This is a genomic window from Shinella sp. WSC3-e (assembly GCF_945994535.1).
GTDB lineage: Bacteria > Pseudomonadota > Alphaproteobacteria > Rhizobiales > Rhizobiaceae > Shinella > Shinella yambaruensis.
Genome location: NZ_OZ000530.1, coordinates 1,621,165 through 1,676,524, shown reverse-complemented (window position 1 = coordinate 1,676,524; position 55,360 = coordinate 1,621,165). Strand labels below are relative to the sequence as shown.

Genomic DNA, 55,360 nt, shown 5'->3' with positions numbered 1-55,360 from the left:
ATCTCGGCTTTGCCCTCATCGTGCTGCTCGCTGCGATCTGGACGGCGATTGCCGTCGCCGACCGTATCGTGCGGCCGATCCGCCAGCTGATCGGCGCCGCCGACAGCGTCGCCTCGGGCAACCTCGACGTCAGCGTGCCGGTGCGCACGGTCGATGGCGACGTCGGCAACCTCTCGCGCACCTTCAACAAGATGATCGCGGAAATTCGCGCGCAGCAGGAGCAGATCCTCGACGCGAAGGACGAGGTCGACCATCGCCGTCGTTTCATCGAGGCGGTGCTCTCGGGCGTCACGGCCGCCGTTATCGGCGTCGAGGAGGACGGCCGCGTGACCATCGCCAATCTTTCGGCCGAGATCCTGCTCGGGCGCAACGCCAGTGAGCTGATCGGCAAGCCGCTGACCGAGGTGGCGCCGGAGATCGCGGCGGTGCTGGCCGAGGGCTCCACCCGCCACCGCAACAATTACCGCAAGCAGGTCAACATCATGCACGGCGGCAAGGAGCGGACGCTGAACGTGCAGGTGACGCGCGAGGAGGCGAAGGATGCGAAGGAATCCTATGTCGTCACCATCGACGACATCACCGACCTCGTCATCGCCCAGCGCTCCACCGCCTGGGCGGACGTGGCGCGGCGCATCGCGCACGAGATCAAGAACCCGCTGACGCCGATCCAGCTTTCCGCGGAGCGCATCCGGCGCCGCTACGGCAAGCAGATCGACCCGGAGGACCGCGCCGTCTTCGACCAGTGTACGGACACGATCGTGCGCCAGGTCGAGGATATCGGCCGCATGGTCGACGAGTTCTCCGCCTTCGCGCGCATGCCGAAGCCGACGAAGGAGCGCTCGGACCTGCGCAGCATCCTGAAGGACGCGGTCTTCCTGCGCGAGATGGGCAATACCCATGTCGTCTTCCGCAAGGATCTCGGCGAAGTGCCGCTCGAAGGGCTGTTCGACGCACGCATGCTCGGCCAGGCCTTCGGCAACATCATCAAGAATGCAGTGGAGGCCATCGAGGCGCTGCCGCCGGAGGTGACGCGCGAGGAGCGCAGGATCCTCGTCCGGGCGACACCCGACGACGCAGGACGGCGGTTCGTCGTTGATGTCATTGACAACGGCAAGGGTTTGCCGACGGAGAACCGGCACCGGATCCTCGAACCCTACATGACGATGCGCGAGAAGGGCACGGGGCTCGGCCTCGCCATCGTGAAGAAGATCATCGAAGACCACGGCGGACAGCTGGAACTGCATGATGCCCCCGCGGATTTCGACAACGGCCACGGGGCGATGATCCGCGTGATCCTGCCCTACGAGGAAACGGTGGTGGCCGTCGATGCGGACAAGAAGAACAGGGAAGTGAGCCATGGCGTCTGATATTCTTGTGGTGGACGACGAGGAGGACATCCGCGAGATCGTCTCCGGCATCCTCTCGGACGAGGGGCACGAGACGCGCACCGCCTATGACAGCGACAGCGCGCTCGCCGCGATCAACGATCGCATGCCGCGCCTCGTCTTCCTCGACATCTGGATGCAGGGCAGCAAGCTCGACGGGCTGGCGCTGCTCGACGAGATCAAGAGCCGCCATCCGGACCTGCCGGTCGTGATGATCTCCGGCCACGGCAATATCGAGACGGCCGTCTCGGCCATCCGCCGCGGCGCCTATGACTTCATCGAGAAGCCGTTCAAGGCGGATCGGCTGATCCTCATCGCCGAGCGGGCGCTGGAGAATTCCAAGCTGCGCCGCGAGGTGACGGAACTGAAGAAGCGCTCCGGCGATCCGGTGGAGCTGATCGGCACCTCGGTCGCCGTCTCGCAGCTGCGCCAGAACATCGAGAAGGTTTCGCCGACCAACAGCCGCATCATGATCCTCGGCCCCTCCGGCTCCGGCAAGGAGCTGGTCGCGCGCATGATCCACCGCAAGTCGAGCCGCGCCAACGGGCCGTTCGTCGTCTTGAACGCGGCGGCGATCACGCCGGAGCGCATGGAGATCGCGCTGTTCGGCACGGAGGGAACGCCCGGCCAGCCGCGCAAGACCGGGGCGCTCGAAGAGGCGCATGGCGGCATCCTCTATCTCGACGAGATCGGCGAGATGCCGCGCGAGACGCAGAACAAGATCCTGCGCGTGCTGGTCGACCAGCAGTTCGAGCGCGTCGGCGGCTCCAAGCGGGTGAAGGTGGACGTGCGCATCATCTCCTCCACCGCCTACAATCTCGAGAGCCTGATCGCCGAGGGCGGTTTTCGCGAGGACCTCTATCACCGCCTCGCCGTCGTGCCCGTGCGCGTGCCGCCGCTCGCCGAGCGGCGCGAAGACATCCCCTTCCTCGTCGACATGTTCATGCGCCAGATCAGCGAGCAGGCGGGCATCCGCTCGCGCAAGATCGGCGATGACGCGCTCGCGGTGCTGCAGGCGCATGACTGGCCGGGCAATATCCGGCAGCTGCGCAACAATATCGAGCGGCTGATGATTCTCGCCCGCAGCGACGGCCCGGACACGCCGATCACCGCCGACATGCTGCCGACGGAAGTGGGCGACATGCTGCCGAAGATCTCCACGCAGGGCGACCAGCACATCATGACGCTGCCGCTGCGCGAGGCGCGCGAAATGTTCGAGCGGGACTATCTCATCGCCCAGATCAACCGCTTCGGCGGCAACATTTCCCGCACGGCCGAATTCGTCGGCATGGAGCGCTCGGCGCTCCATCGCAAACTGAAGTCGCTTGGCGTATAAGGCCCTCGGGAACTTGAGGGATTCTTGGGCATGAAGGTCATTATCTGCGGCGCCGGACGCGTCGGCTACGGTATCGCGGAGCGGCTCTCGCAGGAGGGCAACGACGTTTCGGTGATCGACACGCAGCCCTCCTTGATCGCCGCCATAACCGACACGCTCGATGTCAGCGGCATCGTCGGCCACGGCGCGCATCCGGAGGTGCTGGCCAAGGCCGGCGCGGACCAGGCGGACATGCTGATCGCCGTCACGCTGTTCGACGAGGTCAACATGGTCGCCTGCCAGGTGGCCCATTCGCTGTTCAACGTGCCGACCAAGATCGCCCGCATCCGCTCGCAGAACTATCTCGCGCCGGAATATTCCGACCTCTTCTCCCGCGAGAACATGCCGATCGACGTCACCATCTCGCCGGAGGTGGAGGTGGGCAAGATGGTGCTGAGGCGCATCTCCTTCCCGGGTGCGACGGACGTCGTGCGCTTTGCCGACGACCGCATCGTCATGGTGGCGATCGAATGCATGGAGGACTGCCCGGTCGTCGAGACGCCGCTGAAGCAGCTCAGCGAGCTCTTCCCCGACCTCAACGCCACCGTCACCGGCATCTTCTCCAACGGCAAGCTCTTCGTGCCGAATTCCACCGACCAGCTGCATTCCGGCGACCTTGCCTATGTGGTCTGCGACAAGGGGCACGTCCGGCGCACGCTGGCGCTGTTCGGCCACGAGGAGCAGGAGGCGGCGCGCATCGTCATCGCCGGCGGCGGCAATATCGGCTATTTCGTCGCCAGGGCGATCGAGGATTACCAGGCGAAGACGCGGCTGAAGATCATCGAGAGCGATCGCGAGCGGGCCGTCGCGATCGCCGACAAGCTGCGCAATGCGGTCGTGCTGCACGGTTCGGCGCTCGACCAGAAGATGCTGCTCCAGGCGGATATCCAGGATGCGGACCTGATCGTCGCGCTGACCAACAATGACCAGATCAACATTCTCGGCAGCGTGATGGCCAAGCGCCTCGGCTGCAAGCAGAACCTGGTGCTGATCAACGATCCGATGTACCAGGATTTCACCAAGACGCTCGGCATCGACGCGCATATCAATCCGCGGGCGGTGACGATCTCCGGCATCCTGCAGCACGTCCGCAAGGGCCGCATCCGCTCGGTCTATGCGGTGCAGAAAGGATCTGCCGAGGTGATCGAGGCCGAAGCGCTGGAGACCTCGCCGCTCGTCGGCAGGCCGCTGCGCGAGATCGAGTTGCCGCCCGGCATCCGCATCGGCGCGATCTATCGCGACAATGCGGTGATCCGGCCGGACGGCAGCACGAAGATCAAGGCGAGGGACCGCGTCGTGTTGTTCGCCGCCGCGGTGGCCGTGCGCCATGTCGAACAGCTCTTCCGCGTCAGCATCCAGTATTTCTGAGCGGGTCTGCATCCGCAAACCTGAAAATAGGAACCCCCATGCCGCGCATCGCCTATGTCAACGGCCGTTATGTCCGCCATGCCGATGCGGCGGTGCATATCCTGGATCGCGGTTTCGTCTTTGCCGATGCGGTCTATGAGGTCTGCCAGGTCCAGCAGGGCTATATCGTCGATCTGTCGCGTCATCTCGACCGGCTCGACCGGTCGCTTGCGGAAATCCGCATCCGCCCGCCGATGCCGCGCGCGGCGCTGATCGGTATCCTGCGGCAGGTGCTGCGCCGCAACCTCGTGACCAACGGCCTGGTCTATCTTCAGGTGACGCGCGGCGTTGCGAAGCGGGACCATGTCTTTCCCTCGCCGGAAGTGCGCCCGACGCTGGTCGTCACGGCGAAAAGCCTCACCCCGGCTGTGAACGCCGCCCGATATGCCTCGGGCGTCCGCGCCGCCACGGTCGCCGACAACCGCTGGGGGCGGGTGGACATCAAGACCGTGGGCCTGCTGCCGAACGTGCTGGCCCGCCAGCAGGCGAAGGAGGCCGGCGCGCAGGAGGCGATTTTTGTGGATGCGGAGGGCAATGTCACGGAGGGCGGCGCGACGAATCTCTGGATCGTCGACCGGGCGGGAACGCTCGTCACGCGGCCGGCCGATCATGGCATCCTCAACGGCATTACCCGCACGACGCTGATGGATGTCGCCGCAGCGCTCGGGCTTGCCGTCGAGGAACGCCGGTTTTCCGTGGCGGAGATGCTGGAGGCGCGGGAAGTGTTCGTGACCGGGGCGACGACGATCTGCCTGCCGGTCGTTTCGATCGACGGCCACACGATCGCCAACGGGCATCCCGGCATGACGGCACAGAAAATCCGCGAGGGCTTTTTCGCCGTTGCGGAGAAGACCGCGATTTGATACCAAAATTGACGGTCCGCCACGTCGTGTCGGGCGTGGGGACATTTTATTTTAGTCAACCGGTCTCAAGGGCCGGCAATCAGAAAGAAGCGGCGCGATGGCGGAACGTTCTCAGAACCTGCAGGATCTTTTTCTTAATACCGTTCGCAAGCAAAAGATTTCCCTGACGATCTTTCTCATCAACGGGGTCAAGCTGACCGGGGTTGTCACTTCTTTCGACAACTTCTGTGTGCTGCTCCGCCGCGACGGTCACTCGCAGCTCGTGTACAAGCATGCGATCTCGACCATCATGCCCGGCCAGCCGCTGCAGATGTTCGAGACCGAGGAAAGCGGCTCCTGACAGGACCCAAGATCATTAAGAAATCCGATAAAGCCAAGGATTCCATCGTTCCGGAGGCTGAAAAGCACCGGGACGATATGCGCGCCGTCGTCATCGTGCCGGTGCTGAAGGCCGCGCGCGGAAAACCCGATCCCACGGTGACCACGCGGTCCGACGAGGCGCGGCTGGAAGAGGCCGTGGGCCTTGCGCGCGCCATCGACCTCACCGTCGCCCATTCGGCCATCGTGCCCGTCAGCCAGCCGAAGCCCGGCACGCTGCTCGGCACCGGCAAGATCGGGGAGATCAAGGCGGCGCTCGACGAACACGATGCCGGCCTCGTCATCGTCGATCATCCGCTGACGCCGGTGCAGCAGCGCAACCTCGAAAAGGAGTGGGGCGCCAAGGTCATCGACCGCACGGGCCTCATCCTCGAAATCTTCGGCCGGCGCGCCTCCACCAAGGAAGGCACGCTGCAGGTCGAGCTCGCCCATCTCAACTACCAGAAGGGCCGGCTGGTCCGCAGCTGGACCCACCTCGAGCGCCAGCGCGGCGGCGCCGGCTTCATGGGCGGCCCGGGCGAAACGCAGATCGAAGCCGACCGCCGGCTCCTGCAGGACAAGATCGTCAAGCTGGAGCGCGAGCTGGAGCAGGTGCGCCGCACCCGCCAGCTGCACCGCTCCAAGCGCAAGAAGGTGCCGCATCCGATCGTCGCGCTCGTCGGCTATACGAATGCCGGCAAGTCGACGCTGTTCAACCGCATCACCGGGGCGGGGGTTCTGGCCGAGGACATGCTCTTCGCCACGCTCGACCCGACGCTGCGCCGCATGAAGCTGCCGCAGGGCCGCACCGTCATCCTGTCCGATACGGTGGGCTTCATCTCGGACCTGCCGACCCACCTCGTCGCCGCCTTCCGCGCGACGCTGGAAGAGGTGCTGGAGGCGGACCTGATCCTCCATGTGCGCGACATGTCGGACCCTGACAACGGCGCGCAGTCCTCGGACGTTCTGCGCATTCTCGCCGATCTCGGCATCGACGAGAAGGACGGCGCCGAGCGCATCCTCGAGGTCTGGAACAAGATCGACCGGCTGGAGCCCGAAGCGCGCGCGGCGCTGGTGCAGAAGGCCGAGGGCCAGCCGAACGTCATCGCCGTCTCCGCCATTTCCGGCGAGGGCGTCGACAGGCTGCTTTCCGAGATCAACCAGCGGCTTTCCGGCGTGCTGGTCGACCGCGACGTCATTCTGCCGGTCACGCAGCTGCAGCTTCTGCCCTGGGTCTACGACCATTCGATCGTCGACGGACGCGAGGACCTGGAAGACGGCACCGTGCGGCTGGACCTGCGGCTGACCGAAACGGAAGCCGCCGAACTCGACCGCCGGCTCGGCATCGGCGGCAAGAGAGTGGTCGAGGACTGGGAGCGCTGAAGGCGCCGGGAGTCTCGCCCCTCATCCGCCTGCCGGCACCTTCTCCCCGCAGGCGGGGCGAAGGGGGTGCCGTGCCGGTTTCCCGAAAACTGAAGCGTCTCGGATGAAGGGAAGGCCTTTCGTCTTGCCCCTTCTCCCTGCTTGCGGGGAGAAGGTCGCGGCAGCGGGATGAGGGGCTTTGGAACCCTTTACGTCTCCAACTGCCGCTCGATCCGCTTCGCCGCCTGCCAAAGCGCTTCCATCCGCTCCAGCGTCGCCGCTTCGAGGCTTTCGCCATTCGCCGCAAGGCTGTCCTCGATATGCGAGAAGCGGTTGCGGAACTTCGTGTTCGTGCCGCGCAGGGCCATTTCCGGATCGGTGCCGACATGGCGGCCGATATTGACCAGCGCGAAGATGAGGTCGCCGAGTTCGTCGGCGACGGCCTTCTGGTCGTCGTTGCGCAGCGCCTCGCGCAGCTCGCCGACCTCCTCCTCGATCTTGTCGAGGATCGGCGCCGGCTCGGACCAGTCGAAGCCCACCTTGGCGGCGCGTTCCTGGAGCTTCAGCGCCTCGACGAGGGCCGGGAAGGAGCGCTGCACGGAGCCGAGATGGCCGCGGAGCGGATCCTCCGGCAAGCCGCGCCGGGCGCGGCGCTCCCTGCGCTCGCGCTTTTCCGCCTGCTTGATCGCATCCCATTGCAGCTTCACCGCCTCGGGCGTTTCCGCATCCGAGCCGGCGAAGACATGCGGATGGCGGCGGATCATCTTGCGCGTGACGGCTTCGACCACGTTGCCGAAGTCGAATTCGCCGCGCTCCTGCGCCATGCGGGCATGGAAGACCACCTGGAGGAGGAGGTCGCCCAGCTCCTCGCACAGGTCGTCCATGTCGTTGCGCTCGATGGCGTCGGCGACCTCGTAGGCCTCCTCGATCGTGTAGGGCTTGATCGTCTCGAAGGTCTGGACGACGTCCCAGGGGCAGCCGGTCTCGGGCTGGCGCAGGGCCGCCATGATCTCGATCAGGCGTTCGATGTCGCGGCTCGGTTCCATCGCGGTTCTCAGTTGAGCGGGATGTTGTTGCCGGTCTTGCCGGACTGGTAGGCGTCCGACAGGTCGTCATAGGCGGCGCGGATCCTCGCGTCCTGCGCCTTCAATGCCGCCTTCGCGGGCTCGTCGGACGTGGCGATCAGATCGGCGATGGCGGCGGAGTGCCAGAAGGCGTTCGTCCTGGCATAGCCGCCGGGATCGAGCCGGAAGACCTCCTTGAGGATGCGCAGATCGTGCGGGATCGCAAAACTGTCGCGCGAATCCTCATGGCTGAACAAATAGTAAAAATTGTCGAAGCCGGCCCAGGTGATGGCCGAAAGGCACATGGAGCAGGGCTCGTGCGTGGAGAGGAAGACGTAGTCCCTGGTATCCGGCTTCTCGATGCGCTCGTAGAGGCGTTTCAGCGTGTGCACCTCGCCATGCCAGAGCGGGTTTTCCATCTCGTTGTTCGTTTCGGCGATGACCAGCGACAGATCGGATTTTTGCAGGATCGCGGCGCCGAAAACCTTGTTGCCAGTGGCAACGCCTTCAGCGGTCAGCGGCAGGATATCGGTTTCGATGACGTCGAGGAGGCGCTTTGCAAGGGCGGACTGGTCCATGATGGGAATCCCCGTTGGCGTGAGAATGCCTCCTTAGCGGTCGCCGCGGTGGACAGGCAAGGGCGGCCGGTGACTTATGCTCAAAATGCGGGAGGTGCGAGCAAAACAATACGCGCCCCCGGAGCCATTGGAATTTCTGTTTCTTTTGTTCCTGGCTATTATTCGCGATAGTGCGCACACTTCAACCGGACCACACCATGACCGCAGCAAACCAGAAGCTTTCGACATTCCCGGCGTTCTTCCGCGTCAGCGGCCGGACGGTCGTTGTCGTGGGCGCGGGCGACGAGGCTTTCGCCAAGGCCCGGCTGCTGTTCAACACGGATGCCCGGATCGTCGTGCTCGCCGAGGCGCCGGAGGCCGATTTCGCCCGCTTCATCACGGACAAGGGGCTGGAGCTGGTGCGCGCGCCCTTCTCCAGCGATGCGATCGCCGATGCGGCGCTCGTCTTCGCCGCGACGGGGGATGCCGCCGCCGACCGTGCGATCTCCGCCGCGGCCCGGGCGCTGCGCATTCCGGTCAATGCCGTCGACCAGCCGGACCATTGCGATTTCTTCACGCCGGCGCTCGTCAACCGCGCGCCCGTCGCCGTCGCCATCGGCACGGAGGGCGCAGGCCCCGTCCTGGCGCAGATGATCCGCGCGCAGGTCGACCAGATCCTTTCGCCCTCGCTCGGCCGGCTCGCCAGCCTTGCAAACGGCTACCGCGAGGCCGTCGATCGCCTCCTGCCGCGCGGCGTGACGCGCCGCGTCTTCTGGCGCTGCTTCTTCCAGGGCGCGGTGGCCGACGCCGTCAACAATGGCGATATCGATCTCGCGCACCGCACCGCCGATTCGCTTCTCACTTCGCAGGGCCGCGCCGCCGGCCATGTCTGGCTGGTCGGCGCCGGCCCGGGCGCGGAAGATCTCCTGACGCTACGCGCCCAGCGCGTGATGATGGAAGCCGACGTCATCGTCTTTGATGCGCTCGTGCCGCAGGCCATCGTCGACATGGGGCGCCGCGATGCAGAGCGCCTTTCCGTCGGCAAGCGCAAGGGCTGTCACTCCAAGTCGCAGGAAGAGATCAACGACCTCATCGTCGAACTCGGCAAGGCGGGAAAGCGCGTCGTGCGCCTGAAATCCGGCGATCCGCTGGTCTACGGTCGCGCTGGCGAGGAAATGGCGGCGCTCCGCCAGGCGGGCGTCACCTACGAGGTCGTGCCCGGCATCACCTCCGCCTTCGCCGCGGCCGCCGATTTCGAACTGCCGCTGACGCTGCGCGGCGTCGCCTCCTCGCTCGTCTTCACGACGGGGCACGACCTGACGGGCTCGGTCCTGCCGGATTGGGCGCGGCTTGCGATCTCCGGCGCCACCGTCGCCGTCTATATGGGCCGCACGGTCGCGGCTTCCGTCGCCGCCCGGCTGATGGAGGCGGGCCTGCCGGCCGAGACGACCGTCGCCGTCGTGGAGAATGCCAGCCGGCGGGAAAAGCGGCTGCTGCATGGCACCCTGAAGGACCTGCCGGGCCTCGAGCATCGCGACGAACTGACCGGTCCCGTCATGGTGATCATCGGCGATGCCGTCGCCGGCGCCAATTTCGAACATTCCGAACCGCTCGCCGTCCGCGAGCCGGTCCGAACCACAGCAGCATTGGGAGCATGACATGGCCGACAAGGTTCTGACAGCCAACCGCCTTTCCGACGGCATTTCCGTCTGGCTGGATGCGGGCGGCAACTGGAACGAACAGCTCCAGGCCGCCTTCGTCGCGCGCCACAAGGAGGCCGTCGATGCGCTGGAGGCGACCGGCAAGCAGGCTTTCGCCGACAACAAGGTGGTTGACGTGAACGTCGTCGACGTCGAAGAGGTGGATGGCGTGCTGCGGCCGCTGCGCATGCGCGAGCGCATCCGCGCCGCCGGCCCGACCATTGCCTATGCCGCCGGTTATGCCGGCCTGACTGCGACGGCCGCACCGGCCGCCTGAGGAACGCTTATGTATCGCTACGACGAATTCGATCACGCCTTTGTTTCCAGCCGGGTGGAGCAGTTCCGCGATCAGGTCGGCCGCCGCCTCTCCGGCGAGCTGGCCGAGGATGCCTTCAAGCCGCTGCGCCTGATGAACGGCGTCTATCTGCAGCTTCACGCCTACATGCTGCGCGTTGCGATCCCGTACGGCACGCTGAATGCGCGCCAGATGCGCATGCTCGCCTATATCGCCCGCAAGTACGACCGCGGCTACGGCCATTTCACCACGCGCCAGAACATCCAGTACAACTGGCCGAAGCTGTCGGAACTGCCGGATGCGCTCGCCGATCTCGCGACGGTCGAGATGCATGCGCTGCAGACTTCGGGCAACTGCATTCGCAACGTCACGGCCGACCACTTCGCCGGCGCTGCGGCCGATGAGGTCGCCGATCCGCGTCCCTATGCGGAAATCCTGCGCCAGTGGTCCTCCGTGCATCCGGAGTTCTCCTTCCTGCCGCGCAAGTTCAAGATCGCCGTCACCGGCGCCGAGCGTGACCGCGCGGCGATCCAGGTGCACGACATCGGCCTGCACCTGAAGAAGAACGACAACGGCGAGATCGGCTTTGCCGTCTATGTCGGCGGCGGGCAGGGCCGTACGCCGATGGTCGCCAAGAAGATCCGCGACTTCCTGCCGGAAGAGGATCTGCTCTCCTATACGACCGCGATCATGCGCGTGTACAACCTGCACGGCCGGCGCGACAACAAGTACAAGGCGCGCATCAAGATCCTCGTTCACGAGACGGGCGCGGAGGAACTGGCGCGGCAGGTGGAAGTGGAGTTCGCCGAACTGAAGAACACCGAGCTGAAGCTGCCGGAGAAGGATATCGCCGCCATCACCGCCTATTTCGCGCCGCCGGCGCTTGCCTCCCGCGCCGAGGGCTGGGCGAGCCTTGCGCAGTGGAAGAAGGCCGATGCCGACTTTGCCCGCTGGGTGCAGCACAATGTGCATCCGCACAAGCATCCCGATTATGCCAGCGTGACGATCTCGCTGAAGCCGATCGGCGGCATTCCGGGCGATGCGACGGACGCGCAGATGGAGGCGGTCGCCGATATCGCGGAGGAATACGCCTTCGACGAGATCCGCGTCAGCCACGAGCAGAACCTCATCCTGCCGCATGTGGCGCTGGCCGATCTGGAGCCGATCTATCGCGGCCTTGTCGCCGCCGGGCTCGAAACCGCCAATGCCGGCCTCATCACGGATATCATCGCCTGTCCGGGGCTGGACTACTGCGCGCTGGCCAATGCCCGCTCGATCCCGGTCGCGCAGGAGATCTCCGCCCGCTTCGGCTCGGCCGAGCGCCAGGCCGAGATCGGCGAGCTGAAGATCAAGATCTCTGGCTGCATCAACGCCTGCGGCCACCACCATGTCGGCCATATCGGCCTGCTCGGGGTGGAGAAGAAGGGCGAGGAGCTTTACCAGATCACCCTCGGCGGCTCAGGCGACGAGAACACGTCGATCGGCGAGATCATCGGGCGCGGCTTCGAGCCGGAGAAGGTGACGGATGCGATCGAGGTGATCGTCGATACCTATCTCGGCCTCCGCCTCGATCCCTCCGAGACCTTCCTGACGGCCTATCGCCGCGTCGGGCCGCAGCCGTTCAAGGATGCGCTCTACGGCGACAAGACCGCCGCGGCAGCCTGAGGAGACCGGTGATGACGAAAATCTGGAACGAAACCGGCTTCGTGACCGACGATCCCTGGGTGATCGAAAGCGAGGAGACCAAGGCGGGCTCGAACGAGAAGGCGATCCTCGGCCTCGGCGATTTCCTTGCCAAGGTCTCCGAGACCGACGAGACCGGCCTCGGCGTGCTGATCAACCCGGCGGACGACGTGCGCAGGCTCGAAGGCCATCTCGACCGCATCGCGCTGGTGGCGGTCGCCTTCCCGGCCTTCAGCGACGGGCGGGCCTTCAGCCATGCCTCGCTGCTGCGCGCGCGCCTCGGCTTCAAGGGCGAGGTGAGGGCGGTCGGCGACGTGCTGATCGACCAGATCCCGCTGATGCTGCGCTGTGGCATCGACAGCTTCGCCGTCACCAATGCGACGGCGCTGAAGCGGCTTGCGGAAAACCGCCTGCCGGGCATCGACAACCACTACCAGCCGACCGCGCGTCCTTCGGAGGATGTCGGTTCCTACAGCTGGCGCCGGCGGGCTTGAGGGCGGGAGCCGGCCGGCGAATAGCCGCAATTTCATGGCAGGTTTGCGCAAGATCAACGCCGGGCGGCCGGCCTTGCGCAAAATCGGCGCGAACGGCAAACTATTGCGCGGCCAATCAGCGCATTGGAACGGAATACCTTCCTTTGCCGCTCAACATGTAATATCTGCCTATCGTCAAATTTTCTCGACGCGAAGCCAGGACCGATCCCGAAATGAACGCACCTGCCAAGACCGAAGATTTTGTCGCTTCCGCAATCCCCGCCGGCGTTTTCGCCGAGACGGTGACGAGCGTGCAGCACTATACGGATCGCCTGTTCCGCTTCCGCATGACGCGTCCGGAAAGCTTCCGCTTCCGCTCGGGCGAGTTCGCGATGATCGGCCTGATGGTCGGCGACAAGCCCGTCTACCGCGCCTATTCGATCGCCAGCCCCTCCTGGGACGAGGAACTGGAGTTCTTCTCGATCAAGGTGCCGGACGGTCCGCTGACCTCCCATCTCCAGCAGATCAAGCCGGGCGACACGGTGCTGATGCGCAAGAAGCCGACCGGCACGCTGGTGCTCGACGCGCTGACGCCGGGCAAGCGGCTCTACATGTTCTCGACCGGCACGGGCATCGCGCCCTTCGCCAGCCTGATGCGCGATCCGGAAACCTACGAGAAGTTCGACGAGGTCATCCTGACGCATACCTGCCGCGAGGTCGCCGAGCTGAAATACGGCTTCGACCTCGTCGAGGAGATCCGCAACCACGAGTTCCTTTCGGAAGTCGTCGGCAACAAGCTGCGCCACTATGCGACCGTGACGCGCGAGGACTATCCGTTTCAGGGCCGCATCACCGACCTCATCCGCAACGGCAAGATGTTCTCCGATCTCGGCGTGCCGCATTTCGACCCGGCGGTCGACCGCGGCATGATCTGCGGCTCGTCGGCGATGCTGAAGGAAACCAAGGCTTTGCTGGAAGAGGCGGGCCTCATCGAGGGCGCCAACAACAAGCCCGGCGAATTCGTCATCGAGCGCGCCTTCGTCGACTGAGCGAACGGTTCCTTGAGGATTGACGGGGCGGCTTTCGGGCCGCCCTTTTCGTTTCAGCCGGTGAGATCGTCGATGAGGGTCGCCATGGCCGTGGCGGCGGCCGGGCCGTCGGCATTGCGGATGGCGCGGATCACCTTCACATGCAGGTCCACCGAGCGGTCCATCTGCCGGTTGTCGGCGCGCGCGAACCAGAGGCGGCGGGCATGGGTCTGCAGCGGGGCGACGGCGGCCGTCAGGAAGCGGTTGGGGCAGGCCGCCTCCATGATCTCGTCGAACGCCTTGTCGGCGGCAAGGAAGCCTTCCATGTCGGAATGGATCGAGCAGGCGGTCATCGCCTGCGCGCAGGCGACGAGCTCGCTGCGATGCGCCTCGCCGGCATGGCGGGCGACGAGATCGGCGGCAAGCGGTTCGAGCTGGCGTCGCGTCGCCATCACCTCGGCATGGTCCTCGGGCCTGATCGCCGTGATCTGCAGGCCGGCCCGCGGGCGCACGGCGATCAGGCCCTGCCATTCCAGCTTCTGGATCGCCTCGCGCACCGGCGTGCGGCCGTGGCCGGCAAGCGCGATGAGCTGGCGTTCCGTGACGAGCGAACCGGGCTTCAGCTTGAGCGTGACGATCAGCCCTTCGAGGGCGAGATAGGCGAGGTGGGCTTGCGAGGCCGCGCTGTCCGTCATGTCGGGTTCCCTGTTGATATATCACATCGTGGCATGCGCCCAAACAGATGTCCATTGTTCTGATATATCAGATGCAGCCTTACGACGTGGCACGAAAAAAGGCCGGAACCCGGGTTCCGGCCTGTGCTGCGCTCGGATTCTTGCTGGAAATCAGAGCAGGAAGTCGCGGGCGTCGAGATCCTTCAGCTTGAAGTCGTCGAGGATCAGGATGTCGGTGGCCGAGAGCTTGATATGCACGTCGTCGCCGACCTGCGAAGCCTTGCCGAGCACGGTGTCGATCTTGGAGAAGTTGTAGGAGCGCAGGTCGATATCGTCGACATTGTCCTTGAAGTCGGTGATCGTGTCGCGGCCGTAGCCCTTCTTGAAGACGAAGTCGTCCTGGCCCGCGCCGCCGGTGAGCACGTCGTTGCCCTTGCCGCCGTCGAGCTTGTCGTTGCCGAGCATGCCGTAGAGCTTGTCGTTGCCGGCATTGCCCTGCAGCGTGTTGTTCGCCTGGTTGCCGCGCAGCACGTCATTGCCGCTGCCGCCCTTGGCGTTCTCGATCAGCGAGCGCTGATCCCCCTTGAACAGGAGGGCGTTGAAGATGTTGCCGCGGGCATAGGCATCGCTTTCGAAATTCAGCAGGGCGAGCTGGGTATCGCTGAATTTCGAATGCTGGCCGGGGCGGAGGTCGACGCTGACGCCGGTCTTGTAGGCGGAGAGGTCGTAGGTGTCCTTGCCGCCGCCGTCCCAGATGGTGGCGAAGATGCGGTTGCCGCCGGCATCGATGGCGACCTTGCCATTGACGAGCGTGTCGCCGCTGCCGGGCTTCCACTTGTAGACCGTGTTGCCGGAATTGGTCGAGAAGTCGGCGCCGTACATGCGTTGCAGGGCGGCGATGTCGGCCATCATGTAGGTCTGGGCATAGTCGAACTCGCCGTTCCTGTAGCCATCGGCCGGGCCGCCGACATTGGAACGGTAGGTCATGATGGAATATTCCATCGAATCCTTGCTGGCGGGCAGGGCGGGGAAACCGTCGTCCGCCTCATGGCCGTGCTTGAGGCCGAGCGCATGGCCGATCTCGTGCAGCATGGTCGCCCAGGAATAGTTGCCGGCGACGGGCGAGCGGTAGTCGAACGAGCGGCCGAACCAGAGGTCGCCGTCGCCGTCGGTCGTGCCGGGATAGTAGGCCCAGGCCGTGCTCGGGTCGTTCGATTCGGCAAAGCGCAGGTTGGAGCTCGTCGCGCTTCCCTGCGAAATGGAGAGGCGGGTGAACCCTTCGACCGAAAAGCCGTTGTTCGCCGCGTTGCCGAAGCTCGCATCCAGTGCGAAGCGGGCAGCCGATTGCTGCATCGAGGATATCGTGCCGAAGCCGTTGTCACGTTCGCCTGCATAGGTGTAGGCGGAGGAAGAGGTCGGAAACGCATAGGTCACCGAGCCCGACCAGGCATTTCCCGACAGAACGCCGTCAATCATCGTTATGCCGGTCTTGCCGATCGTCTTGGTGGTCTTGCCGATACCTGTCATGTCGCATTCTCCTGCTATGCTGGATGTCGTGGGGCGTGCCTTGGATAGACCGCAATTCGGGTCGATTCTGTGAACCCTTGAAACATGCACGCTTCCCGTGGTGAGATGGAAGCCCCGTAGCACAGGACGGATAATTACCGAATGGTATTCGACCGGAGGTTAAAATTGCTATCGAAGATATCTATTGTGGCGAGCACCTGTCTTGTCCTGGCGGCGGCTGGCGAAGCGCCCGCGGGCACGGGCGGCATCATGGCGAAACCCTCCGATCCGGAAAAGGCCGTACAGGCGGAATATGAAAATCTGAAGTCGAAGGGCACGCGCGAGGCGCTGGAACTGTTCATCGCGCGCCATCCGGACCACCCGCTCGCCGACCGGGCGCGTGACGAGCTCAAGCGGTTCGCCAAGTAGCCGGGCCGGCGATAGGGAACGCATTGCAGGGCGCCGGACGGCGCCCTTTTCGTATCCGTGCCCGGCCTGCGGCGCCGCGCTCCCCGCCGTCCCGAGACATTTCCCGTTCCTAAAAAACCATCCCGAATAAAGCCGTGCGCCCGCCCGTCGATAGGAGGAATGCGGTTGACGAACGTCATGGGCCTTGCCAGCATGCCTTGGATTTCGGACCGGACCAGTTGAATTTGTGGGGGCATACGTTGACTGCGGGTTCCATCGTCGCAACACTTTTGATCATTTTTGCCGGCTTGCTGGCCGTGCCGGCCGTCAGCCATACCAATGCCGGAACCACATTCTCCCTGATGGCCTCCTCCATGGCCTTCGTCGCCATGGGCATTGCGCAGTTCATGGCGACGCGTCCGCCCTTCATCGAGAAGCTGTTCGGCGGGCTCGACCGCATCTACCAGTTCCACCGCAAGATCGGCATCGCGGTGCTCTGTCTTATCCTCGTGCACTATTTCGTGGCGCCGGATTTCCAGGGCCTGTCGGTGACGAGCGGCCTCAACGTGCTCGCCAGGACGGCGGGCGAATGGGCCTTCTACGGCTTCGTCTTCCTGCTCGTCCTCAGCCTGGTGAAGGTGATCCCGAAGACGCGCTTCCAGATTCCCTACCAGTACTGGCGCATCACGCACCGCTTCATCGGCCTGCTCTTCGTGCTCGTCGCCTTCCACCAGATGTTCATCAAGCGTCCCTATGACGGCACGGTGCTGCTGGCGGTCTATCTCAACCTCTTCGCCGCGCTCGGGATCCTCAGCTACGCCTATACCCAGCTCCTGCCCTGGCTGCGCACGCGAAGATACGAGGTGGTGAATGTCGAGCGCCATGACGGGGCGACGATCATCTCGGCGAAACCGACGGGCCGCAAGCTCAGGGCCATGCCCGGCCAGTTCGGTTTCTTCCGCGTCAACAAGCCGGGCCTGCGCGAGCCGCATCCCTTCACCATCGCCGGTATCGAGGACGACGGCTCGGTGCGCTTCGCCATCAAGCCGCTCGGCGACTACACCAAGGCGCTGCGCGAGGCGGTGGCGGTCGGCGATGCGCTGACGCTGGAGGGCGGCTACGGGCATTTCAACCACAGGCGCGGCGGCAAGAAGCAGATCTGGCTTGCCGGCGGCATCGGCGTCACGCCGTTCCTCGCCATGGCGAGCCGGCTGAAGGGCGACGAGGGGCAGGACATCCACATGGTCTACTGTGTGCGCGACGGGGCCGAGGCGATCGGCCTCGACACGTTCCGGGCGCAGGCGGAAAAGCTCGAGAACTTCAACTTCGTGCTGCACAATTCTGCGACGGACGGGCGTTTCGACGCGACCAAGCTCGTCTCCGGCACCAGCATGAACCCGGCCGAGGCCGACCTGTGGTTCTGCGGTCCGCCGCCGCTCAGGCTGGCGATCGAAAAAGGATTGAGAGAACTCGGCAAGGCGCCGCGCCGTGTCGAGTTCGAGCGTTTCGAGTTTCGGTAGGACAGTTTCCAGGGAAACTGCAAGGCGGTTTCTCATCCGGAATTGTGTCTCAAGGATTGCATTTCCAGCCGGTGCGCCGGCTCCATGGAGCGAAAGGAACAAGCCATGCGCATGTTCAGCACATCATTCTTCAGCCCCGGCGCCCGGCTTGCCGCTGCCTTCGGCCTCGCCGTGGCGGCATTCTGTCCGACCGGGGCGCTCGCCGTCGACCAGTTCGCGTCGGATGCCTTCGGCACCTACAAGGCGGATGCGGAAAACGGCAAGCTCCTGTTCAATGCCGCCGGCTGCGGCGCCTGCCACGGCTCCGGCGACAATACCGAGCTTCTGTCCGGCGGCATGGAGATGCAGACGGCGATCGGCAAGTTCTTCGCGCCGAACATTTCCGCCCATCCGAACGGTATCGGCGGCTGGTCCAATGCGGACTTCCTGAACGCCGTGATGGTCGGGCTCAAGAAGGACGGCGACAATCTCTACCCGGTGATGCCGTACACGTCCTATGGCGGCATGAAGCCGGAGGACGTGCTGGACATCAAGGCCTATATCGAGACGCTGCCGCAATCCGATGCCGCCTCGAAGGAACACGAGATCGCCTTCCCGTTCAGCCGCCAGACGACGATCACGCTCTGGAAGCGCAGCCATTTCACCGTGCAGGCCTACCAGCCGCGCGAGGAGACGCAGATGGAGCGCGGCCGCTACCTGGTCGAGAATGTCGGCGGCTGCGGCGATTGCCACACGCCGCGCACCACGACCTATGGCCTCGATCTCGCCCGCGCCTATGAGGGGGAGAAGGGCCTGACCGGCGCGGTCGCGCCCGATATCACCAAGGCGCGCATGAGCGGCCTTGCCTCGCACGAGGTCTTCACCAGGGGCCTGATCGACGAGGGCAAGAAACTCTCCGGTTCGCCGCTGTCCGACCCGGTCATGCGCCGCATCGCGCAGGGCCTTTCGACGCTCCCCGACGAGGACAAGCAGGCGATGTACGCCTTCCTCGCCGACCGCGAGGTGAAGGTGACGCCGGTCGAGACCAGCACCGCGCCGGTCTGCAGCGAAGCGACCGCCGAAAGCGCCCTGACCGCCGGCGGCGGCAGCGCCGAGTTCGCCTCGGCGGCAGACGCCTTCATCGGCAAATATTGCCGCAACTGCCATGGCCCGGGCGAAAGCTCGCAAGGCTCGTTCCCGGCGGGCGACCTTGCCTCGATCGCCGCCAATCCGGCCTTCGTGACGCCCGGCGATGCCGCCAAGTCGCTGCTCTACACCAGCGTCACCAGTGGCCGCATGCCGCTCGGCAAGCGCCCGGACGATGCGGAGGTGCAGAGCCTTGCCAACTGGATCAACTCGCTGAACAAGGACGCCATCCCGACCGCCGTCTCCGCCACGAAGACCGAGCGCTCGCGGCCGATGCTGAAATATCTCGACTTCGTCGAGCTGGCGCTGCGCGACATCTCCAGGGTCGACGAGCACGACCAGCCGTTCATGCGCTACTTCAGCTATCGCGACCAGTACAACGGCATGATGAGCTGCGAATCGCACGAGACCTTCCTGAAGCGCATGAGGGTGCTGGCCGGCGGCTTCAAGAAGCTGCTCAACTCGCTCTCATACGGGCCGGAACTGGTGCTGCCGGAAGAGGTGGAGGGCTCCGACGGCCTGCTCGTGCGCGTCGACCTGCGCGATCTCGAATGGAGCCAGGAGGACTACGACTTCCTGATCAACGAATATTTCTATGGCGTGGACCCCGTCAGCGACGCCCAGCTGCACTCGCTTGCCAAGGCGACGCAGACGCAGCTGCCGATCATGCGCGTCGACTGGTTCATGAGCAACGGCGCCCGGCCGAAGGTCTATAACCGCCTCATGAAACTGCCGACGAACATCGCCGAGCTGGAAAAGCGCTTCGGCGTGCCCGTCGAGCAGAACATCGAGCGCCGCCGCATCGTCCGCGCCGGCTTTGCCGACGGTTCGTCCGGTGTTTCCGACCACAACCGCATGCTGGAACGGCACGACATGCCCTTCGGCGGCTACTACTGGAAATCCTACGACTTCGCCGGCGACGTCGGCCGGCAGGTGCTGAAGCGCTTCCCGGCGGGTCCGGAGGGCATTCGCCTGAAGGCTGGCCTCCAGCCCTTCGAGCATGACGGCGGCGAAATGATCTTCTCGCTCCCGAACGGCATGCAGGGCTACTACCTGTCGACCAACAAGGGCGACCAGCTCGACATCGGCCCGACGGCGATCGTCTCCTTCCGCAAACGGCCGATCGGCAAGGGCGTCGAGATCATCAATGCGCGCTCGTGCTTCGACTGCCATTTCGACGGCATCCTGTCGAAGCGCGACCAGCTCCGCGAGCATATCGAGACGTCGACGCTGTTCTCCAAGGACCAGCAGGACGAGCTGCTCGCCATCTACGTGCCGCAGGAGGAGCTGAACGAGGTCTACAAGCGCGACACGGATCGCTTCGTCGCCGCGCTCGACCGCCTCGGCATCACGGAGCCGACGGCCGGCGGCGGCAAGACCAGCCTGAAGGCGCCCGGCGGCGCGGAGATCTTCACCTACTTCGCCGACAAGTACGAGGACGAGCTGAACTTCGAGCAGCTTGCGGCCGAGTTCGACATGACGCCGGAGGAGTTCTCGTCCGACATCCGCCGCCTCACCGACGTCAATGCGCTGCGCATTGGCCTCGACTGGGTCGCCACGCTCGAGGCGGGGGCCACGATCCCGCGCGTCGAGGTCGAGGAGCAATATGCCTTCATGCTGCAGCCGCTGCTCCAGCTCGAGCCGCTGAAGCGCGGCGTCAACCCGGACGGGGCGGTGAACACCGCAGGCAATACCGGCTACCAGCAGCCGGAACAGAAGCAGGAGCAGGCGGTCGCAAACAACGACGCCTACCAGCAGCAGCCCGAGCAGAAGCAGGAGCAGGCCGCCGCCAGCAACGACGCCTACCAGCAGGCGGGCACGCAGGGCCAGGCGACCGGCGGCGACCAGTCCGCGAGCGCGAGCTATGTCGTGCCGGCCTACAAGCAGGACGACAAGGCCAAGGAGAGCAAGGTGAAACTTGCCGTCCATGTGGCATCGACAAGTGCGAAGGTGGGGGACTACCTTGCCTTTGAACTGAGCACCAACCATGCCTGCGAGCTGCAGGTGATGTATGTGGAGGATACCGGCAACGTGGAGATCATTCCGGACGTGATGATCGGCAATACGACGCTGAATGCCAGGGAACGCCGCCTGATCCCGCAGCCGGGCACGGGCAACCTCACCTTCGATTCGCCGTCGCCCGGCGAAACGATGATCGCCTATTGCCGCATCGGCGGCCTTGGCGACCAGAAGCTGACGGCCGAAAAAGCCAAGGAACTGGCCGCAAGCACGAAGCAGCCGGTAACGCGGGGCCTTGCCATCAATCTCGCCAAGCAGGCCGAGAAGGACAACGGGGCAAGCGGCGTCCAGATGGTGACGTTCGAGATCAAATGATGCATGGGGCAGGGGCCTTCAGGCCCCTGTCCGTTTCTTCCATGAGGATATGAGGGCTGGACCGACAATGCTGAAGCGATCCCTTGCAGCGACACTTTTCGTACTGGCCGGAGCGGCTCCGGCTGCCGCGGCCTGCGATGCCTTTACCGGCGTTGTCGAGGCGCTCAACGCAGGGGACGAACAGAAGGCGCACGCGCTCGCCGAAACGGCCGGCACGGCCAATTGCAGCGCCAACGAGCGCGCGCTCACCGGCCGCGTCGCATCGCTCGTCACCTTCAACCGCATCGTCGCCGCTGTCGGCGCCGGCGGAAAGCTTTCCGACCACCGGCAGGCGCTGGAAGACCTGCAGCGCCAATATGGCGGCCCCTGGCAGGTGCTGGATGCGTTGGGCGACCTCGCGCGCGAACGCAAGGACTACGAACAGGCGGCCCGCTTCTACCAGCTCGCCCTGGAGGACGGCTCGAACGAGACGCTGACGCCGGACTGGATGGCGCCGGACGAGCAATACATCCTGCGCCTCGACAAGCTCGCCAGCGAAATGCGCCTTGCCGCGCCGCGGCCGGTGCAGCTTGCCATGCGCGGCGGCTGCAAGGTCTCCTTCCGCGGCGTGAAGATCAAGAAGAAGTCGACGCCCGTGCGCTACGTCTTCGGCACGGCGGACTTCACGCCGGAGGGCATCGAGGCGGCGAAGGACCTCGCCGAATGCCTGAAGGCGGTCAAGCCCGCATCGATCACGCTGATCGGCCATACCGATCCCGTCGGCTCGGCGGACGCCAACTACAGGCTGTCCGTCGCGCGTGCCGAGACGCTGAAGGGCTATCTCTCCAGCAACGGTTATGCCGGCACGATCACCGTGGTAGGCAAGGGCGAGGACCAGCCCTTCAAGCCGGACGATGCCAGCGCCTATGACACGGAGACGCTGAACCAGCTGCACCGCCGGGTGGAAGTGGACGTGGAATGACCAGGATGCTGCCCCGCCTGCTGGAGCCTTTCCGCTTTTCCCCGAAAGGCGAGAGCGCCCTGCCATCTTGTGTTGGCGCACCTGCCGGCGCAAGGCTGCTTCGCGCTTTTGCCGGAACCGCTCTTGCGCTCTGCCTTGCCGCCGCAATGCCGCTTCCGGCCCGGGCCGCGCAGACCCATGCGCTCGTCGTCGGGGTCGACCAGTATCCCAACGATGTCAGCCTCGACGGCGCGGTGCGCGATGCGGAGGACGTCTATCGCGCGATGAGCGCGGCGGGCTTCACGGTGCGGAAATTCACCAATGCCGAGGCGCGCAAGGACGATATCCGCAAGGCCTGGACCGACATGGTCGCTGAGGCGGTGGCGGGCGATACGATCATCTTCACCTATGCCGGCCACGGCGCGCAGATGCCCGAACTGGTCGCCGGCGACGAGGCCGACGGGCTCGACGAATTCCTCCAGTTGCCGGGCTTCGATCGCAACCGCTATGCGGAAACCTCGAACGAGATCATCGTGGACAACGAGATGAACGCCTGGTTCGGCGAGGCGGAAAGCAAGGGCGTGCATGTGCTCTTCGTGTCCGACAGCTGCTTTTCCGGCGGCATGAGCCGTTCCGTCACCGGCAAGAGCCGGCTGGCGCCGGCCGTCACGGTCAAGCTCGCGCCGCCCTCGCAGGAGGCGCTGGCCGGCGCCAACCTCAAGGAGATCGATTTCAAGCAGGTCACGGTGCTCGCCGCCTCGCTCGAAAGCCAGCCGACGCCGGAGGTCATCATCGACGGCGAGCCGCGCGGCGCGCTCAGCTGGAGTTTCGCCCGCGCCGTGGAAGGCAGCGCCGACCGCGACGGCGACGGCGTCATCACCCGCATCGAGCTGGAAGACTATATCTTCTCCAACGTGAAGAACCGCTCGGAAGCCTTACAGGTGCCGAACTTCATGCCGCAGGTGGCGCGCTCGGAGGGCGAGGTCGTCGTGCGGCTGACGCGCGGCATTCCGGTCGAGACCGCCACGGTGGCGGCGACGGACACCTCCGATACCGGCGGCGCCGCGACCACGCCGAAGGCCATCAAGCCGGCCAGGGAGCTCGGCTGGACGGGCAGCATCGCGCTCCAGATCGACGGCACCGCCGACAGGCCGAAGAACGCCGACGGCACCGGCACGCCCTATCGCTGGGATGTGGCGGGCGGCGTCTTCTACACCCCGAACGGCGATGTGGCGGCGGAGAATGTCGGGGCGGACCGCATCCAGGCTGTGGTCGACAAATATGTGCTGCTTGACTTCCTGAAGGCGCTCGCCAGCCAGAACCCCGGTTCCGTCTCGCTCACGCCGGCAAAGGACATCTACGCCGCCGGAAACCGCCTGCGCTTCGACGCCCCGCCCGGCCGCTATCCGAACATGCTGGTCTTCAACCTCGCCAATACGGGCGAGGTGCAGTTCCTCGACATGCAGGTGGCCGGCACGGCCAGCTCGCAGTTCAAGCTGACGGATGTCGAGGTGGTCAAGCCCTTCGGCGCCGATCACCTGATCACGATCTGGACCGCGGAACCGGTCGACGCGATCGGCGCGGTGCTCGCCGACAAGGCCGTGACGTCCGAAACCCTGCTGAAGGCGCTGCTGACCCGGCTCGACGGCAAGGAGGCGAGCGTCGCCATCCAACCCCTCTACACGCGGGAAACGCTCTGATGATCCGTTACGCCGCCGCTCTTCTTCTCTCGCTCTGCCTCGTTTCCGGCGCCAAGGCGGCCGACCGGGCGCTTCTCATCGGCATCGGCACCTATGCCACGCTGCCCGAGAAGATGTTCCTCGAAGGCCCGAAGAACGACGTGCCGCTGATCGAGAAGCTGCTCAAGGAGAAGCAGGGTTTCGCCCCCGAATCGATCCGCGTCCTGCGCGACAAGGATGCGACCCGGGCCGCCATTCTCGCCAGCATCGACGAATGGCTCATCGCCGGGACCCAGCCCGGCGACCGCGTCTATTTCTACTTCTCCGGCCACGGCCTTCAGGTGAAGGACCAGAACGGCGACGAGGAGGACGGGCTGGACGAGGCGCTGTCCACCTTCGACATCGCCGCCGGCGACGGCGACTGGACCAATGTCATTCTCGACGACGAGATCGACGCGATGCTCGCCAAGCTCAAGGACCGCGCCGTCTCCATCGTCATCGACGCCTGCCATTCGGGCACGATCTCGCGCTCGCTCTCGCCCAAGGTCGGCGAGGTGCTGGAAAGCGCGCGCTTCCTGCCGCGCCCCTTCGCCAAGCCGGTGGAGGCGGTCAAGACGCGCGGCCTGCGCATCGACGTCGCGGTGGTCGACAAGCCCGAAATCGCCAAGCAGAACGGCGTGGAGGCCTGGAGCGCCGCCTCCTCCTACCAGGTCGCCTGGGACGACACGCGCCTGCCGCCGGACGAGCGCCACGGCGTCTTCACGCTTTCCTATGTGAACGGCCACGAGATCGCCGCGGGCGACAGCAACGGCAACGGCATCGTCTCCAATGCCGAACTGCTCGAATATGTGAAGAAGCAATCGCAGACCTATTGCGCCGCGCAGACCCAGTGCCAGAGCCTCGACCCGCAACTGGAGGTCAACTACGCCCTGCTCGGCGCCAGCGCCGTAACGCCGACCGCCGACGCCACCGCCCAGCAATACCAGCAGCCGCAGACGGGCGGCGACACCCAGCAGCAGACGCCCGACTACGGCAAGGTCGAGGAGGTGAAGGTCGAGAACACCCAGCAGACCGCCTATGTTGCCGCCGACCCGGTGGATGCCGTCGGCGATATCCTCGGCAAGGCCGAGACCGGCGACGTCAAGGTGGCGCTCTCCTCCGACAGCCTGAAGAACGGCGACGTCTTCCGCATCACCGTGACCAGCAACACGGGCGGGCACCTCATCCTCTACGACGTCGACAAGGAGGGCAAGGCGACCCAGATCTTCCCGAACGAGGCGGCCCAGAAGATCACGCCGCTCTCCGCCAACACCCCGCTCACCATTCCGGACGATTATTACGGCTTCGATTTCGAAGCGGAAGGCCCGAGCGAAAACGTGCTGGTCGCCATCGTCATCGCCGACGACGTCGACCTCACCAAGGTCGCCCCCAACGACTACGGCCTGACCAAGGAACTCGACGCCCGCACCACTATCGCCGACATTGCCGGCACGCTGCAGCAGACCTGGACCCGCGACACGGAAAACCGCAGCGTCAACTGGTCGCTCGGGCTTCTGAAATACGCGGTCTACTGACAGAACCTCCGACGGCGGCCTGCCAGCCGCTCATAATATGCGCGACCGGAAGAGCGGGAGTGCGGCCGGTCACCTCAGGCTTTGCGCGACTTGGCGGAGGTCGCGGCCCGTGGCCTGCCCGACAGGGTCCGAGTCGGGGAAGGGGGAAAGCATCCGTGTCGAGGCTTTTGCAGATCGAAGAGCCCAGATCGACGCATTCGCGTCGGCATGGCTGGCTTCAAAACGAGTCGGGTAGCTGTGCGCTTGGTTGCCGCGCCTCTTTTTCGGATGCGGTGAAGGCATTGAGGCCGTAGTAGCCAGCCAGCATGAGGGCGGCTCCGGCCGACGTCAAAATCAATCCCTTCCTCAACCCCTGCATCTGCGTTTCTTTGCCTGCAGGTTTGCCAAGGGCCCGGGCCAGCCTGTGGGCATGTCCTTCGTCGGCGAAACCGACCAGGTGCGAAACGATCCATCGTGCGCCGCCGATCACGAGGCCTGCGCCGCCTGCGAAAACGACAACCAGAACCAGAAAAATGAACAGCTCCATGTCCATGGCGGCCTCCCTGCGCTCTTCGACCATGGTCGATGCAATCCCGCAGCAACGCGTATTCGCGGCGCTGCGAGACTGTACGCGGCATGTGTGAGGGTCATTTTAGCCCGTTTGAGCTGATTTCAAAGGCTAAGCCTTTGATTTTTTGGTGAGCGCGCAGGGATTCGAACCCTGGACCTACTGATTAAAAGGCTTTATGCGAACCTTGGGAAATCAGTCTATGTAGCGTTTCATGCGCCATTTATGCGCCACTGGCTAACGGTAAGTCCGGTTAAACGGCGTAAAGTTGCGACGCGATTTTATCCATTGCCGCCCCGTGATCCTCGGCGGGAAACATGTGCCCATATCTCGACATCGTGATCTGGAAGGTCGCGTGGCCGGCCAACGTTTGCACCGCCTTGGGCTGGAGGCCGGCCTCAATCCAGGTGCTGACCGCGAAGTGCCGCAGGGCGTGCCAGCCCGTTGCCGGAACCTCCGCCTTTTCTATGATAGGCTTGAACCGACGGCTCATGAACTGAGTGTGCCGGGTGAAGCCGCCGTTGGAATCCGGAAAGACAAAATCGTCATCGCCGCTGAATTTCGATACCTTACGACGGGCCGCAAGTTCGTCTGCCAATGCTTGGCTGAGGGGGACGGTTCGACGCCCGGCACCAGACTTGGTCGTGTCGAATTCTCCGAATGCGTCAAGCCGGGTTTCGACCGTGACCGATCGACCTAACAGATCGAGATGCTTCCACCTGAGCGCCCATTGCTCGCTCGCCCTCAGGCCGGTCGCCGCAGCAAACTTTATTCGAAGAGCATAGTCGTTTGCCTCGGCCGCGCGCTTCCTGAACCGCGCTTCGGCCTCCGGCCCAAACCCCTTGGGGGCATCTGGCATGTACTCGGCTGCCGCTTTAATTACCCGCGCAAGCACGGCTTTGGATGGCGGGACGACCTTCTCTGACCCCTCGCCACGCTTGCCGAGTACGCGCACACCTTTTGCAACATTGGAGGCGACGAGATCCTGTCCCACGGCGAATTGGAGGGTACGGGATAGTGCACCTATGGCCCGGCGCACCGTCGGAAGGCCGACGCCATTGTCTTTCAACCTATCGACAAGATCGGTAACGGTGCGCGCCGTCAGTTCGGCGAGCCTCGTGTCGCCGATCTCCGCCTCGACATGTGTCCGAAGCTGGCCTCGCGTATTGCGAAGATACATAGTCGTCACCTGCTCGCCGCGCCCGTGCCGCTTTTCGAGGTGGGCGATGTAGGCGCCAATGGCGTCCTTGACGGTCTTGGTCGCGGCCTCTGCGCGGAACGCTCCAGTACTGATCTGTCCCTCAACCTCGATGCGGCGGGCTTCGGCTTCGCGCTTCTTTGGGAACTGCTCTTTGTGCCGCTTCCCGGATCGATCATTATACGCCAGCGTCCAAGCTTCTCGCTCTTCACCCTTGCTGGTTGTCCATCGCCTTTTAGTGATCGTCGCCATCTGAGAACCTAATAATGATATTATGGCGCATAATATGTATTGGAACATGGTGCAAAACAAGGGAAGCGGAGTGAATTTATTTCGATAATAGAAACAGTGGTATAACTGTATATTAGATATACATGAAATATAAAAGGTAGATTATTGGTAGCACATATTAAATGTGGGGGGCCGTTCCCCACGTCAATTGAAGGGAGACGACATGAAGCACGACAACGACAACGACACAACAATCCTTATGGGGGCGAAAGCCATCGCTGGCCATCTCGGCGTGACCCAGCGCCAGGCATACCGATTGATCTATGAATGCGGCTTGCCGCACTTTAAACTGGGGGGCACTGTCGCAGCGCGCCGCTCCACCATCTCATGGTGGATAGCCGAGCAGGAAGCTTCCGCGCGGAAGGCCACGGCATGAGCCTGCCTGCACCTGATCTCTTTGAAATTCCGGTCGCGGCGAACCAGAATTCAGCAAGCTTAACCACCATTCCAAAAACATCCGAGTTTCAATTCGAGCGCCCGGATTGGGTTCTCTTCCGATCCATTGGCACCTTGTCCCAGAAGGCGGGCGTCCCGGCGCGGCTGCTTCGTCGTCTCGTATTAAAGGAGTTGGTCGACAACGCCCTTGACGCCGGTGGCTCAGCGTCTATCCGTGTTGACGAGACCGACACCTATATAGTTGAGGATGATGGTCCCGGCATTGAGGGGCGCCCTGCCGATATCGCGCGCATGTTCTCCATCAACCGGCCGATGGTATCCTCCAAGCTCTGGCGGTTGCCTAAGCGCGGAGCGCTGGGCAACGGCCTCCGTGTCGTCGCTGGTGCCGTGCTGGCGTCAGGCGGGAAGCTGACCGTCACCACGCGGAACGCGGAGCATCGACTTACTCCGCGAGATGACGGCGGCACATCGGTGTCATCCTCGCTGGCGGACTATCCGATAGGCACTCGCATTTGCATTTCCTTCGGTCCGGATATGCCGCATGACCCACTGGCTATGCGGTGGGGTGAGGAAGCCATACGCATGGCCCCAGGGGAGGCTTATGGCGGGAAGGCTTCACCGTTCTGGTATGACGCCGATCATTTCTTCGAGCTGCTTCAGGCGGGCCGTGAACGCCCGGTTCGTGAACTTGTCGCGCAGTTGGATGGGTGCTCGGGTGCGAAGGCTGGTCTGATCGCCGAGGCATTTAAGGGCATGCCTTGCGCGTCGCTCGACCGCGACCAGGCAGTTGCCCTATTGGGTGCGGCTCGGTCCCACGCCAAGCCAGTGTCGCCGAAGCGTCTGGGGTCCGTTGGCAGGATCGACTCGCTGCCAAAGTGGCATGCGGTAGAAGCGGGGTCAGTGCAAATCGGCGCACGCAATCCGAAGGCGGAAATACCCTTCGTCGTAGAAGCGTGGTGCGAGTACCACGGGTCCGCCGAGGACAAGGTCTCTATCAGCGCCTTTGTGAACCGGACTCCCATCGCGGGTGAAATCCGAGGTTACAGGAACAAAAAGAGCGTCAGTATCCACGGCTGCGGTCTCGGTCACAGGTTCGATGCTGAGCGGGGCGAATACCATATCGTCTTCAACATCATCGCCCCCCATGTGCCGATCACCACCGATGGAAAAGAGCCGGATCTCACGCCGTTCGTCAAGGAGATCGCGGCCGCCATCCAGTCGGCCGTCAAGCGTGCCAAGCGGGCGGCGCCGAAAGTTCCCGCGAAACGCTCCCAGAAGGAGATCGTTCTGTCCGTCTTGGATGAGGCGATTGCCAAGGTCAGCGATCACGGGAAGTACCGGTTCAACTGCCGCCAACTCTACTACGCGGTTCGACCGTACATCATTTCTGAACTCGGCGCCGAGCCCACATACGGTAATTTCAACGCGATCATCACCGCCTATGAGGAAGACACGGGGATGATACCTGGCATGTATCGCGACGCCCGCGGCACGCTCTATCATCCGCACACCGGGCTAGAGTTTCCGATCGGCACATTGACCGTGGAAGGATATCGCCGGCCGAAGTGGGCATTCAACAAGGTGCTGTTCATCGAAAAGGAAGGCTTCTTCGAAGCGCTCAAGTCGGCAGAATGGCCCGAGCGCTATGACTGTGCGTTGTTGACATCGAAGGGTTTCAGCACTCGAGCCGTGCGGGATTTCCTGGACATGCTCGCGGACGACGCCGAGGAGGATATCACCGTGTTCTGTGCGCACGATGCCGACGCATTCGGAACTATGATCTTCCAGACGCTGCAGGAGGAAACGCGGGCGCGCGGGCGCAGGAAGGTCGAGATCATCAATATAGGGCTCGAGCCCTGGGAAGCATACGAGATGGGCCTCGATCCTGAAGACCGCGAGAAAGACGGGAAGACCGCTCCGGTCGCCGACTACATCAAGAACCGGGTCGACGGCACGGACTGGTCGGCATGGCTGCAGGGAAAGCGCTTCGAGTTGAATGCGATGACCATGCCCCAGTTCATTGCGTGGCTGGACCGCAAGATGGAAGAGCACGGTGTCGAGAAGGTAATCCCGCCCACCGACTATGTCCTGGACACGATCATAGACGACACCAGCGACTTTCTCCGCGAGGCCATCCGCGAGCGCGTTCTGGCTGAAGCCGATATCGAAGGGCAGGTAGAGGCTGCGGTGGCGGAGGTTTCGTTCCCATCTGCGCAGGACATCGAGGAGACATTGCCCGCGTACCTCGGAGGCAACCCCGCGGAGCACTGGTCCGACTGGGCGTCGGAAACCGCGCGGACAATCGCCGCTTAAAGATCCGCCGTTTCTGAGATCGAAATAAGCAAGCTGAATCCGACGTGCGTTTTCGTCGGTTCTTTAAAATCGCCGACCCACAGTCGGCGGGCAGCGCCTTCGTGCGCGAAAATCTAGGAGGAAACCTTGGAAGTATTGTCCATCAACCGGCTCGACAGGCCGGGTAACACATTAGCGGTTGCTTGTGTTCAGGTGACACCGGAGATCCGCGTCAACGGTCTGCGCCTCGTGCGCGCCGGCAATGGCGATCTTCGAGTCTATTCGCCGAACGCTGGTGGTCTGTCGGTCCTGAGCTTCGCGCCAGCGGCCGTTGCCGAACTCAAGTCCATCATTATCGATGCCTACAGGAGCGAGACCGCCCATGAACGCAGCCGCGCAGCCTGAGCCCGTTTATCTCGACCCGCACGCCGTCGCGAAAGCGATCGGCGGCAAGGTCATCGCCGGCACCAGCAAGGTCGTCGCCCATGCTCCTGGTCACAAGAAGGGCTCGCCCGAGATTTCCATCACGGTCGATCCTTCCGCGCCTCGTGGTTTGCTGGTCAACTGCTTCAGCGGTGAGGACCCCGTCGCAATCAAGGACTGGGTGCTCGAGCGCTGCGGCGAGCCGGCCTTCACGCCCAGTCAGAAAGTCGAGGCGCCTGCTGCCCATAGTGGTCTCCTGAAAACCAGGGAGGCCCCGAGGGCATTCTATGACGGCCATTTGACAGGCCGAGGCTTCCGGCTGGCGGCTGAATACGACTACGTGGATCTGGACGGCGAAGTTCTATTTCAGGTGCTGCGCTATCAGCACGCCACCGAATCCAAGACGTTCCTTCAGCGGCAGCCTGACGGCAAGGGCGGCTGGCTCTCCGGCCGTCCCGGTCCGATCATCTACCGCTGGCCGGAAATAGCTTCACGGCCTGGCGAGCCCGTATACATCGCTGAGGGCGAGAAAGACGTCGACACGCTGATCAATGCTGGCGTGCTCGCCACGACCGCGCCGAACGGCTCGTGGCCGTTGGACCTTTCGCCGCTCAAAGGGCGAACGCTGTTCGTTCTCCCTGACAACGATGCGCCCGGTGCGGAGAAGGCAGACAAGGTGATCGCGCTCCTGCAGGGCATCGCCACGGTCAAGCGTGTCGAGCTTCCAGGGTTGCCGGACAAAGGCGATGTGACCGACTGGCTGGCGGCCGGCAACACGGTTGAGCAGTTGCAGGCTCTCGCCAAGGCCGCGATGCCTGCGGCGGCGAATGACAACCGTCCCGCCGGTCCTGAGCTCGTTCATAGCGGCGACTTTGTCAGGGGGTTCGTGCCGCCGGACTACGCGGTCGACGGCATCATGCAGTCGGGCTTTCTGTATTCGCTCACCGGCCAGACCGGCTCCGGGAAGACGGCGGTGGCGCTGCTGCTTGCCCTCTGCACCGCGCTCGGATCGCCGTTTGCGGGGCGCGAGACCAAAGGCGGACGGGTGTTCTACTTCGCCGGCGAGAACCCCGACGACGTCACAATGAGGTGGATCGGCCTCCTTCACGAACACGTCCTCGATGCGGACGATCTCGACGTGCATTTCATCAGAGGTGTCTTCTCTGTGTCGGAATTCCTCGGCCATATTGCCGAGCGAGCCCGAGACCTTGGCGGCGTTGACCTGATCATCGTGGATACCACTGCAGCCTACTTCACCGGCTCGGACGAGAACAGCAACGTCGAGATGGGGAACTATGCCCGCCAACTCCGGGAGCTTGCCAAGATGGAATGGCGCCCGGCCGTGCTCGCGGCCAGCCATCCGGTCAAGAATGCCGGTGCTGATAACCTGCTTCCTCGAGGTGGCGGTGCCTTCCTGAACGAAGTCGACGGGAACCTCACCCTGGCGAAACGGGGGGAGATGTCGGTGCTGCACTGGCAAGGGAAGCATCGTGGACCAGACTTCCAGCCGCTGACGTTCGACCTGAAGACGATCAACGCCCCAGCGCTGGTGGACAGCAAGGGGCGGCCGATCCCGACCGTCATGGCGGCACCAGTTGGGGACGACGAGGTGGCGCAGCGTGCCGATTCCGACAACGGCGACGACAAGGTGATGTTGCTCGCCATTCGGCAGAACGGCAATCGGTCTCTGCGGGACCTTGCTGAATTCCATGGCTGGACCAATGCGAAAGGCGAGCCCGACAAGAAGCGCGCGCAGAACTCCACGGATCGGCTAAAGCGCGCGCAGTATGTGCTCTATGAGCTCCAGCAATGGAAGCTGACGAAGAAGGGAGAGGAAGCTGCGTCATCTGCGGCTGCCGATATCCATGAGCAGCGGAAGTGGGCGAGCGTCGTCCAGGGCATGGCCGAAAAGGCTGGACGAAAGCGGAGCCGTACTGGCTCAGATCGTACCGTAAGGGAGTAAGGGCGGTACGGCGTTGAGAAAAACGTCGTAATATCAATTGCTTGTAGGCGTACCAAGCTGATTTCGTAACAAAAACAAACCAAATTCTATGGCAGGAGGGGGGACTTCGTCCCCTCCCTGCCAATGGTCGAGATCATACCGTACCGTACCTCTCTCTTCTCTAGGGGGGCGGTTTTCATGGTACGGCAGTGATTGTAAAATAATATCAAATAGATACGCCGTACCGCATCTGAATTTTGACGGTACGGGGTACGGATATGAAGGAGGAAGAGAATGTCGATTTCGTACCTGCCCGCTCAGCCAGGCTTTATGGCCATCTGGAAATCGGAGGGGGAGAAGTTCTGGGCGCCGGTCATCGGATGGCAGATCGTCGAAGGACAGGAAGTGTTTCCCCTCGTGGCCGGAGAGCAGCCGGACGATATCATCGGATATGAAACCGAGCGCGGCGCGATTTTCGGCCTGAACGTTGGTCGGCCATATCCTGACTTCGTACCCGGAGAAGCAGCATGATCACGATCAACGGCACAAAATACGCATCCAGCGCCACCCACACCGGTGAGCCGTGGCGAGGCTGGCCAGTCGCCAGAACGCTTCAGCCTTACCGCCCCAAACCGGCCAACGACAACAAGCCTGAGCGCTTCCGTGGCGGCTATCCGGCACTGTCCTGGCTCGCCGAACAGGACCCCGACGCAGTCGTGGCCATTGCCAGCATCATGGGCGATTTCCGTCCCGTCTACCGGAACAAGGACGATCGTGACGACGACCTGGGCAGCAACGACGAGCGGATCCGCATCCATCCCGATATCGACGACCTTGTGGAAGCAGCCAATGACGCACGGGCCGTTGTCCCAAAGGGCAGGCTGGCTGCCCGTACCGGTGCGTTACGGTCGGGCTTCCCGGCAGCGGAGAAGCAGTACCGTGTCGGTGGCACCCGCTACCGTCTGGGCTGCGCCGTGTTCAACGTGGACTCCTCTGAAACGCAGCAGGGCCTGCTGTCCTACTGGCTCGACAAGAACGGCGTCGTCCAGATCCCACGCGAACAGAGTTCCCAGCGGAAGGGCAGCCGGGTGCCGATCTGCTGGCAGGTCGAGCGATATATGCGCTCCTGGAACGAACGTCCGCGCAACGATCGCGATGCGGCAATGGAAGCACTGTACGACTCCGAGTGCCTGGCGTTCCATCTTCGTCGTCGCGGCACGCCGATGCCTGCACAGGTATATCCTCCAGTCGGCCATTCCCGCGTTGATATCCCGGAAGAGAAGGCGACGCTGCGCGCCTGGCTGGCGGAGCAGATGGCCGGCCACGCTGTCACCCGTTGCCCTGACGATGTCGCTCAATCCACAACGTGGTTCGGGCGCGTCGGCGGAAACAAGAAGGGACTGTCGGTTCCCGAAATCTGGCGTGAAGCGGAGGCCGCCCCAGACCTACCGGATGATGTCCTGCTGACCATCGAAACCATGCTCGCTCGTGGAGACCTGACCGACGTCGCCGAGGCACACAAAGTGGACACGACACGGCCGGATCGTGCGGGCAAGCGTCTAGTGCGAGCAGCCGGAAAGGCCGCCTTGGCCCTGATGCCGGTAAACGACAACAAAAAATCGAAGAAAGCTGCGGCCTGAGTCCATTTCGTGGCGTGCCGTTCGCTTTCTATATGAAGAGATAATTCTCCCTTCGCGGTTTCTCAGACATGGCCGCGACACCTGGCCGTCCTTCGGGACGGCCTTTTTTATTGCCCTCAATCGTGACGCCCAACGCCCGTCACCAACGAAAGGAGGCCTTCTTGACCTTCGCCACCAGCGACCTCGCAGACCTCCTTGGCCTGTCAGAGGCCGCCATTCGTCAATGGCTTTGCCGCGCGCCTAGCTTCCACCTCGGCGCGGTCCGCGGCAAGGCCCGAATCTACAACCGCGTTGAAGCCGTCACCATCGCTATCGCGGCCGAGATGTTCCGACACCGTCTGGGCCGGCCGCACGAAGTCCTGCCTATCGCCCGCGAGATCGCCGCATCTGGCGCCGACGCAATCTGGGTCTATCGCCCGCAAGGCGGCCCGATCATCACCGCTACCGACCAACCCTCCAGCACGGCCGTCCACCTTCCGCTCGCGGAACTGCGGCGCCGGCTCGTCATGCATTGAAAGGAATCCCGTTGGGAAAATTGATCAATAAGATACTCGGCAAGCAGTCCTCCGCGGACATCGCCAGCGCAATCACCAAGGCCCAGGCCGAATTGGAGGCAGCGGAAGCTGCCGTGACGGCAGCCGAGGCGGCGTATGACGATGGACTGCTCACGCTTGATAAGGCTGCACTCCGCAAGCTGCTGGATGCCAAGGTCGAGGCTGGGATAGAAATCGATCAGATCCGCGCGCAACTGGCCAAGCTCGAGCGCCAGCACGCAGACGCACTCGAAGCCGAAGCCGCCGATCAGCGTCAACGTCGCTATGACGAGGCGAAGGCTGCTAGCGATGCCGCAGAAAAGCGCCTGCGCAAGGAATACCCCCGCGCTGCCATGGCCATCCGCGACCTTCTTGCCGAAGTCGCCGCCGCGTCGATCGCCGTGCAAGCTGCGAATGAGGACCCCCCGGAAGGTGCACCGGCAATCCTCGGTCCGGAATACGGGCGCTCGCAGCACCCGAAATATCAGGAGGTCATTTCCGAAGACATCGTTGAGATGTGGACTGATATCGATGGAACGTCCCCCATTCGCGACGACCTCCAGAGCCGTGTCCGCGCGCACGAGAAGAACCGGCGCGGCATGATGCGCGACAGGTCCGATAGCGATGAACGTCCACTTCAATACGGATCGGTTCAGACCGAACACGGCGTCCTCGAGGTGGTGCGGAAGCGATTTCGTCGCGCGAAAATCCTTCCCGATCAGGCTGGCTACAGCACCGCCCCGCTGGGGTGCGAGATTGTTCTGCCGCCGCTCGACGCCGGCGCAACGCCATTCTGGAAACCGGCATACGATCAGCGAGATGCCGCAGCGCAGGCTGCTGCTGAACTCAAGCCAGCACCTAAGCGCCCGGAACGTGTTGCTGAATATTCCTACAGCCTCGCCCCCAAGGAGACCGCAAATGTCTGATGATCGCCGCAAGGAAATGATCGCCGCGGCAGCCGTGGCAATGGCCCAGCGCAACGTCGCGATCGCCAAGGCGCGCTTCGGATATCAGCCGCCCGAACAGCCCTCTGCCGCTCCGGTTGCGTCGGTGCCGGCATCAGCACCAGTCACGGCGCGCAATGACGTCCTCGTGAAGGAAGCAGCCAGACGCCGTGCTGAACGGGAGGCCGCAGAGGCGGCAGAGACGAAGGCGTCTTGGGCAAGGGTGATTGCTCGCGCCAACGGCAAGCGCAACGGCGCCGTCGCCACCGAAGAGAAGCCTGCGGAGCTCACGGGCTGGGCGAAGGTCATCGCCAAAATGAACGCCCGCGGCGGCCGGTAGCCCCCCAGGTCAGGAACCTTATCCGGTTCCGGCTGCCAAGCGGACGCGCAGGCCTCGGCAATCGCGAATCACATCCTTCGAAAAGTAGTTGACACTTGACAAATGCACCCTGCCATACCGGAAATCAGGCAGCTTTTGCGTCCTATAAGGACGTCTCCAGGCAAACCGTAACCGATTGGAAAAAAAGAGGTTTGCTCGTTTTCTCCAATGACCGAGAAGTCGATTTCTTCGCCACGGAACGACGCCTTGCCGATCACGGAATCCGTCAGCCTGCGGACAACGAGTTGACAACGGTGGCCGAGATTGACGGCGAGCCGCTGTGGTCGAGAGCGGATGCGGAAACCGTGAAGGAAAACTACGCGGCTCGGCTGAAGCAGCTCGAATTCGAGCGAGAAAGCGCCTGCGTGGTCACTATCGACGACGCTGCGAGGCACATCCTCAACGAATTCGGCATCGTTCGGCAGCGGTGCCGTTCAATCGGTGCCGATGTGGCGCCCAAACTGGCCGATATGACCTCCGCCTCTGAGATCAAAGCGCTGATCGATGAGGCGGTCGTCGCCGCTTTGGCCGATTTGTCGGCGGCCTAAACTCACCCCATCCACATGCACCACCATCGCCCGGCCGACGCGCCGGGCTTTTTCATACCGAAAGGAACTACCATGACCGTATCCTACACCCTTCGCACGCCGATCGAACATGCCGGCACAACCTACCAGACCCTGACGTTCCGCGAAGCCACGACCGGCGACCTCATCGTAGCCGACAAGTTTGAAGGCCCGAACGGCAAGCTGATTGCCACCTTCGCGTCGATGGCCGACGTGCCGCTTCAGGTGTTCAAGCAGGTGCCGATGCGCGACTTCAACAAGATCGCTGTCGCAGTGGCCGACCTCATGGGGGAGGACGAGGAGGCGGATGGCGCGGCGTAGTCGCCCTCATCGCCTCCGAACTGAACACCCCCGTGAACGTCATTGAGCAGTGGCCGCCCGACAAGACCCTCGATTGGTACGAGGCGGCCGTCGAGCTCATCCAACTAAAGAATGGAGGCGGCCGTGGCGAAACGGCAAGCTGAACTTGTCCTCTCGCTGACAGACAAGGTCAGCGGAAGGGCGAAGGGTGTCCATGCCGCCCTGGCAAAACTGCAGGTGATGGCAGCCCGTAATGCGGCCGCTCTGGATGCGATGCGTGGCCGTATGTTCGATGCAGTTGCCGTCGGCTACACCTTAGCGCGGAGCCTTACGGCTCCGGTCAAGGCGGCAGTGGCTTTCGAATCCAAGCTCGAGGATATTGGCCAGAAGGCCGATATCCCTCAGAAGCGCCTCGCCGAGCTCGGTAAGCAACTTCGCCTGGTTGGTCGGCAGACCAATCAAGCCGGCAGCCAGATGGCGGAAGGCATGGACACCCTTCTGGGTCTCGGCGCCTCTGAGGGTGACGCGCTCGGCCTGCTACCTTCGATCGGCAAGGCCGCGTTCGCCTATAAGGCGTCCATCACAGATCTGTCGTCGGCCGGATATGCCGCGCTCGACAACCTGAAGGTCCCTGCTGATCAGTTCGGCAAAGCCCTCGACGCCATGGCACAGGCCGGCAAGGCTGGCGCGTTCGAACTCAAGGACATGGCGCAATATTTCCCCGCTCTTGGGGCGGGCTATCAGGCTCTGGGACAGACCGGCGTGCCGGCTGTGGCCGATCTCTCGGCCGCCTTACAGATCGTTCGAAAAGGCACGGGCGACTCGGCTTCGGCGGCCACGAACCTGTCGAACGTCCTGCAGAAGATCAATGCGCCACAGACAGTCAAGGCCTTCAAGAAGCTAGGCGTGAACCTGGAGCGCGAACTGAAAAAGCGCGCTGAAGCGGGCATGAGTCCGATTGAGGCCATCGCGGATATCACGAACAAGACCCTGAAGGGCGATCTTAGCAAGATTGGTGATCTTTTCGCGGATTCGCAGGTCCAGCAGGGCCTGCGGCCATTGATCCAGAATATGGAGCTCTACAGGAAAATCCGTGCCGAGGCCCTGGGTGCGTCCGGTACTGTTGAGGCCGACTTCGTGCGCCGCATGAAAACTTCGGAAGGCGCGCTTCTGCGAATGCAGGCCGCCCTGGAGAACATTTCCGCATCGATTGGTGCGGCATTGCTGCCGGCTCTCAATCAGGTCATTGACAAGGTGGCGCCGATTGTCACCGGCATCGCGGACCTGGCGGAACGCTACCCCGAGGCCACTTCAGCTATCGTTGCCGCAACGGCTGCGGTAGTTGGCTTTAACATCGCCATGACCGCCGCGCGCTTCGCCTTTTTGTGGACCAAGGGCGGCATCCTATCCATGGTCATCCCGGTAGCGCGGTTGGCCTCGCACTTCACGAAGGCCGCAACGGAAGCTGTTGCGCTTCAGCGTGCGCTCGGGGCGATGTCCGGCCAGAAGCTAACCGGCTTCCAGACCTTCACCACCGGCCTGCATGGAATGTGGTTGGCGGTGCCGGGTGTCTCTGCCATTGGCGGAGCGCTCAGCGCCATAGGGGCCGCACTTGCCACCATCTCCGCACCGGCATGGTTCGCCATCGGTGCGGGTGTCGCTCTTGTCGCCGGCGCCGGACTTGCCCTGTGGAGGAACTGGGATCGTATCAGCAGCATCGTGACAGGGGTTGCTCGCGCAATCGGCGAGGAACTACAGCCTGCCATCGATTTCCTGTGGCCCGTGCTCGATCCATTCGCGCAGTCCTTCTCTGCTCTTGGTGATGCTGCGAAGTGGGCTTGGGAGCAGTTCAAAGAGGCGGCTAGCTGGCTTGGCTCGTTGTTCCAGTCGAATGACCTGACGCGCCAGCACCAGATGGTGATTGAGGACAACGCCTATGCGGTGACGCGCAAGCTCATCGACGGCTTCAAGGCTCTGAATTCTGCGATGTTCCAGGCCGGCGTCGACATGATCCAGGGCATCATTGATGGCGTCGTGGCCAAGGCGGGCGAGTTGCTGGCGTGGTTCGCTGATCTTCCCGCGAAGATCAAGGCGGCGATCGGGCGAATTGACCTGACCGGCATTATCAGTTGGCCGTCCATGCCCTCTTGGTTGGGTGGCGGCGAAGAGGCTCCTGCACAAAAGCCAGCCGTCGACGGCGCGCGCGCTAAGGGCGGCCCGGTCCGGAGCGGCGGGCTGTATCTCGTCGGCGAAAAAGGTCCGGAGTTGTTCAGTCCGGGCGCGTCAGGGATGATCTCCCCGCATGACGCTTACAGGGCGGCTGCGGCGGGCTCGGCGGCATCAGCCAGTGGCCCGGTCCGGAGCGGTGGCAACACCTTCAATTTCTCACCAACCTTCAACGTCCCTGCGCGGCAGGATGCGGAATCGTTCGCTGCGGATATTTTGCGCATCCTTGGCGAGAAATCCAAGGCGACTTGGGAAGGTTATGACGGAGTATTTGCATGATACCCAGAATGCTTGATCAGCAGATCAGTCACATTGGCGTGCGTGTCGCCGACACCGAACGCCGCAACAACAATCGCCGCCGCACGGGCACGATCGCGGAAGGCCCGGACGACAAGGGCCGCTACCGCGTTGAGCTATCACGGCAAGGCGGCGTGCCATACCTCACCCCGTGGATCCGGGCCAGGACCGTCGGCGCTGGCGCCGTCAAGATGGACGTGATCTATGCCGTCGGGGAGCAAGTCGATGTAGTTTCCGAAAGCGGCGACCTGACGGACGCCCGCATCGACTTCGGGACGTATAGCGACGACAACCCACGTGAAAACGACAGCAATGTTCCCCTTCGCCTCAAAACCGGCGACTCGGTCATTGAGGTCAGCGGTAGCGGCATCACCTTGAAGGCCAGCAAGATCGTTCTGGATGGCGAAGTACACCTCGGCGGCGAAGGCGGCCAGCTTCTGCACCGCAAGGGCGATCTCGACAGCGACGGCGACACGGCCGTTGGCTCGGCAAGCCGGGTTTACGCGGTGTGATCATGCTCAAGATCGACATAAGAGGCGACGGTCTCGCCCTCTTCACCAAAGCAACGGCGGCCCTCAAGTCGCCTCGCAAGGCTGGGCAAGTCTTCAGCCGTGCGATCAACGAAACCGGACGCGTAGGGGGTACGGCCGCTGGCCGTGCCCTCGCGAAGCAGACCGGGCTCCCGTTGCGAACCGGCATGAAAGCGGTGCGTAGGAATGTCACGAAATCGACGCCTTCGACCCTGACTTATGTAATCCACGGTCAGGGTGGGGACATCAGCCTGAAGCACTTCAAGCCCCGTGAGACGAGGCGTGGCGTCAGCGCCGCCCCTCGTGGCGTGCGGCAGGTCTTCCCCGGTTCGTTTCAGAGGGCGGGATGGTGGCCGAAGCGAGTGACCAAGCCCGCATGGAACGGCCAGATCTTCGTGCGAGCGAACAGCGACGGATATTCGTACAACGTCACGAAGAACAACCCGTTCGTGCTGTCCGGACAGCAGAAGCGTGAACGCATGGGAACCAAGTTCGCCAAGCAAAAATCAGGCGTTTTCATCCCAGTGGAGCTCCTCCGCGGGGAGGTGGCGAAGGTCTGGGACCAGACAGCGGAGCGGCTCGAGCCACGCGTCATGCATCACATTGATAGAATGACGAACGGCATCTTCAAATAGGTCGGCAACCCTCGGCAACACCAGAACCGCCCTGAAATCCCGATTTTCGGCTCGGCGGCAACGGTGTTGCCGAGCTTTTTAGGTCTGTCGGTGGCCGAGCGCCGGGAGTTTCGACCCGCATCGGCTGTTTTGAGAGGGGTAAGGTTCCTGACCCGGAGGGGGTATGATCCGAATTTCACACATGAACCGGCTGCCCGGCCGGGTGGCCTGCACATTCACAGCCGAGGTCGGCGGCCTGGTGCTGCCAGGCTGCGCGTTGATCAGGCGCAGCGATGGCTATGGCCTGTCCGTGCCGCGGATCGGTGCGCCTGGGGAGACCAAGACCGTGCCGCTGTCTGCAGTCATGGAAGCGGAACTGCTGAGGGTGGCAATCGCCCACTATAAGGAGAAAATGAATGATCCGAATTGAGAACATGCGCCCCGGACCAGGGGGCGCCAAAGCGACATTTGACACTGAGATCGATGGGTGGCTGCTGCGAGACTGCGTCATAGTCCAACGGCCGGAGGGAAACTTGTCGGCGCTGCCGCCGGTCTTGCGCGGAGGGCGGCGAGCCGTCCAGATTCCTGACGATCTGTGGTTCGATTTCGTGAATGCCGCCCGTTCGGCTTATCGGCGGATCAGCCGTGAAGAGGGTTGGGTCGAGCTTTGTGCCGGCGAGCAAGAGGCTTTAGCGGCGGCGGGGATTTAGCCGACTGACCATCAATCCGGCGTCAACGGCAACTCCGGCATGACTTCTTCCGGATAAGGCATGGGCAACACTGCGCGCAGAACCTTCCAGGCCGCAATGTGCTTCCGCGCTTCCTCGCGGAAATCGTGCCATGTCGGATAGGTGACGAAATCTTGCGTTATGGCGTTTCCAACCCGCACGGTTCGGCGTTCGCGTGTCTGCACGGGCTTGTCGGGATCTTTGCCAGTCTCTAGGCATATGCTGCGCGCAACTTGCTCGATTAGTTCATCGTCTGTCATGCGTCTCTCCATGAAGGAAAATCAGAATGAACCATATAAGCAAAGCAATGCTGGCCGAAGGCATCAGGGTGTATCAGGAGCTATCTGATCAATGCTCTTCAGAGTTTGTGGTATCTGAAGTTTTTCTGGCAATGGCGCGCTTATCGTCGGATGGTCTAGATAGGTCCGATGCAGGCCGAAATGCATCAAATAGTGACCAGCAGCAAAGCAATCCTCCGCGACATTTCTAATCTCATCCAAGTCAAAGGAGAAAACATCTGTGACAGGATTTCCGCCCTTGGCGCGGTTGGGTTTGAATAGCTTATCACCTTTGAAATTCACCCAACTGTGAGCCAAGTTATTTCTGTTTCTTCGGCAGATATCAACGCAGGTTATCGCGTGCTCTAACGCCTGCAGAAGATCGGGGCACCTTTCATTTCGCCTGGCAAGTCCACGAAGCAGGTCAAGTAGGGATACGGCGCTCGCGCCATAGAGAAAATGCGCTGCATCTGCTGGCTCCATGCCGGAGTAATCCGTGACCAGCTCGGCCAGTCCTGCCTCGCAGAAATTCCAGTAAAGCGTCACCAGGCCAAGAGCATGGGCTCGCTCGGCGGAAATGAGTGTGTGCTTCTCCATCCACGTGGTCTCGCCGAGCCGTATTGGTTGGGTCATCGCTTCCTCCTGATGCGGGCTCAACCCTACGGCGAGCTCGGTCAGGTGTCGATGCCTGGCGCAACGCTATCCCCCGCTCAATCTCGCCCCATCTTCGCCAGCACAAAGTCATTGGCCTCGCGGTTCCCACAACGAGTACACCGTAGCCTCGGCTCCAGGGTGATGATCATGCGCGCCCGACCGTATTTTCTCGCCAGTTCCCATCGATCCAAGTAGCCGGCGTGCTTGCAGCGAAAGCACCGGGCGCCGAGTTCGTACCATTCTGGTATGTCCTGAAAGGCGACGGAGTGCTGGCGGCTGTTCACGTAGACGTTGACGCCGGTGAGCGTCGCCGGATCCATCGGATTGCCGGCCGTAATATCGATGCCGCGCCGGTGACGCATCAGGGGCGTTCGTAACGAGGCCTCCACCCACGGGCGTAACCCTTAGAGACGAGCACAGACGCGGTGTAGAGCTGGTCGCGGAGGAAGTCCGCGTCCGCCAGCAATTCGCGCACGGCAGCGCTCGCGTCGCCGCCATAGGCTTCAATGACTGCGTCTATTTCCTGCTGTGGAGCGACTTTGGTCGACATGGGGCACCTATAGGAATTGGGTCCGCTCGGTGGAATATGTTCCTATTTTGTTCTCATTTTGGGAGGAGTCAAGATGGAACCGGTGGTGCCGACGACCGCTTCCTGATTAACCTCAATTCTTTGGGTTAACGAGCTGATTGATTTGATCCGATCACGCTGCCGGCCGTATGGAGGGCAGGAGGTGATTTGATGAAGTATGAAATTGGAATGCACATCGTCTATGACGTTTTAAACAAGGGCGTCTTAGTCGAATTCCGCGGCAGGTCGCACTACCTGTCAGGCCCCTTCAAGACCCAGAAGGAAGCGATCATCGCGGGTGAAGAGCTGTGCCGTAAGCTTGGCTGGGGAAAATCGGACGGCGCCTGAGGCGACGCCAGGTGCTGGTTCTTTGCTACCCTACCGACGACCCACTGGGCGTTCGAGGTTGACACAAAAAAAGCCCCGCCGAAGCGGGGCAATTCGAGTGGCACATTGGCTCATGCCACTGGGAGGGCCTTCAGAGCCCGCCGCTATAGAATATAGAAATTGGGTGTATGTGAAGGCCGGGATCAGCGAAATCGGTACGGTTCGTGAATAAATTCAGTGCGGTACCGGTGCGCGGCCCAGCGACCCTAGTCCAGCAGATCCACAATCTCCCATCCCTCCGTCGTCAGCGCGGTCCAGAACCGCCCCTCGGCATCCTCCCCCACGGTTGCCCAGCCGCGCAACCGCAGTCGGCGCACCGTGTCTTTCATGGTGGCGGGGATTTCGTTGTAAGATCGCGGCCTTTCAGCAAGGAGGCGCATTGCGAGGAATTGCGGTCCAGTAAGGCGAACGACCGGCTTGCTGGAGATGTACCTGGCGGCCCGCACCTGACGCCCTTGGTCGGTGATCGCAATCTTGATTTTCTTCCGGGGCTCGATGCACATTTCGGCGAAACCGAGCTTCTCCAATTCCTGATACGCCACCAAATCCGGGTAGGCGAGTTCGTCCATGACGATTCCGTCGCTCGTCGCCAAGCGATCGATGAGGTCGATCTGAGCAGGCGTCAGGCGGTATATGAGGATGGGTTTGGCGGGCATGGCTACATCGTCGTGGTGGGCAAACTCTGCCATTGCGCGGCGGGGTTGTCGAGGGCTCGACCAGACTCTAGTACTACAGTTGCGTTTTGTGTCTTGTTTTGTAGTGAGCGCTCATTGCGTAGGCTTGATGCTCTCGTCGCCAGAGTGACCATGCGAGAACGAAGGCCGTCCTGATCGGCGGTCGCAGTAGGAGCCGGGTGATCAGATAGCGGATCTCTGCGACGCTTGGTAGAAGCGCAAGTTTGTTGGTCAGGCGGCGATTGGCGGGTTTGGACTCGTTTCGTTCGGTTTGCCACCGGCGCTGCGGCGCAGGTCGGAGCCCAACTTAGCAAGGAACGCTGCGGCCGCCATGACGAGCGTCATGTGGCGGTGCCAGGCATGCCAGGAACGGGCCTCGCAATGGTCGAGGCCAAGATCATCCTTGGCGCGCTGGAAGCACTCCTCTACCGTCCAGCGCAATCCGGCAGCACCGGCCAATTCGCAAAGCTCGGTTCCGACGGGTGCAAAGACAAAATAATAGGCGCGGGTGTTGGGTTCGCGCGGGTTGCGGCGGATCAAGAGCCAACGCTCCCACTGTGGATCCGGGCGAGAGCTAAGAGAGATGCGGGCCCAGTCATAGAGCCGCAAGCCTTTGGCGCCTTCGCCGGCGGCATGGCTCTGCCAAACCTCCGGCTTCAACCCATCGGCCATCGTTTGAGGGTCGGTTTGCTCGATCCCTTGGTCGCGTACAAAGCGTAGGCAATGATTGGAACGCACTGCCAAGACATAAGGCTGGCCGCGGCCTTCCAACATCCTGCGTAGCCGCGAATCCGAACCATAGAGCGCATCGGCCAGCACCCAGGCGCAGGGTACGCCGGCATCGAGCGCCGCCGCGATCAGATCACAGGCAATCTCCGGCTTAGTGACAAAATGCTGCTCTTGCGGGATCTGCGCTGAAGCGCGCCGCCCCTCATCGTCCACCCAGGTTTTTGGCAGGTATAGCCGCCGGTCGATCAGGGTTTGGCCGTAGCGGCTTGCATAGGCAAGGAAGACCCCCACCTGGCAGTTCTCAATTCGGCCGGCCGTGCCGGAATATTGCCGCGCCACCCCGACCGAATGTTCCCCCTTCTTCAGGAACCCGGTCTCGTCTACCACGAGAACGCCGTCCGCATCTCCGAGGGCCTCTACCGCATAGGCCCGAACGACATCGCGCAAAGCGTCGGCATCCCAATGGCTGCGCCCCAACAGCGACTGCATCCGATAAGGCCGCTCCAGTCCTGCCTGCTCGGCCATGAGCCAGCCTGTCTTGCGCTCTACTCCCGACAGCACGCCATCAAGAAAGGCGCCGCTCGATAATCGCAGTTCACGACGACGAAAGATCGGCCCCAGTCGCTCCTTCAATGCATTGAGCTCGCGTTGCCATGCCAAAATCGACCCAGACCAGCTTGCGACGGACATGAATTCCCTCCAGCTAAACGCCGAGAGTGAATCATGATCTCGCATAAAACGCAACTGTAGTACTAGTACCACTGTCCGACCGCCCAGAAGCAGGCGGCAGACAGAATGACAATAGCGATGCAGTACCCGGTCTTCTGAAGCATGACTTCTCCTCTCTCGGAAAAATGCGTCAATACAACTCGACTGTCGATCCTCGAAAGTTGCCTATTGCGCTTGTTGATGACCCGCTTGTCGCGGAAGGATTCGACGGTATGCGCAAATCTGCGCATACCGCTGAATGCAATTTTGCATCGAGTGAAATCAACGCGTTGGCACGGATCGGTGCCGAATAATTTCAAGGGGTTGGCGGCGGTCTTTGTGAAGCGGTCTGCCTTGTCCTCAGTCAGTTCGCCATTGTGGCGAACTGATTTTCTATCACCGCCATTCTTCGTCTCAGGAAACTCCAATTCGTAGAGCACCTTACGGCGTGCCGTCTCACCTCGCGCGTGCGCGCGAGGCTATTCCTGCCGATCCCTCAGACGCACGCCTGGGCCGTTGCCGTTGGACGGGATGAAGACGATTCCAAGGTCTAGCAGGGCGGCAACAACAGCCGCGACGTTGTTCGTCATGCCTGACACACTTCCTTCACTCGCCTCCATTCGCTTCAAAGTGGGCACACTGATTTTCGCCGCCGAGGCAATCTCAGCCTGCGTCTTTCCGAGGAGCGTTCTTGCCGCCGCAAGTTGTCGGCCAGATAGGTTATTCTGATCCATTGGTATCACTATGACCTTTTGGTATTGACATCGGGATCGTCGTGATCTAAAGGTATCACCTAGATACGAAAGACGCAACGAGGTGTCCCATGCCGAAACGAAACGTACCTAATGGTCCGTTAAGGAACGCCAACAACCCGAAGACGATCGCTGCCTTCCGGCGTCATCTGCGATGCCAGAACCCGCCGAAGTTTCAGGCCGGCGACGTGATCGACTTCGAGAAAGAAGGCGGACGCAAATGGCCCCTGATGATCCTTGGTGTACGCGGCAGTGACGCCGACGTCATGTGCTACGACGGCAACCCGCACCTTCTCCGCCTCAAGGTCGCCACCCTGGAGGCGTTGCGGATCACGAAGGTCGAAGCCAGCACCGAGGAGACGGTTGCGATGTATCGCAGGCTGGTCGGACTCGATGCGGAGGCTGCGAAATGAACATCCAGCGCCACAAGATCGAGCGCGCCATCGACGTGCTCATAGCCCTTCTCGATACTGCTGACGGCGACCCCGATCTTGAACCCTACCTCTCCGGCATTGACATGTGGGGCGATGACCGTGAGGCCGAACATGACGGCCGCGAGCCGGATGAAGACGGTGAGCCTGACCTTGGATGGACCGAGTCCATTATGCAGGGCGGGCCGTCATGGTTCCCGATTGGTTGGGGAATCGACCATGAGGCAGACCCGGCCGAATCCGGCATCGCCGATTGGGGCGGGCTGGAAGAGCAAATGCGGAGGGGCGTGGCATGAACTGGCGCGACTGGTATCCCGAAGGCAGCACCGTCTTCATCGGCCGCGAGCAGTACATGCTGCGTCACAACGAGCATGACCTCGGCGTCGACCTCTACAGAGGCGACCAGCGTGTCATGACGATCGCCCCGGAATACGTTCCGGTGATTGCGAGTGGAATCAAGTATCCGGAGGTGACGGCATGACCCAGCCGAGATTCGTGATGATGACGTGCCGCAACGGTCAGGTCGGTTGCCTTGGTGTCGCGCTCAGTTTCGAGCACGCGAAGGAAGCCGTCGACGAGTGGGTCGAGGAGAATCGTGCGGGCGGCCGCGCATATGCCTGGGTCGAGCGCGCCGAATACGCGGTTTATCCCTCCTAACCATTTCGCCCCTGTACCCGCGCGGGACTTCTAGCCCGACAGCGGTAACGGATGATGCGAGTTCGAATCTCGCCAGGGGCTCCATTTCTTCCTTCCCGACCGTAGTCATGTCCGGTCAGGAGGGTGCCGCGCGCTGCTGCTCCTCGCTTGGTGGCGCGCGGCCTTTTTTACACCACGAGGCCAGCCGGGCACCACCGCTCCCACACTGCGGCCGGCTGGCCGACCCCTATACGATGTAGTATCGTCATCCCGTGCGCGGCCACCCACCGGTTGCAGCCCATTGCCGCAGCGCCGCGCACGGAGCCGCTCGCCTGAAAGGGCGAGCGGTTTTGTTTTTCTCTAGTTGCTTCACCGGGCAAGCCGCGGTCAGCCGAAATGGGAGCGACAACGGTTCCAGAGGTGCTCCGCGTCGCCGGGCTCCTCCCGGAAAACGCGGATTACGGTAAGGGCAATCGCATCGAGATCCCGGTTCGCGTGCCTTTTCAGGCGGGCGACGACATCCCGCATCACTGCGATATCGTCGGGTTCGAATATTCCTGCTTGCGGTAATAAATGTGGGAGATCCATGGCGAGCTCCCTTCCTCGTTCGGGGCGAAAGGAGTCACCTCACGGCCGACAGCGCCCTAATAACCAGGCTGCCGATAAAGACAGTGTGCACTTGTCATGTGACAATTACAAGTCGAGCGAGCCATATAACGCTTCCCTTATTTAGTGCATCAACATTTTAAGTGGCGGGATGGAACTTTTGATCGGCATCTTTGTTTTCACGGCGACCAACAAGCGCCCTTGAAACACACGCGCAGGCTATCGACTTCGATTGGCGCCAGGGCAGCTTTTGGAACGAGGATCTTGATGCTGCCAGAAATGTACTTTGCAACCCCTATCTCCGTTACGTTCACGAACGGAATCACCCGAATGTTCCAGGGTGTCCACGACGCTCTCGACTTCCTCGCAAAGGAATGGCCACTTCGGACTGGCGAGTGCTACGCACGCGCCTGTGAACTATGCCGTGCCGCCCTCCAGTTCCGAACATCGGCGGCCGTTGCACGCGAGGCGTTCGTCTCTGCATGCCTTGAAGCGGGAATGCCGGTGCAGGCGTTGCCGCCCCTTTGGCACCGATCCGGCCCCTCTACGCCCCCGATGATGAGTGTTTGATATCAAAGCCGCCCGGCAACGATTGTCGGGCGGCCCTTTTTTCATTTCTGCTTCCCGCCGCCACTCTTGCCGTCGGAACTCTTAGAGCGCTCCTCGAAGCGATCCGCGCCCTTGGCGAGATCCGAACCCTTCTCAGCCTCAACTTCGCGCTCTTCGGCCCGTGCGGCCTTGTGGAGGCCACGGGCGCCTTCTTTGCCCTTCTCGGTCGGTGCGTTCTCAATTGCCATTCTGCGTCCTCCTGTGGGGCAGAGGAAACGGGCTGCGGCACGATGAGGTTCCGGTCGACAGGAACAAGTTTGAAGGCCGTCACGTTTGGCCTCAAATAGAAAAGGAGAACCATTATGAACAACATTGTATACATCGTCGGCCTCGTCGTCATCGTCATCGCTGTTCTTTCGTTCTTCGGACTTCGGTAAGACCATGGACGACGAACGCGAAGGACGGATCAAGGCGAGGGCCTTTGAGTTATGGCAGCGTGAAGGTTCGCTGGACGGCACGTCGCTAGGCCATTGGATCCAGGCCGAGCGGGAAATCCAGGAAGAGGACGAGGCTGAAGCTGCGAGTCGGGATGTCGTGGGCTTGGCCGCCGCGGCCAACCCGACGCATTGAGTTCGACTCCTGTGTGGAGCCATCTGTGAGGGCAGGGCGGCCACACATGCGCCATCCATGCGCCACGGAAACCCCGCCACCTCTGGGTAAACGCTGAAAAACCGGGAAAAACTGGTTAAAGCTAATGGCGCATGAAAAGTTCATGCAGAAGGCGGTCTACCCGGTTTATCTCAACGATTTCAGGTGCTTCGGTGGTGAGCGCGCAGGGATTCGAACCCTGGACCTACTGATTAAAAGTCAGTTGCTCTACCGGCTGAGCTACGCGCTCCCTGGCGGTGCGAAGGCGCCCCGCGGAAGTGCGCGGAACATAGGCAGGAGGATTTGCCGGGTCAACCCGGAAAATGCGGCGAAAAACAGCTTTTGCTGCATTTCGCCGCGTTCTCCAAAAGGTGATTGGCAGGAGAGGGTTTCGGCGGATACTAGGAAGCGCCATTGGAGGGGCGGCATGGCCGGTTTCGGGCCTGGCCGCCTTTCACCGCCGCTGCGGAGTAGTTCTTTGTCGATCGCCGATATTTCCCTGTTGAGCGCGCTTCTTGCCGGGGCCCTCTCGTTCCTGTCGCCCTGCGTCCTGCCGCTCGTTCCGCCCTATCTCTGTTACATGGCCGGCATTTCCGTCGAGCAGTTCAAGGGCGGGGATGCGGTGGCGGTGCGGCGCGAGACGCGCGGGGCCGTTCTCCTGGCGGCCTTCTGCTTCACGCTCGGTTTCGCCACGGTCTTCGTGGCGCTCGGGGCTGGGGCCTCGACGATCGGCATGGTGCTGCGCCGGCATCTCGACATTCTCGCGCAGGTCGGCGGCGTCATCATCATCCTGATGGGCCTGCATTTCCTCGGCGTGCTGCGGATCGGGCTTTTTGCCCGCGAGGCGCGCTTCCAGGGCGGCGGCAAGCCGGCGACGGCGTCCGGCGCCTACATCATGGGCCTTGCCTTCGCCTTCGGCTGGACGCCCTGCATCGGGCCGGTGCTGGGGGCGATCCTCGGCGTCGCGGCGGCGCGCGAGACGGTGGGCGACGGGGCCGTCCTGCTTGCGATCTACTCTCTGGGGCTTGCGGTGCCGTTCTGGATCGCGGCCGGCTTTTCCGGCGCCTTCATGCGCTTCCTCATGCGTTTCCGCCGACACCTCGGCACGGTGGAGAAGGTGATGGGCGTGCTGCTCGTCCTCACCGGCCTTGCCTTCATCTTCGGCTATATCAGCACTGTTGCCATCTGGTTCCAGCAAACGTTTCCCATTCTCTCGCAAATCGGCTAGTCGGGACGAGGCCTGAGGCACCGCGATCCCACGGGATTCGCGCCGTCACGCGTCAGGCCCTCGATTTTTCGCATGTCGCAGAGAGCCGCCGCACGCTCTTGCGCGACATGCCCCAGGCAAGCGGGAGCAGGCTTCGGCCCATGGCTGACATCATCGGACTGGTGCTGCCGTTCTTCGGCATGATTTTCCTCGGCTACGTGGTCGCCCGCATCACGCGGCAGCCGGTCGAGGCGCTCGGCTGGCTCAACACCTTCATCATCTACATCGCGCTGCCCGCGCTGTTCTTCAAGCTGGTGGCCAAGACGCCGATCGAGCAATTGACGCGCATCGACTTCATCCTCGCCAATATCAGCGCGACCTACCTGGTCTTCGGCCTGATCTTCGCGATCGGGCTCTGGCTGCGGCGGGCGTCGATAGGCGAGGCGACGATCCAGGGGCTGGCGGCGGCCTATGGCAATATCGGCTATATGGGGCCGGGACTGGCGCTGCTCGCCTTCGGCGAGCCGGCGGCGGTGCCGGTGGCGTTGGTCTTCTGCTTCGAGAACATGCTGCATTTCATGGTCGCGCCGGCGCTGATGGCGCTTGCCGGCGGGGAGAAGCAGCCGGCGCTCAAGATCGCCGGCGGGGTGCTGCGCAAGATCGTCACCCATCCCTTCATCATCGCGACGGCGGCCGGCTTCGGCGCGGCCTTTGCCGGCGTCGAGCCGCCGGTGCCGCTGCAGCGGCTGATCGACTACCTGGCGCAGGCGGCGGCGCCCTGCGCGCTCTTTGCCATGGGCGTCACGCTGGCGCTCCGGCCCTTGAAGCGGGTGCCGGTGGAGATCGGCTACATCGTGCCGGCAAAACTCCTGCTGCTGCCGGTCGCCATGTATCTGGTGCTCGGACTTGCGGGCAACTTCGATCCGGTCTGGGTCTTCACCGCGGTGCTGCTCGCCGCCCTGCCGACGGCGACCAACGTCTTCGTCATCGGCCAGCAATACGGCGTGTGGCAGGAGCGGGCGTCGGCGACCATCCTCATCACGACGGTGCTGTCCGTCGCGACGGTGACGATCCTGCTCTATCTCATCAAGTCAGGCCTGCTTCCGGGCGACCCGTTCCCGTAGGCCGTCGCGAAAGGCCTTCAGCGAGCCGAGCGGCTCGATGCCTTCGCGCATGACGATGCTGCGCAAGGGGCCGAGGGCGGAAAGCAGGTGCAGGCCGGCCGAGCGCAGGAACTGCACGGGCAGGAAATCGGAGAGGAGCGAGCGGTTGAGCAGGTCGACGCTGAGCGTGCGCGAGCGGATGTCCGCCTGCCGCCTGCGGTCGAAGCGTTCGCCGATCCCCGCGTCGTTCGCCGGCGTCGCCCCCTGGACGAGTTCCTTCAAGGCCATGATGTCGCGCAGGCTGAGATTGAGGCCCTGCGCGCCGATCGGCGGGAAGGCATGGGCAGCTTCGCCGAGGAGCACGATGCGGCCCTTGCCGAATCGCTCGGCCGTCATGCCGGAGAGCGGGAAACGCTGCGCCGCGCCCTCGACGGTGACCTTGCCGAGCATGGATTGCATGCGTGCCTCGACCGCGTGGCCAAGATCGGCGGCGGACAGGTCGCCGAGGCGCGCCGCCTCCTTCGGCGGCAGCACCCAGACAAGGCTGGAGCGCCGGCCGGGCAGGGGAACCTGCGTGAAGGGGCCGCTCTCGGTGTGGAACTCCGTCGAGACATTGCCGTGCGGCCGGTCGTGCGAGAAATTGAGCACGAGGGCGGCCTGCGGATAGGACCAGGCCTTGACGCCGATGCCGGCACTCTCGCGGATCTTCGATTTCCGGCCGTCGGCACCGGCGACGAGGCCGGCCAGGACGCGTCCGCCATCCTCGAGCGTCAGCTCGACGCCTTCCTCGAAGGCATTGGCGGTCGTTACGCCGCTCTCGATCCGCACGATATTGCCGGTCGCCGCGATGCGGGCGTCCAGCACCGCAAGGAAGGGCGCGTTCGGGATATTGTAGCCGAAGGCCTCCAGCCCGACCTCGCTGGAGCGGAAGGCGACGGGCGGGGCGCGCAACAGGCGCGCCGTGCCGTCGAGGATCTGCATGGTTTCGAGCGCGGCGGCATGGCGGGCGATCTCCTCCCACAGGCCGAGCGTCTTGAGGAAGGCGATGGACTGGTCCATCAGCGCCGTGGTGCGGCCGTCATTTGCGCGGGCGGGCGGGGCGATCAGCGCGACGCTTGCGCCCGAATCGGCAAGCGCCAGCGCCGCGAGGCTGCCGGCAAGGCCGGCGCCGACGACCGCGATATCGAATTGCCTCATGACCGACCTCCGAAGCGGCAAGCGTTACCCACAGGACCGGGGTCGCTTCTACCGGCAGAATCTAGGCCGGCAAAGAGGCAATTTCCATGGGATGAATCGGCGCAGGGCGCCAAGTCGCCGGACGGGTGGCCGATTTGCACTGGCGATGCCGGGCAATCAATGCATATTACGGGCAGTGACCGCGTAAGAGGGCATGTCGGCGCACCGCCGATGAAAACCCCAGGGATGGACTGCGAAGGGCCATGAAGTTTTTCAACTACAAACGCGTACCCTACGCGGAGATCCGTGCCTTTTCCGTCCATATCCTGACGGCGTCCGGCTCCTTCCTCGCCTTTCTCGGCGTGGTGGCCGCGGGCGAGCACCGTTTCGTCGACATGTTCTGGTGGCTTGGCCTGGCACTGCTCGTCGACGGCATCGACGGGCCGATCGCCCGCAAGGTGCGGGTCAAGGAAGTGCTGCCCAACTGGTCCGGCGATACGCTGGACAATGTCATCGACTATGTGACCTACGTGCTTTTGCCCGCCTTTGCGCTCTACCAGAGCGGCATGATCGGCGAGCCCTGGTCCTTCGTGGCCGCGGGCGCCATCGTCGTTTCGAGCGCCATCTATTATGCCGACATGTGCATGAAGACGGACGAATATTTCTTCTCCGGTTTCCCGGTCGTCTGGAACATGGTGGTGTTCACGCTGTTCGTCATCCAGGCGAGCGAGCTGACGGCGTCGATCATCGTCTTCGTCTCCGTCTTCCTCACCTTCATGCCGATCAACTTTCTGCATCCGGTGCGCGTCCAGCGGCTGCGGGCGCTGAACCTCGCCGTTTTCTTCCTCTGGGCGCTGCTCGGCGGCTATGCGCTGCTCCTGCATTTCGATACGCCGGCCTGGGTGGTCTGGGGCGTGGTGGCGACGGGGATCTATCTCTATGTCGTCGGGGCCGTGCTGCAGGTGTTTCCCAATCTCGGCCGGTAGAAACAACAATCTGGAGGATTTTCGATGACCAAGGCGATCGTCGTCCGCAGTCTCGGCGGACCGGAGGTTTTGAAGCTCGAGGAGGTGCCGCTGGATGCGCCGGGCCCGGGCGAGGTGCAGATCAGGCAGGCGGCCGTCGGGCTCAATTTTATCGACGTCTATTTCCGCACGGGGCTCTACAAGGCCGATCCGCCGTTCATTCCCGGCAAGGAGGGGGCTGGCACGGTCACCGCGCTCGGTGAGGGCGTGACGGATTTCGCCGTCGGCGACCGCGTCGCTTATGCCTCCGCGGACGGCGCCTATACCGCCGAGCGCAACGTCGCCACGAAACATCTGGTGAAGGTGCCCGACGGCATCTCGCTCGAAACGGCGGCGGCGATGATGCTGAAGGGCATGACGGCGCAATACCTTCTGCTCCAGACCTATCAGGTGAAGCCGGGCACGGTGCTGCTGTTCCACGCGGCGGCCGGCGGCGTCGGGCTGATTGCCGGGCAATGGGCGAAGGCGCTCGGCGCGACGGTCATCGGCACGGCGGGATCGCAGGCGAAGGTCGAGCTTGCGCTGGCGAATGGCTACGACCATGTCATCGACTATACGAAGGAAGATTTTGTCGCGCGCGTTCGCGAGCTGACGGGCGGGGCGGGCGTCGACGTCGTCTACGATTCCGTCGGCAAGGACACGTTCCCGCAATCGCTGGACTGCCTGAAGCCGCGCGGCCTCTTCGTCAGCTTCGGCAATTCCTCCGGCCCGGTCGAGGCCTTCAACATGGGCCTGCTCTCGCAGAAGGGCTCGCTCTACGCCACGCGCCCGACGCTCTTTGCCTATATCGCCACGCGCGAGGCGCTGGATGCATGTGCAAACTCGCTCTTTGATGTTGTGCAAAGCAACAAAGTGCGTATCAATATTCATCAGACTTATCCGTTGGCCGAGGCGGGACGCGCGCACACGGATCTGGAAGCAAGAAAAACGAGTGGAACGACGCTGCTCATTCCCTGACACGACCCGAACGGGCGGCAGGATGGGTTTGCAGGAAAGAGGGGAAGAGTGTCAGCCGTTGGAGCGTCCGGGGGCAGTCCGTTGCTGGCTGTCCGCAGCCTGACAAAGCTATTTGGTTCGTTTGCCGCGTGTAACGCCATCGATCTCGATATCCAGCCGGGCGAAATCCACGCCCTGCTGGGCGAGAACGGCGCCGGTAAATCCACCCTCGTCAAGATGCTCTTCGGCGTTCTGGCGCCGACCAGCGGACAGATCCTGTGGAAGGGCGAGCCCGTGCGGATCCCGAGCCCGGGCGCGGCCCGCCGCCTTGGCATCGGCATGGTTTTCCAGCATTTTTCGCTGTTCGAGGCGCTGACGGTCGCCGAGAACATCGCCCTGTCGCTAAGCCCCGGCATCTCGCTCTCCAAGGTGGCGGAGGAGGCCTCGCGCCTGTCCCATCTCTACGGCCTGCCGCTCGATCCGAAGGCGCATGTCGCGGACCTTTCGGTCGGCGAGCGCCAGCGCATCGAGATCGTGCGCGCGCTGCTGCAGAACCCGGAGCTGATCATCCTCGACGAGCCGACCTCGGTGCTGACGCCGCAGGAGGCCGACCGGCTGTTCGAGACGCTGGCCAAGCTGAAAGCCGAGGGGCGCTCGGTGCTCTATATCAGCCACCGCCTCGAAGAGGTGCAGCGCATCTGCGACCGCGCCACGGTCCTGCGCCACGGCAAGGTGACCGGCGCCTGCGATCCGCGCCAGGAAACGCCGGCCTCGCTGGCGCGCATGATGGTCGGCAGCGACGTCGCCTCGGTGACGGCGGCCGGCACCAACACGAAGGGTGACGTGCTGCTCGAAGCCCGGCACCTCAGCGTGCCGGCGCGCACCCCCTTCGCCGTCGCGCTGAAGAATGTCTGTCTGAAGGTGCGCGGCGGCGAGGTTCTGGCGATCGCCGGCGTTGCCGGCAACGGCCAGGGCGAGCTGTTCGACGCGCTCTCGGGCGAATATCCGGTGCCGGAAGCCGCCGCCGTCTCCATCCGCGGCAAGGCGGCCGGCAATCTCGGCATCACGGCGCGCCGCCTGATGGGCGCCGGTTTCGTGCCGGAGGAGCGCCACGGCCATGCCGCCGTGCCGGCGCTGC

The 55,360-nt window shown here is 63.1% G+C and carries 61 protein-coding genes and 2 tRNA genes (2 of these 63 running past the window's edge); 46 read left to right on the top strand and 17 right to left on the bottom strand.

Annotation, left to right across the window (positions count from 1 at the left end; translation table 11 throughout):
* The 6 genes from AABF56_RS08530 to hflX form a co-directional block, all read left to right on the top strand.
* A protein-coding gene (locus AABF56_RS08530; RefSeq protein WP_244765335.1) for a sensor histidine kinase NtrY-like crosses the window boundary here: on the top strand, positions 1–1,367 show its 3' portion. The gene continues 907 nt to the left of window position 1, outside the view; only the last 1,367 of its 2,274 coding nucleotides appear in the window; the start codon falls outside the window, past its left edge; the stop codon is at positions 1,365–1,367.
* Complete coding sequence (gene ntrX / locus AABF56_RS08525; RefSeq protein WP_272805606.1) at positions 1,357–2,721, top strand: nitrogen assimilation response regulator NtrX; 1,365 nt, start codon at positions 1,357–1,359, stop codon at positions 2,719–2,721. Before AABF56_RS08530 ends, ntrX begins: the two co-directional genes overlap by 11 nt.
* Positions 2,722–2,751: 30 nt before the next feature.
* A complete protein-coding gene (gene trkA / locus AABF56_RS08520; RefSeq protein ID WP_244765337.1) occupies positions 2,752–4,128 on the top strand; it encodes a Trk system potassium transporter TrkA in 1,377 nt (458 codons plus the stop codon).
* 38 nt (positions 4,129–4,166) lie between these two features.
* Complete coding sequence (locus AABF56_RS08515; protein WP_272805605.1) at positions 4,167–5,030, top strand: D-amino-acid transaminase; 864 nt, start codon at positions 4,167–4,169, stop codon at positions 5,028–5,030.
* A gap of 97 nt (positions 5,031–5,127) precedes the next feature.
* Entirely contained in the window at positions 5,128–5,370 is a 243-nt protein-coding gene (gene hfq, locus AABF56_RS08510; RefSeq protein WP_023514954.1) for an RNA chaperone Hfq, read from the top strand.
* 77 nt (positions 5,371–5,447) lie between these two features.
* Positions 5,448–6,770 carry a GTPase HflX gene (gene hflX, locus AABF56_RS08505; RefSeq protein ID WP_272805604.1) on the top strand — a complete coding sequence of 441 codons (1,323 nt, stop codon included), beginning with the start codon at positions 5,448–5,450 and terminating at the stop codon, positions 6,768–6,770.
* A 188-nt stretch (positions 6,771–6,958) separates the two neighbouring features.
* Here the strand turns inward: hflX and mazG are convergent, their stop codons facing one another.
* Together mazG and AABF56_RS08495 are read right to left on the bottom strand one after the other, a co-directional pair.
* On the bottom strand, positions 6,959–7,795 hold the full coding sequence (gene mazG, locus AABF56_RS08500) for a nucleoside triphosphate pyrophosphohydrolase (RefSeq protein WP_272805603.1): 837 nt from the start codon (positions 7,793–7,795) through the stop codon (positions 6,959–6,961).
* 8 nt (positions 7,796–7,803) lie between these two features.
* Positions 7,804–8,391 carry a nucleoside deaminase gene (locus tag AABF56_RS08495; protein WP_244765341.1) on the bottom strand — a complete coding sequence of 196 codons (588 nt, stop codon included), beginning with the start codon at positions 8,389–8,391 and terminating at the stop codon, positions 7,804–7,806.
* Positions 8,392–8,588: 197 nt separating this feature from the next.
* On the opposite strand from AABF56_RS08495, the gene cysG reads away from it, so the two are divergent.
* From cysG to AABF56_RS08470, 5 genes are all read left to right on the top strand, one after another.
* Entirely contained in the window at positions 8,589–10,028 is a 1,440-nt protein-coding gene (cysG, locus tag AABF56_RS08490) for a siroheme synthase CysG (protein WP_272805602.1), read from the top strand.
* 1 nt (position 10,029) lies between these two features.
* Positions 10,030–10,347, top strand: a complete 318-nt coding sequence (locus tag AABF56_RS08485; RefSeq protein ID WP_272805601.1) for a DUF2849 domain-containing protein — start codon at positions 10,030–10,032, stop codon at positions 10,345–10,347.
* A 9-nt stretch (positions 10,348–10,356) separates the two neighbouring features.
* Positions 10,357–12,030, top strand: coding sequence for a nitrite/sulfite reductase (locus AABF56_RS08480; RefSeq protein ID WP_272805600.1), 1,674 nt, complete (start codon positions 10,357–10,359; stop codon positions 12,028–12,030).
* A gap of 11 nt (positions 12,031–12,041) precedes the next feature.
* Complete coding sequence (locus AABF56_RS08475) at positions 12,042–12,542, top strand: DUF934 domain-containing protein (RefSeq protein WP_244765345.1); 501 nt, start codon at positions 12,042–12,044, stop codon at positions 12,540–12,542.
* 212 nt (positions 12,543–12,754) lie between these two features.
* Positions 12,755–13,570 (top strand): ferredoxin--NADP reductase, encoded by an 816-nt coding sequence (locus tag AABF56_RS08470; protein ID WP_272805599.1) that lies wholly within the window; start codon positions 12,755–12,757, stop codon positions 13,568–13,570.
* A 53-nt stretch (positions 13,571–13,623) separates the two neighbouring features.
* Here the strand turns inward: AABF56_RS08470 and AABF56_RS08465 are convergent, their stop codons facing one another.
* The gene (locus tag AABF56_RS08465; RefSeq protein WP_272805598.1) at positions 13,624–14,244 is read right to left on the bottom strand and encodes a GntR family transcriptional regulator; all 621 of its coding nucleotides are present in this window, start codon (positions 14,242–14,244) and stop codon (positions 13,624–13,626) included.
* A gap of 150 nt (positions 14,245–14,394) precedes the next feature.
* Positions 14,395–15,750 carry a M10 family metallopeptidase gene (locus AABF56_RS08460; RefSeq protein ID WP_272805597.1) on the bottom strand — a complete coding sequence of 452 codons (1,356 nt, stop codon included), beginning with the start codon at positions 15,748–15,750 and terminating at the stop codon, positions 14,395–14,397.
* Between the two features lie 186 nt (positions 15,751–15,936).
* On the opposite strand from AABF56_RS08460, the gene AABF56_RS08455 reads away from it, so the two are divergent.
* From AABF56_RS08455 to AABF56_RS08430, 6 genes are all read left to right on the top strand, one after another.
* Positions 15,937–16,158 (top strand): hypothetical protein, encoded by a 222-nt coding sequence (locus AABF56_RS08455; protein ID WP_244765349.1) that lies wholly within the window; start codon positions 15,937–15,939, stop codon positions 16,156–16,158.
* Positions 16,159–16,397: 239 nt separating this feature from the next.
* On the top strand, positions 16,398–17,657 hold the full coding sequence (locus AABF56_RS08450; protein ID WP_244765350.1) for a ferredoxin reductase family protein: 1,260 nt from the start codon (positions 16,398–16,400) through the stop codon (positions 17,655–17,657).
* A gap of 105 nt (positions 17,658–17,762) precedes the next feature.
* Entirely contained in the window at positions 17,763–21,116 is a 3,354-nt protein-coding gene (locus tag AABF56_RS08445) for a c-type cytochrome (protein WP_272805596.1), read from the top strand.
* Between the two features lie 67 nt (positions 21,117–21,183).
* Positions 21,184–22,077, top strand: a complete 894-nt coding sequence (locus tag AABF56_RS08440; RefSeq protein ID WP_244765352.1) for an OmpA family protein — start codon at positions 21,184–21,186, stop codon at positions 22,075–22,077.
* The gene (locus AABF56_RS08435) at positions 22,074–23,756 is read left to right on the top strand and encodes a caspase family protein (RefSeq protein ID WP_272805595.1); all 1,683 of its coding nucleotides are present in this window, start codon (positions 22,074–22,076) and stop codon (positions 23,754–23,756) included. Before AABF56_RS08440 ends, AABF56_RS08435 begins: the two co-directional genes overlap by 4 nt.
* The gene (locus tag AABF56_RS08430) at positions 23,756–25,309 is read left to right on the top strand and encodes a caspase family protein (RefSeq protein ID WP_272805594.1); all 1,554 of its coding nucleotides are present in this window, start codon (positions 23,756–23,758) and stop codon (positions 25,307–25,309) included. Before AABF56_RS08435 ends, AABF56_RS08430 begins: the two co-directional genes overlap by 1 nt.
* Before the next feature lie 217 nt (positions 25,310–25,526).
* Here AABF56_RS08430 and AABF56_RS08425 read toward each other — a convergent pair whose 3' ends face one another.
* Positions 25,527–25,841 carry a hypothetical protein gene (locus AABF56_RS08425; protein WP_272805593.1) on the bottom strand — a complete coding sequence of 105 codons (315 nt, stop codon included), beginning with the start codon at positions 25,839–25,841 and terminating at the stop codon, positions 25,527–25,529.
* A gap of 268 nt (positions 25,842–26,109) precedes the next feature.
* Entirely contained in the window at positions 26,110–27,306 is a 1,197-nt protein-coding gene (locus tag AABF56_RS08420; protein WP_272805592.1) for a tyrosine-type recombinase/integrase, read from the bottom strand.
* A 202-nt stretch (positions 27,307–27,508) separates the two neighbouring features.
* Here AABF56_RS08420 and AABF56_RS08415 point away from each other — a divergent pair, with 202 nt between their 5' ends.
* From AABF56_RS08415 to AABF56_RS08340, 16 genes are all read left to right on the top strand, one after another.
* On the top strand, positions 27,509–27,721 hold the full coding sequence (locus AABF56_RS08415; protein ID WP_272805591.1) for a helix-turn-helix transcriptional regulator: 213 nt from the start codon (positions 27,509–27,511) through the stop codon (positions 27,719–27,721).
* On the top strand, positions 27,718–30,054 hold the full coding sequence (locus tag AABF56_RS08410) for an ATP-binding protein (RefSeq protein ID WP_272805590.1): 2,337 nt from the start codon (positions 27,718–27,720) through the stop codon (positions 30,052–30,054). Before AABF56_RS08415 ends, AABF56_RS08410 begins: the two co-directional genes overlap by 4 nt.
* 126 nt (positions 30,055–30,180) lie before the next feature.
* Entirely contained in the window at positions 30,181–30,438 is a 258-nt protein-coding gene (locus tag AABF56_RS08405; RefSeq protein WP_272805589.1) for a hypothetical protein, read from the top strand.
* Entirely contained in the window at positions 30,416–32,419 is a 2,004-nt protein-coding gene (locus AABF56_RS08400) for an AAA family ATPase (protein WP_272805588.1), read from the top strand. The genes AABF56_RS08405 and AABF56_RS08400 overlap by 23 nt, the downstream gene beginning before the upstream one ends.
* Before the next feature lie 273 nt (positions 32,420–32,692).
* The gene (locus AABF56_RS08395; protein ID WP_272805587.1) at positions 32,693–32,929 is read left to right on the top strand and encodes a hypothetical protein; all 237 of its coding nucleotides are present in this window, start codon (positions 32,693–32,695) and stop codon (positions 32,927–32,929) included.
* Complete coding sequence (locus AABF56_RS08390; RefSeq protein ID WP_272805586.1) at positions 32,926–34,038, top strand: hypothetical protein; 1,113 nt, start codon at positions 32,926–32,928, stop codon at positions 34,036–34,038. Before AABF56_RS08395 ends, AABF56_RS08390 begins: the two co-directional genes overlap by 4 nt.
* A 161-nt stretch (positions 34,039–34,199) precedes the next feature.
* Complete coding sequence (locus AABF56_RS08385) at positions 34,200–34,553, top strand: hypothetical protein (protein ID WP_272805585.1); 354 nt, start codon at positions 34,200–34,202, stop codon at positions 34,551–34,553.
* 11 nt (positions 34,554–34,564) lie between these two features.
* Complete coding sequence (locus AABF56_RS08380; protein WP_272805584.1) at positions 34,565–35,497, top strand: hypothetical protein; 933 nt, start codon at positions 34,565–34,567, stop codon at positions 35,495–35,497.
* Positions 35,490–35,855 carry a hypothetical protein gene (locus tag AABF56_RS08375; protein ID WP_272805583.1) on the top strand — a complete coding sequence of 122 codons (366 nt, stop codon included), beginning with the start codon at positions 35,490–35,492 and terminating at the stop codon, positions 35,853–35,855. Before AABF56_RS08380 ends, AABF56_RS08375 begins: the two co-directional genes overlap by 8 nt.
* A gap of 95 nt (positions 35,856–35,950) precedes the next feature.
* On the top strand, positions 35,951–36,442 hold the full coding sequence (locus AABF56_RS08370) for a hypothetical protein (protein WP_272805582.1): 492 nt from the start codon (positions 35,951–35,953) through the stop codon (positions 36,440–36,442).
* A gap of 72 nt (positions 36,443–36,514) precedes the next feature.
* Positions 36,515–36,781 carry a phage tail assembly protein gene (locus tag AABF56_RS08365; protein ID WP_272805581.1) on the top strand — a complete coding sequence of 89 codons (267 nt, stop codon included), beginning with the start codon at positions 36,515–36,517 and terminating at the stop codon, positions 36,779–36,781.
* A 123-nt stretch (positions 36,782–36,904) separates the two neighbouring features.
* The gene (locus tag AABF56_RS08360; protein ID WP_272805580.1) at positions 36,905–39,265 is read left to right on the top strand and encodes a phage tail tape measure protein; all 2,361 of its coding nucleotides are present in this window, start codon (positions 36,905–36,907) and stop codon (positions 39,263–39,265) included.
* Positions 39,266–39,273: 8 nt separating this feature from the next.
* Positions 39,274–39,795: a phage baseplate assembly protein V gene (locus tag AABF56_RS08355; RefSeq protein ID WP_272805579.1), complete on the top strand. Its 522-nt coding sequence runs from the start codon at positions 39,274–39,276 to the stop codon at positions 39,793–39,795.
* Between the two features lie 2 nt (positions 39,796–39,797).
* The gene (locus tag AABF56_RS08350) at positions 39,798–40,448 is read left to right on the top strand and encodes a hypothetical protein (RefSeq protein WP_272805578.1); all 651 of its coding nucleotides are present in this window, start codon (positions 39,798–39,800) and stop codon (positions 40,446–40,448) included.
* 163 nt (positions 40,449–40,611) lie between these two features.
* The gene (locus AABF56_RS08345; protein ID WP_272805577.1) at positions 40,612–40,857 is read left to right on the top strand and encodes a hypothetical protein; all 246 of its coding nucleotides are present in this window, start codon (positions 40,612–40,614) and stop codon (positions 40,855–40,857) included.
* A 103-nt stretch (positions 40,858–40,960) separates the two neighbouring features.
* The gene (locus AABF56_RS08340) at positions 40,961–41,137 is read left to right on the top strand and encodes a hypothetical protein (protein ID WP_272805576.1); all 177 of its coding nucleotides are present in this window, start codon (positions 40,961–40,963) and stop codon (positions 41,135–41,137) included.
* 11 nt (positions 41,138–41,148) lie between these two features.
* Here AABF56_RS08340 and AABF56_RS08335 read toward each other — a convergent pair whose 3' ends face one another.
* The 3 genes from AABF56_RS08335 to AABF56_RS08325 form a co-directional block, all read right to left on the bottom strand.
* Positions 41,149–41,415, bottom strand: coding sequence for a hypothetical protein (locus AABF56_RS08335; protein ID WP_272805575.1), 267 nt, complete (start codon positions 41,413–41,415; stop codon positions 41,149–41,151).
* A 63-nt stretch (positions 41,416–41,478) separates the two neighbouring features.
* Positions 41,479–42,066 carry a hypothetical protein gene (locus AABF56_RS08330; RefSeq protein WP_272805574.1) on the bottom strand — a complete coding sequence of 196 codons (588 nt, stop codon included), beginning with the start codon at positions 42,064–42,066 and terminating at the stop codon, positions 41,479–41,481.
* 77 nt (positions 42,067–42,143) lie between these two features.
* Complete coding sequence (locus AABF56_RS08325; protein WP_272805573.1) at positions 42,144–42,449, bottom strand: hypothetical protein; 306 nt, start codon at positions 42,447–42,449, stop codon at positions 42,144–42,146.
* 377 nt (positions 42,450–42,826) lie between these two features.
* On the opposite strand from AABF56_RS08325, the gene AABF56_RS08320 reads away from it, so the two are divergent.
* Positions 42,827–43,003 (top strand): hypothetical protein, encoded by a 177-nt coding sequence (locus tag AABF56_RS08320; RefSeq protein ID WP_272805571.1) that lies wholly within the window; start codon positions 42,827–42,829, stop codon positions 43,001–43,003.
* 245 nt (positions 43,004–43,248) lie between these two features.
* On the opposite strand, the gene AABF56_RS08315 is transcribed toward AABF56_RS08320, so the two are convergent.
* The 4 genes from AABF56_RS08315 to AABF56_RS08300 form a co-directional block, all read right to left on the bottom strand.
* On the bottom strand, positions 43,249–43,698 hold the full coding sequence (locus tag AABF56_RS08315) for a hypothetical protein (protein ID WP_272805570.1): 450 nt from the start codon (positions 43,696–43,698) through the stop codon (positions 43,249–43,251).
* Between the two features lie 249 nt (positions 43,699–43,947).
* The gene (locus AABF56_RS08310) at positions 43,948–45,135 is read right to left on the bottom strand and encodes an IS701 family transposase (RefSeq protein WP_113488754.1); all 1,188 of its coding nucleotides are present in this window, start codon (positions 45,133–45,135) and stop codon (positions 43,948–43,950) included.
* A gap of 62 nt (positions 45,136–45,197) precedes the next feature.
* Entirely contained in the window at positions 45,198–45,593 is a 396-nt protein-coding gene (locus AABF56_RS08305; RefSeq protein ID WP_272805569.1) for a hypothetical protein, read from the bottom strand.
* Between the two features lie 39 nt (positions 45,594–45,632).
* Positions 45,633–45,887, bottom strand: a complete 255-nt coding sequence (locus AABF56_RS08300; protein ID WP_272805568.1) for a helix-turn-helix domain-containing protein — start codon at positions 45,885–45,887, stop codon at positions 45,633–45,635.
* 89 nt (positions 45,888–45,976) lie between these two features.
* Here AABF56_RS08300 and AABF56_RS08295 point away from each other — a divergent pair, with 89 nt between their 5' ends.
* The 5 genes from AABF56_RS08295 to AABF56_RS08275 all read left to right on the top strand — a co-directional run bounded on the left by AABF56_RS08295 (position 45,977) and on the right by AABF56_RS08275 (position 47,077).
* The gene (locus AABF56_RS08295) at positions 45,977–46,318 is read left to right on the top strand and encodes a hypothetical protein (protein WP_272805567.1); all 342 of its coding nucleotides are present in this window, start codon (positions 45,977–45,979) and stop codon (positions 46,316–46,318) included.
* On the top strand, positions 46,315–46,632 hold the full coding sequence (locus tag AABF56_RS08290) for a hypothetical protein (RefSeq protein ID WP_272805566.1): 318 nt from the start codon (positions 46,315–46,317) through the stop codon (positions 46,630–46,632). The genes AABF56_RS08295 and AABF56_RS08290 overlap by 4 nt, the downstream gene beginning before the upstream one ends.
* On the top strand, positions 46,629–46,817 hold the full coding sequence (locus AABF56_RS08285) for a hypothetical protein (RefSeq protein WP_272805565.1): 189 nt from the start codon (positions 46,629–46,631) through the stop codon (positions 46,815–46,817). The genes AABF56_RS08290 and AABF56_RS08285 overlap by 4 nt, the downstream gene beginning before the upstream one ends.
* A complete protein-coding gene (locus AABF56_RS08280; RefSeq protein WP_272805564.1) occupies positions 46,814–46,993 on the top strand; it encodes a hypothetical protein in 180 nt (59 codons plus the stop codon). Before AABF56_RS08285 ends, AABF56_RS08280 begins: the two co-directional genes overlap by 4 nt.
* Positions 46,994–47,000: 7 nt before the next feature.
* Positions 47,001–47,077, top strand: a tRNA-OTHER gene (locus AABF56_RS08275).
* A 282-nt stretch (positions 47,078–47,359) separates the two neighbouring features.
* Here the strand turns inward: AABF56_RS08275 and AABF56_RS08270 are convergent.
* Positions 47,360–47,560, bottom strand: coding sequence for a hypothetical protein (locus AABF56_RS08270; RefSeq protein ID WP_272805563.1), 201 nt, complete (start codon positions 47,558–47,560; stop codon positions 47,360–47,362).
* A 282-nt stretch (positions 47,561–47,842) separates the two neighbouring features.
* Between AABF56_RS08270 and AABF56_RS08265 the strand changes: the two genes are divergently transcribed.
* Positions 47,843–48,148: a DUF982 domain-containing protein gene (locus AABF56_RS08265; RefSeq protein WP_443021095.1), complete on the top strand. Its 306-nt coding sequence runs from the start codon at positions 47,843–47,845 to the stop codon at positions 48,146–48,148.
* 41 nt (positions 48,149–48,189) lie between these two features.
* Here AABF56_RS08265 and AABF56_RS08260 read toward each other — a convergent pair whose 3' ends face one another.
* Positions 48,190–48,375 carry a hypothetical protein gene (locus tag AABF56_RS08260; protein ID WP_272805562.1) on the bottom strand — a complete coding sequence of 62 codons (186 nt, stop codon included), beginning with the start codon at positions 48,373–48,375 and terminating at the stop codon, positions 48,190–48,192.
* A 193-nt stretch (positions 48,376–48,568) separates the two neighbouring features.
* On the opposite strand from AABF56_RS08260, the gene AABF56_RS08255 reads away from it, so the two are divergent.
* The gene (locus AABF56_RS08255) at positions 48,569–48,757 is read left to right on the top strand and encodes a DUF2934 domain-containing protein (protein ID WP_272805561.1); all 189 of its coding nucleotides are present in this window, start codon (positions 48,569–48,571) and stop codon (positions 48,755–48,757) included.
* 192 nt (positions 48,758–48,949) lie between these two features.
* Here the strand turns inward: AABF56_RS08255 and AABF56_RS08250 are convergent.
* Positions 48,950–49,025, bottom strand: a tRNA-Lys gene (locus AABF56_RS08250).
* 228 nt (positions 49,026–49,253) lie between these two features.
* Between AABF56_RS08250 and AABF56_RS08245 the strand changes: the two genes are divergently transcribed.
* Both AABF56_RS08245 and AABF56_RS08240 read left to right on the top strand, forming a co-directional pair.
* On the top strand, positions 49,254–50,003 hold the full coding sequence (locus tag AABF56_RS08245) for a cytochrome c biogenesis CcdA family protein (protein ID WP_064330188.1): 750 nt from the start codon (positions 49,254–49,256) through the stop codon (positions 50,001–50,003).
* Positions 50,004–50,143: 140 nt separating this feature from the next.
* Positions 50,144–51,106, top strand: coding sequence for an AEC family transporter (locus tag AABF56_RS08240; RefSeq protein ID WP_272805560.1), 963 nt, complete (start codon positions 50,144–50,146; stop codon positions 51,104–51,106).
* Here AABF56_RS08240 and AABF56_RS08235 read toward each other — a convergent pair.
* Positions 51,074–52,282 carry a UbiH/UbiF family hydroxylase gene (locus AABF56_RS08235; protein WP_272805559.1) on the bottom strand — a complete coding sequence of 403 codons (1,209 nt, stop codon included), beginning with the start codon at positions 52,280–52,282 and terminating at the stop codon, positions 51,074–51,076. The genes AABF56_RS08240 and AABF56_RS08235 overlap by 33 nt on opposite strands.
* Positions 52,283–52,524: 242 nt before the next feature.
* Here AABF56_RS08235 and pcsA point away from each other — a divergent pair, with 242 nt between their 5' ends.
* The 3 genes in view from pcsA to AABF56_RS08220 are tightly spaced (at most 48 nt apart) and all read left to right on the top strand, a layout consistent with a single transcriptional unit that may run on beyond the window.
* A complete protein-coding gene (gene pcsA / locus AABF56_RS08230; protein ID WP_272805558.1) occupies positions 52,525–53,247 on the top strand; it encodes a phosphatidylcholine synthase in 723 nt (240 codons plus the stop codon).
* Between the two features lie 24 nt (positions 53,248–53,271).
* Positions 53,272–54,243 carry a quinone oxidoreductase family protein gene (locus AABF56_RS08225; RefSeq protein WP_272805557.1) on the top strand — a complete coding sequence of 324 codons (972 nt, stop codon included), beginning with the start codon at positions 53,272–53,274 and terminating at the stop codon, positions 54,241–54,243.
* Positions 54,244–54,291: 48 nt separating this feature from the next.
* On the top strand, positions 54,292–55,360 hold the 5' portion of the coding sequence (locus tag AABF56_RS08220) for an ABC transporter ATP-binding protein (RefSeq protein ID WP_272805556.1). Its footprint extends 503 nt past the window's final position; only the first 1,069 of its 1,572 coding nucleotides appear in the window; it begins with the start codon at positions 54,292–54,294; the stop codon falls past the right edge of the window.

Coding starts and splice junctions, on each gene's coding strand:
- ntrX (WP_272805606.1), top strand. CDS start 1,357: ATGGCGTCTGATATTCTTGTGGTGGACGACGAGGAGGACATCCGCGAG.
- trkA (WP_244765337.1), top strand. CDS start 2,752: ATGAAGGTCATTATCTGCGGCGCCGGACGCGTCGGCTACGGTATCGCG.
- AABF56_RS08515 (WP_272805605.1), top strand. CDS start 4,167: ATGCCGCGCATCGCCTATGTCAACGGCCGTTATGTCCGCCATGCCGAT.
- hfq (WP_023514954.1), top strand. CDS start 5,128: ATGGCGGAACGTTCTCAGAACCTGCAGGATCTTTTTCTTAATACCGTT.
- hflX (WP_272805604.1), top strand. CDS start 5,448: ATGCGCGCCGTCGTCATCGTGCCGGTGCTGAAGGCCGCGCGCGGAAAA.
- mazG (WP_272805603.1), bottom strand. CDS start 7,795: ATGGAACCGAGCCGCGACATCGAACGCCTGATCGAGATCATGGCGGCC.
- AABF56_RS08495 (WP_244765341.1), bottom strand. CDS start 8,391: ATGGACCAGTCCGCCCTTGCAAAGCGCCTCCTCGACGTCATCGAAACC.
- cysG (WP_272805602.1), top strand. CDS start 8,589: ATGACCGCAGCAAACCAGAAGCTTTCGACATTCCCGGCGTTCTTCCGC.
- AABF56_RS08485 (WP_272805601.1), top strand. CDS start 10,030: ATGGCCGACAAGGTTCTGACAGCCAACCGCCTTTCCGACGGCATTTCC.
- AABF56_RS08480 (WP_272805600.1), top strand. CDS start 10,357: ATGTATCGCTACGACGAATTCGATCACGCCTTTGTTTCCAGCCGGGTG.
- AABF56_RS08475 (WP_244765345.1), top strand. CDS start 12,042: ATGACGAAAATCTGGAACGAAACCGGCTTCGTGACCGACGATCCCTGG.
- AABF56_RS08470 (WP_272805599.1), top strand. CDS start 12,755: ATGAACGCACCTGCCAAGACCGAAGATTTTGTCGCTTCCGCAATCCCC.
- AABF56_RS08465 (WP_272805598.1), bottom strand. CDS start 14,244: ATGACGGACAGCGCGGCCTCGCAAGCCCACCTCGCCTATCTCGCCCTC.
- AABF56_RS08460 (WP_272805597.1), bottom strand. CDS start 15,750: ATGACAGGTATCGGCAAGACCACCAAGACGATCGGCAAGACCGGCATA.
- AABF56_RS08445 (WP_272805596.1), top strand. CDS start 17,763: ATGCGCATGTTCAGCACATCATTCTTCAGCCCCGGCGCCCGGCTTGCC.
- AABF56_RS08440 (WP_244765352.1), top strand. CDS start 21,184: ATGCTGAAGCGATCCCTTGCAGCGACACTTTTCGTACTGGCCGGAGCG.
- AABF56_RS08435 (WP_272805595.1), top strand. CDS start 22,074: ATGACCAGGATGCTGCCCCGCCTGCTGGAGCCTTTCCGCTTTTCCCCG.
- AABF56_RS08430 (WP_272805594.1), top strand. CDS start 23,756: ATGATCCGTTACGCCGCCGCTCTTCTTCTCTCGCTCTGCCTCGTTTCC.
- AABF56_RS08425 (WP_272805593.1), bottom strand. CDS start 25,841: ATGGACATGGAGCTGTTCATTTTTCTGGTTCTGGTTGTCGTTTTCGCA.
- AABF56_RS08420 (WP_272805592.1), bottom strand. CDS start 27,306: ATGGCGACGATCACTAAAAGGCGATGGACAACCAGCAAGGGTGAAGAG.
- AABF56_RS08415 (WP_272805591.1), top strand. CDS start 27,509: ATGAAGCACGACAACGACAACGACACAACAATCCTTATGGGGGCGAAA.
- AABF56_RS08410 (WP_272805590.1), top strand. CDS start 27,718: ATGAGCCTGCCTGCACCTGATCTCTTTGAAATTCCGGTCGCGGCGAAC.
- AABF56_RS08400 (WP_272805588.1), top strand. CDS start 30,416: ATGAACGCAGCCGCGCAGCCTGAGCCCGTTTATCTCGACCCGCACGCC.
- AABF56_RS08395 (WP_272805587.1), top strand. CDS start 32,693: ATGTCGATTTCGTACCTGCCCGCTCAGCCAGGCTTTATGGCCATCTGG.
- AABF56_RS08390 (WP_272805586.1), top strand. CDS start 32,926: ATGATCACGATCAACGGCACAAAATACGCATCCAGCGCCACCCACACC.
- AABF56_RS08375 (WP_272805583.1), top strand. CDS start 35,490: ATGTCTGATGATCGCCGCAAGGAAATGATCGCCGCGGCAGCCGTGGCA.
- AABF56_RS08365 (WP_272805581.1), top strand. CDS start 36,515: ATGACCGTATCCTACACCCTTCGCACGCCGATCGAACATGCCGGCACA.
- AABF56_RS08355 (WP_272805579.1), top strand. CDS start 39,274: ATGCTTGATCAGCAGATCAGTCACATTGGCGTGCGTGTCGCCGACACC.
- AABF56_RS08350 (WP_272805578.1), top strand. CDS start 39,798: ATGCTCAAGATCGACATAAGAGGCGACGGTCTCGCCCTCTTCACCAAA.
- AABF56_RS08345 (WP_272805577.1), top strand. CDS start 40,612: ATGATCCGAATTTCACACATGAACCGGCTGCCCGGCCGGGTGGCCTGC.
- AABF56_RS08335 (WP_272805575.1), bottom strand. CDS start 41,415: ATGACAGACGATGAACTAATCGAGCAAGTTGCGCGCAGCATATGCCTA.
- AABF56_RS08330 (WP_272805574.1), bottom strand. CDS start 42,066: ATGACCCAACCAATACGGCTCGGCGAGACCACGTGGATGGAGAAGCAC.
- AABF56_RS08325 (WP_272805573.1), bottom strand. CDS start 42,449: ATGCGTCACCGGCGCGGCATCGATATTACGGCCGGCAATCCGATGGAT.
- AABF56_RS08320 (WP_272805571.1), top strand. CDS start 42,827: ATGAAGTATGAAATTGGAATGCACATCGTCTATGACGTTTTAAACAAG.
- AABF56_RS08315 (WP_272805570.1), bottom strand. CDS start 43,698: ATGCCCGCCAAACCCATCCTCATATACCGCCTGACGCCTGCTCAGATC.
- AABF56_RS08310 (WP_113488754.1), bottom strand. CDS start 45,135: ATGTCCGTCGCAAGCTGGTCTGGGTCGATTTTGGCATGGCAACGCGAG.
- AABF56_RS08300 (WP_272805568.1), bottom strand. CDS start 45,887: ATGGATCAGAATAACCTATCTGGCCGACAACTTGCGGCGGCAAGAACG.
- AABF56_RS08295 (WP_272805567.1), top strand. CDS start 45,977: ATGCCGAAACGAAACGTACCTAATGGTCCGTTAAGGAACGCCAACAAC.
- AABF56_RS08290 (WP_272805566.1), top strand. CDS start 46,315: ATGAACATCCAGCGCCACAAGATCGAGCGCGCCATCGACGTGCTCATA.
- AABF56_RS08285 (WP_272805565.1), top strand. CDS start 46,629: ATGAACTGGCGCGACTGGTATCCCGAAGGCAGCACCGTCTTCATCGGC.
- AABF56_RS08280 (WP_272805564.1), top strand. CDS start 46,814: ATGACCCAGCCGAGATTCGTGATGATGACGTGCCGCAACGGTCAGGTC.
- AABF56_RS08270 (WP_272805563.1), bottom strand. CDS start 47,560: ATGGATCTCCCACATTTATTACCGCAAGCAGGAATATTCGAACCCGAC.
- AABF56_RS08260 (WP_272805562.1), bottom strand. CDS start 48,375: ATGGCAATTGAGAACGCACCGACCGAGAAGGGCAAAGAAGGCGCCCGT.
- AABF56_RS08255 (WP_272805561.1), top strand. CDS start 48,569: ATGGACGACGAACGCGAAGGACGGATCAAGGCGAGGGCCTTTGAGTTA.
- AABF56_RS08240 (WP_272805560.1), top strand. CDS start 50,144: ATGGCTGACATCATCGGACTGGTGCTGCCGTTCTTCGGCATGATTTTC.
- AABF56_RS08235 (WP_272805559.1), bottom strand. CDS start 52,282: ATGAGGCAATTCGATATCGCGGTCGTCGGCGCCGGCCTTGCCGGCAGC.
- pcsA (WP_272805558.1), top strand. CDS start 52,525: ATGAAGTTTTTCAACTACAAACGCGTACCCTACGCGGAGATCCGTGCC.
- AABF56_RS08225 (WP_272805557.1), top strand. CDS start 53,272: ATGACCAAGGCGATCGTCGTCCGCAGTCTCGGCGGACCGGAGGTTTTG.